The organism is Marinobacter sp. ELB17 (genome assembly GCF_000169375.1).
Classification (GTDB): Bacteria; Pseudomonadota; Gammaproteobacteria; order Pseudomonadales; family Oleiphilaceae; genus Marinobacter.
In genome coordinates this window covers 1-44,351 of sequence record NZ_AAXY01000029.1, presented here as the reverse complement: position 1 = coordinate 44,351, position 44,351 = coordinate 1, and the positions used below count along the sequence as shown (strand labels likewise).

Here is a 44,351-nt window from a genome sequence, read left to right as displayed (position 1 = left end):
TCATTACCCTGGGATGTTTCCAGCATTTGCCGCAGTTTGATCACATCCTGCAGGCCGTAAACCATCCATGCGGTGGAAGGTTTGCCGTCGCGACCAGCACGGCCGGTTTCCTGATAATAAGCTTCCAGGCTTTTTGGCAAATCCAGGTGGGCGACAAAGCGCACATCCGGTTTGTCTATGCCCATACCAAACGCGATGGTAGCCACAATAATAACGCTGTCTTCACGCAGGAAACGGTTCTGGTTTGATGCTCGCTCATCCGCGGCCAAGCCGGCGTGATAGGGCAGAGCGTTGTAACCTTTGCTTTGCAATAGCTTTGCGGTGGCGTCTACTTTTTTGCGGGAAAGACAGTAAACGATGCCGCAATCGCCTTCATGTTCGGTTTTAATAAAGTCGAGTAACTGTTTGTTAGCATTAATTTTTGGCGTAATTCTGTACTGAATATTAGGGCGATCAAAACCGCTAATAAAATGTCGGGCCTGGGTTAACGACAGGCGTTCGGCAATCTCTTTACGGGTGCGCTCATCGGCAGTGGCAGTCAAAGCTATACGTGGTATGTCGGGAAAAGTTTGCGCCAGCATGCTCAGCTGCAAGTAATCCGAACGGAAGTCGTGACCCCATTGGGAAACACAATGAGCCTCGTCGATTGCAAACAGAGCGATGGAGGTATTGTGTAACAGCTCTATAGTGCGGGGCTGAATCAGCCGCTCTGGGGCGCAATACAGCAAATCCAGTTCACCCGACATCAGAGCGTATTCGGTAGCTCGGGCTTGCTCAAAGTCCATAGTGGAATTCAAAAAGGCGGCTCGAACTCCCAATTCTTTCAGGGCATTTACCTGGTCTTGCATCAGAGCTATTAACGGTGACACCACGATACCGGTACCCGGGCGGACCAGGGCTGGAACCTGATAACATAGGGATTTACCGCCGCCGGTGGGCATTAGCACCAGCGCGTCGCCACCGGCGCACAGCTCTTTTACGATGTCCTCCTGTAACGGGCGGAAGCTGTCATAGCCAAACACTTCATGCAGCACCTGTTCCGGGGTCTGCACGGCTGTAGGTCGTTCGCTTGAGAGCTGTTCGAAGTCCTGATGGGAGTACATAATAAACGTGTTTACCCGCAAGCCGCCTGAATGGAGCAGCGCCGACCGAGTGGCACTGTGTATTTCTGCGGCAGAATCATAGCAGATTTCAGGGTGGGTGTTTTGCCCCGTGGGATTGCTAATACAAGCCTGTGCGCGGCGGTATTACGTTAGCGTCGTCGTTTATGGGCAACGGCGCAGCGGAAATTCATGCGGCTTCATTCATCGGTTAAGGAAAACTGGCTTTTAAAACGATACAATACCGGTAAAAATTTACTGCCTTTGCAAAAGCGTGATTCTTACCGAGGCTCGCGGCTCTCGACCAACACAAGGTTTTACTATTAATGCAGAAATTTGATGCCATCCGTCCTTACTCGGACGAGGAGACTTCCGCCGTAATACAACGATTAGTGCATGATCGGGAATTTCTGAACTTGATTGGCCGCATCAAATCGCCCGGGGCTGCACGCTGGGCGCCGGCGATGTTGCGGGGGATTGTGAGTTATTGGTTGCGCCGCCGTTTTGGTGGTTTCACTCGTATCGACGATCTGCAAGCGTCGTTGTCGGGCTATGTTGGCGAACTGGTCGGAAATACCACCACCCAGGTTACCCAGAGCGGGTTACAGAATCTGGAGCAGGAATCTACCCACCTGTTTATCTGTAATCATCGCGACATTGTTTTTGACCCAATGATTGTAAACTTCTTATTGTACAACCAAGGGCTAAAAACCACTCGCATCGCCATTGGCGACAACTTGCTCGAAAATCGCGTATTTGCTGAAATGATGCGATTAAACAAGAGCTTTGTAGTGCGGCGTAGCATGACCAGCCCACGGGAAATACGCGACGCCTACCTCATGCTTTCCGATTTTATCAATCACAGCATCGAGACCCACAACGGGGTGTGGATTGCGCAACGTGAAGGGCGGGCTAAAGACGGTATAGACCGCACAGATCCTGCTATTGTGAAGATGTTCCATATGAGCCCGAAAAAATCCGGACTGGATTTCCAAACGGCGATAAACCGGCTGAGTATTGTGCCGGTATCGATTGCCTATGAATTTGACCCCTGTGATCTGGATAAAGCCAATGAGCTGGAAACCCGGGCCCGTACCGGTGCCTACCTGAAAGCAGAAGGCGAAGATACCAGTCAGATTATGCGCGGTCTAACCGGCTTTAAAGGCCACGTACACGTGCACTTTGGCGCACCCATCGAAGACGCAGGAGCCAATCCAAAAGCGTTGGCGGCGAGAATTGACAGGGAAATTCACAGTCATTACCACTTGCACCCATCCAATCTGGTGGCGTATCAATTGCGTGAAGCTGCAGCGGGCAGGGGGCCGGTAGACGCCGGTCTGTTTGCTTCCCTAGCTGCAGCCGAAAGCTGCACTCGGCAGGCTTTGGAAACCGCTGAGAACGAGCTGCAGAAGCGTCTAGGTGCTTGTGAAGCAGCAGCGCGGCCCTACCTATTGGACATGTACGCTAACCCGGTAACGAGTGCGCTGAACGCCATGAGCACAGCTGACGTAAGCACTTGACAAGAGTGCTGGAACTTGACAAGAACTTGGCATGAATTGACGGGGAAGAAATGAACCGCTGCGCTTGAGCGCGGCAAGTTTAACTGCGCCAGAAAGCCGGCGACAGCACCACTACCACGCTCAATATTTCCAGACGTCCCATCAGCATACCTATGCCCAACAGCCACTTAGCGGCATCTGGCAGCGGCCCAAAATTCCCGGCAGGGCCTATGATGTCACCTAAGCCCGGACCAACGTTGGTCAGAGCCGTCAGTGCACCGGACAAAGAAGTGGTGAAGTCCAGCTGCATAGCGGCCAGGGAAACCGTCAAAACCAACAGGCACAGCAGGAAGATGAATGTGTAGGCGATCATCGAGGTAATGATCTCGTCGCTGACGGCACGACCGTTGTAATTACGGGTTAACACCGCCCGCGGATGAAGCAGGCGCATCAGATTCTCACGGAGAACAATGACTGACAATTGAAAGCGAAATATTTTCATGCCGCCAGATGTGGAGCCGGAGCAACCGCCCACAAACATCAAGAAGAAGAACACAACAAAGGCCAATGGGCCCCATGCAGAGTAATCTTCTGACGCGTAACCGGTGGTGGTGACCACAGAGGTGACATTAAACAGTGTGGATATGTAATTGCTAACCGGATTGAAGGGAACGGCAGATACCGCCCAGCGATACAGCGTTAACAGCAAGGGTACAATCAGCAGGATGGTCAGGAATAGCCGCACCTGTTGGTCACGGAACAGCACGCCACGCTGGCCATGCAATTCCCGTACAAACAGAAAGAATGGCACACTGCCCAAAATCATGAAAAACGTAGATTCCAAGAGAATCAGGTCGTTGAATTTGCCCATAGACAAATCTGAAGTAGAAAAGCCGCCGGTGGAGATGCTTGTCAGGCCGTGGTTAAAGGCATCAAACAATGTCATGCCCGACACCCAATAGGTCAGTACTGCAACCACTGAGAAAAATAGGTACACCCCTAATAATCCGCGGCTCAGGGTTTTCATCCGGGGCAGGGCTTTGTCGGTCCACTCTGATGATTCGGTAGCAAACAGGCGCATGCCGCCTACCCGCAAAAATGGAAGCACAGCAACAAACATTCCGATAATGCCAATGCCACCTATCCATTGCAGAATAGAACGCCAAAGCAGCAGATCACGGTCCATAGTGTCCAGATCGCTGAATACCGTTGCACCGGTGGTGGTGATGCCCGAGGTACCCTCAAAAAAAGCGTTAGCCGCCGATATGTTGTTATCACTCAGATAAAAAGGAAGCGAAGAAAACATAGCGATGAAGAACCAACTCGACACTGTAAGCACGAACATGAAACGCGGTTTCAAGTCTCTGGACTGGCGATGGGTTGCCAGTATACCAAACAGCCCCAATACGCACACAATGCCCGCTGATTCCATAAACGCAGCGCTGTTAGGAGCGTCAGAACCCATTAGAATAAGTGGCGGTAACATCATGAAAATACTCAAAAGTATAAACATGACACTGATGATAAATACGACGGGCGTGAGGTTTCTCAAACGGTACTCGAATCGAGGTTATACAAAGGGTGCCAAGGATACTCCCGAGGCGCCAGCTCCGCAACTTGGCGGGCCGCGAGCGGGATTGAAAAAGACCTTGATTACCGGTCAATTACATCGCCGTTAAAGCATCATCGAGTGCTTTTATCATTTTTTATCGGAGGTTATCTTGGAGGCAGTTTTACTGCTCGTACACGTTATTTCTCATCAAACGGGACGCATTATGATTGACGCACGTTTCTTGCTCATCACTGTGCTTGTCACCGCGCTTTCGTGGGCTCCCGTAGCCAGTGCCCAAAACAAAGTCAATGACAGTGGTAAACGCCCCGGCGAAACTCTTGGATTTGTGGAATGGGTGGTAATGCAAGACACCGGAGTGCGGCTAAAAGCAAGGCTGGATACGGGCGCCAAGACGTCATCGCTGCACGCGGTGAATGTTGAGGAATTCGATAAAGGCGATGAACGCTGGGTTAGCTTTCAGTTGCCCTTGGGCGACCACGAAGACCAGCCCAGCGAAGGGAAGATAAGCCATGACGAAGTGGTGCTGGAATTTGAACTGCCGGTGGAGCGAGTAGTGCTGGTCAAGCGCAAGGGAGCACCATCGCAACGGCGCTATGTGGTAAACATGGATTTTTGCGTGTCGGGCGAAGTGCACACAACCCAGTTTTCATTGGCCGACCGCGCAAAGTTTTCCTACCCAGTGCTTTTGGGCCGTCGTTTTATGAGCGACGACAACATTCTGGTGGACTCCGCCAACGGCTTTATTGCCGTTAAACAATGTGAGTTTATTAGCCTGGAGAAAATTGCTAAAAACAACAAAACTCAACCGTAAACCTGAATCGCGATGGTTTCGGCTAAACGCAGTCATCGCGCTTAAAAATATTATAATTGCAGGTAAATGGGCAACAAATCACTCACTTTTTCATAGTGCCCACGGTCTTTGAGACGCTGACGACCGCTTCGAGTTTGCACATCGTAGTTTTTCAGAACCCCCAGTTTAATCGGCCGGATAGGATTCAGTATCAGAATAGGCGTATGGGCTTCGCGCATGTAGGTTTCTGCCGGTTCGCCATCATTCGCGTGATAGCGAAGATTTGCTAACGGGCGAACACGAAGTACGCGGCGCGACCGCAGTTGTGCGGATGCTGGTAATGAGCGAATGGACATGATTTCTCGATCAATCTTGATGTCCCAGGGAACGTCGTCAATCGTTGAGCGCGGGCGCTGCCGAAATAATTCCAGCCTTTCGCATACCTGATCTGCTGTCATCTTTTTAATCTCTGTTTTTATGCCCCAGGTAAAGGTGCAGGACTGCAGTGGCGGAGAGCAGGGCAAAACCTGCAAACGTCGGGTAAGTTGGGCCAGAATCAGCCAGGGAAAATGCCCGTGCAGCAATTCGAAACGATCATCCCGGTTGCCAAGGCTTGGTATTAGAGACTCTATGGCGGTCTTGCTGCGATTGATCTCAGCCATTCGATCTAGAACCTGACTTTCATCGACGTTGGCTAACACCAACGCACCGGGAACCCGGTTGACAACTTTGGTGCTGTATTGCGGATGGCCGTACCAATCAGTCAGTGCATGAAGAGCCGCATTAAAGGCCTCTGTCCCAGAAAGATCGGTGGGATGTATATCGGTAACAGGCTGGCTCTCGTTTTCACGAACAGTGCGTGGGATTTGATAGATGCGGCATTGAACGGGGTTGGCTTGCATCAACAAGAGTTTGGCGTCGGCACAGAGGCGCTCCAGGCATTCAACCGCCAGAACAATTTTTTGAAGAGTGTCTAGTTGTAAAAGCGAATAAGCCATTTGGACTCCCTGTTTCGTTAAAACTATACCAACATGCAAAAACATAGTAAAGATTTAGAGTGCCCTCAACATCTAACATTACGCACAATAAACAGGTGACCGGACGATACGACGTTGATCAAATCGCTAATAAAGCGCGGTTGACGTCTTGATCGCGGTATATTGCACAAATTCCTTTCGATTAAGCACGGGTTTACGCTTAAAACAGGCTAGAATACGCGCCGGAAATCTACTGATCAGGCATTAAAGCAAGGAGAAAACGGTGGTTGAAACCAAGCAAGATTATGGGCTGGAAAGCATTATTCTGCACCATTCGTTTACCCAGGTGAAGGGCCGGACCATTCGCATCGACTGCCGCGAGCGCACCCATGTAGGCGGCGTGAACGGCGCCGGGAAAACCTCGATTCTGTCTCTTATTCCGGCGTTTTATGGCGAAGAACCCGAACGTATTGTCAGTAAGGGCTCCGGCCGCCTGTCGTTTTTGGATTACTATTTGCCCAGCCTGCAAAGTCTGGTGATTTTCGAGTACAGCCGCCACCGCGGTACCTGTTGCTCCGTCATGTTTCGGCACCACTCGGGGAAGCTGTGCTACCGCTTTGTGGAAGGCTCGGCTGCTGACACTTTTTTTGCGCCGGAAGTCATCGAAATGTTAAAAGCCGGCGCCACCGCCGACGCCGTTTTTGAAAAGCTTCGCAATTTAAAGCGCAATGTGTCTCGAATAATCGACACCATCACCAATTACCGCGCCATTATCCAGCGCAACCCCCGCCTATTGAGACGTTCCGCCGCCGATGCGCGCAAACTGCGCGGCCTTGCAGCGGACTTTGGCTTGGGCAGTGCCGACACGCACATGAGCAATATTGAACGCCTGACTCACGTGGTGCTGAATAAAAACCGTTTGATGTCCAGCTTCAAAGCAATGATTTGCGAAACTCAGTTCGAGAATATTCACATTCATGGTCGGCCCAAAACCATCGATGAAAGCGGCCTGGTGAGTGACATTCGCAGCATCAAGGCCTTTGAAAAAGAAGAAGCCAAAATTCGCGAGTGCCTGCAGCAAGAAAATGAGCGCCAGGCCATTCTGGCGGCCAGCCGGCGCACTGTCGCCAGCCTGACGGCGACCGTCGACGAAGCCAATGACAGTAAAGCCGACATTGCCCGCGACATCGCCAAACTGAAAGAACGTATTAACGAGGAAAGCGAACAGCAGCGCCAGGCCGACGACGAGATTGCGGGGGTTCTGGCGGATAAAACCTACGAGCTGAAAGTAAAAGAGGGTGACCTTGACGGCATTTATAAAAAGCGCGAGTACTACGATAGCGAAAGAGCGCCTGAGCTGAGCCAGGATCTTCAGAATATTGGTGAATATCGCCGCCAAAAAGTCGATGCCGATTCGGATCTCGCTGGCCTGACCAGCAAAGTGACTCAGGTAGAAAGCGAGTTCAGACATGAGATCAGCGAGCTAAAGAGTGCATTTTTCCGCGAGCAGGGCGATCGCGAGCGGAAGGTCAGCGACGCGGAGACCGCGCGCAAAGACGCGGCTTACCAACATGACAAAGCCATCAGCGCTCTGGACCACGAGAAAACCCGTGAACTAGGCCAGCAGCGCGAAGAGCGCAGTCAGGAACGCTCCACCATTCAAAGCCAGTTGGCCCGCGCCGAAACCCTGCGCGATAACCAAAGTTATAACGATGACGAAACCGGCCAGATAGCCGCTGCCGAAGCGGCCGTGCAAAACGCCGAAGAACAGGCGCAGCATGTTTCTGGCGAGCTGATCGACGCTAACCGCAAAAAAGACCAGGCTCGGGAAGATCGGGATACCTCCCAGACACACCTTCTCCACGCTCAAGAGCAGATCGATACGCTAACGGCGGCGTTTGAAGATTTACAGCGGCAGATTTCGCCAGATAACGACACATGGCTCTGGGCATTGCGCAAACAAGATCCGGAATGGGCCCAAGGCCTGGCAAAAGTCATTCATCCCGACCTGCTGATGCGCACCGACCTTAACCCGTTAATGCACCGCACCGCAGCTGCTGAACGCCGACAAGTCATGGGCTGGGTACTGAACACCGATGCGATATCCACACCAGACTTTGCGGCCTCAGAAGAAGGGCTGCAAGCGCGTTTGCACAACATTGATCAAAAACGCCAGGCCGCACGAAAAACCCGGGATGACACAGAAAAAGCCGCGCGTAATCGGAACGACGCCTACCAGGCACGGTGTTCCGCTGTAGAACACATGAACACTGAGAAAAAACTCACCGATGACTCGCTCACTCGGCAGCGTGAGTACCTGAAGACCCTGCGGGAGCAAATCCGCCAGGCACTGAAAGAACGCAAGCAAGCCCAAGGCGCGAAAGTGACCGAACTGCAGAGCCTCCTGGAGCAGTTCAACAAAAACAGTGAAATGGGCGAAACCGCCACCCTCAGCCAGTTTGCCAAGCGTTTAATGGATTTGCGCGGCCAGTGGGCCGAGCGCGAATCCCAGCTACAGTTGAACATTGATCACGCCCAACAACTGGTTCAGCAAGCTCTTAGCGAGCACGAACAACGCCTGGATCTGAAACAAACGGCGTTTAATCAGAAATTAGAAGACGAAGGCATAGATCCGAAAGTGGTGCAGCAGGCACGTGCCAAGGCTGAAAGCCTGAAAAAACGGGTGAAGGAAATTGAGCAAGCCGAGCCTTTAGTGCGCGAATACAAAAACTGGCTCGACAAGGACTGGTCACGTAAAGACGGCCTGACCGGCGATTGCAACCTGCTGGAGAAACAGGTCGCAGACATAAAAACCCGACGCAGCGAACGTCAGCGCAAGTACCAGGAAAGTGGTAAACAGGTGAATGCGGACATCACTCGGCATCAGCAGAAAATTGGCGCGCTGGCCAAGCAGATCGAGGAAGCCGAGGGTATCCTGAAGAAGTTCGAAGCCGCCCCCGATGACATGGCGATGCCGGGCAACATGGTTAATCTGACCGGCGAACTGCAGGATGCCTACGAGCGTCTGGACAAACTGCGCCGCGAGGTGATGGCTACCTTCAAACGCGCGCTCACAGTGCTGAACCAGTACAACGGCACCCAAATCCAGAGCGCGTGGCAGAAGCTGAGTGAATTCCGCCGGCAGCGGCTGACAGACCCAGCCCAGGAATACGATGAAGCTTTCCAGCTCATGCAAGTGCAAGACTTGCGCTCACTGCTGGACACCGACATTCCGCAGCTGCGTTCTACCTTGGTGGATCAGTTTACCTCTGAAGCCAACACCTTGTGCCGTTACTTCGACAGCCTGGAAACCATGGCCCGGGAAGTGAAAGCCGTGTCCCGCACTCTGCGCGAGAAAATCAACACCGATCAGCGCATTGAGTCCCTAAGCGATATTCAAGTGGTGCTAAGGCCGCGTATTGAAGACGACGAAAGCTGGCAGCCCCTGAAGAGTTTTGTGGTGCAGTGGCGCGACTGGCACGCAGTGCACCGCCGCGAAATGCCTGATGACAGCATCACCATGGCGTTCCAGCTGGTCAGCGACACTTTGAAATCGGCCAGCCTGGGTGAAAGCGTGGAATCCATGGTGGATATGCATCTGACCATGAAAGAAAACGGTCGCGAAGCGGTGATTCGTAACGACAATGACTTCCTGACCGCCAGTTCCCAGGGCCTGACGTACCTGGCCATTATGGCGGTGTTCATGGGCCTGACTCGCTACCTGTGCCCGGACAAGAACACCCGCATTACCTGGCCCATAGACGAGTTGGGCACCCTTAGCTCCAATAACATCGCACGCATGGCAGAAATGCTGGAACACAACAACCTGACCATGATCTCAGCCTGTCCGAAACTGGACCGGCCGCTGCGCAAGTTCTTTGAAAACAAAATCAGCCTGCAGCACGGCCGCGTACACAACTTTGAAAGCGCCGCGCCGAGCGCGCCGAAAAGCGATTTGCTGGCCAGTGTAACCCGCCCGCGGTCGGTAGCTGATGTAAAAGACGATCTGTTTACCAGCGCCACCGAAGGAGGCAACCATGCAAACTAATCCACTGTTCGAACGCACGGTAAGCGCTTTACTGGCCGGTGAAATCATCTGCGAATACAGCCACGATGAACTGTATAACTATTTACTGACGCAACCTGTGCAGCAAAAAGTTTCGGATTTCCTACAACAGATGAACCGCACCCTGCGCCAAACCAGCAGCCACGATGCCTGGCTATGTTCTTACCAGGATCTGTCGCGTTCCGACGCCAAAGACGGCGTGCGCCAGCAATTTCGCGAGGTAGCCAACCACCTGGAAGCCCTGGTGCAATTTTTACGGCTGGTGATGATGGTGGAAGCCGCACAACGCCCAATTTCCGCGGGTGAACACCTGCGTGAAGGCAAATTGCTGGAGCGCATTTCCACTGCGCCGTCGCTGGAAGCCAAATTGCGCTCCCTGTGTGAAAAAGACCTGTTCCGCACCAAACGCAGCGACAGCGCGGGCCAATTGCGTGTGGTGCTGGAGAACCTTACCAAAGCCGGTTATCTAAAACCCATCGGCACCAGCGGCAGCGTGTTTTTGGCGACGGCAAAATGGAGCTGGTTGTACGACGTGATGACCTTCATTCAGACCCATGAAGGCATCCGCGAAGACAGCGCCGAAGACGACCCGCAGCTGAGGATTGTCTGATGGCTAGAACCCACGATGCGCAATCCACCCTGCGGGCGCTGGCCACCTACGGTGACGCAATTCTGGAAGCCCATCTGAACCGTGGCAACCGAATTGCCCTGAACGACGACAACGTTGGCGTACTGGAAACCCTGGAGCACCACCGCCTGGTGTGGCGCCTGGGGGACACAGAAGACCTGCAGCTGAAAAATGTTCTGGTGCGGCTGTTAGACCACATCACCGAATCGGAACGCAGGCGCTTTGCCAGTGCCCAGGTTGACCGCCTTTGGAGCGATCTTAATCGGCTGTTTGTGGATTATCGCGAAGCCAAAAAACGCGCAGCGTTCACGGACAAATTGCGAATTGAGAGTGAAATCAAAGAATGCCTGTCGGAAATCATTGAAGACATCCGCAATGCCACCGATACCTTCTCGTCTTACATCAGTAGCGGCTTCAGCTACATTACCGATATGGATCTGCGAATTCGCAAGAACCACGAAGTGATTGAGCGGGCAGGGCAACTAAATGCCCTGTTTGAAAGCTTTAACACCCAGGACCTGGCCGATCAGGCCGGCAACGATCCGTTCCTGAAACGGCTGCTGCTGAAATATCTGCCGGCAGCGTTAGAACAAGGCCAGAAAAACCTCAGCTATGCCCTTAATCAGCTGCGCCTGACGCTGGTGCGCCTACGTGAAGATCAGCGCCTGAGTAAATTGGTCGGTGGCTTTGAAAGCTATTTCGCCAACAATCGCGGTTATATCCCGTCTATTGATGACATGGACCTAGGCCACTGCCCGGCGCCGCTGAACAAGGTTACGCCTTTCGCAATCATCGCTCGTGGTGATATTTATGACCCGACAGACGACGAAGACCTGATTGCTCTGGCGCAAACCGCTCGCACCTTGGGCGCCGACCAGCAAGGTACTGAACCTGCAGCTGCTCTGCAAACCGTCGAGTTCGACGTTGCCGGAGCCTCTGACCCCGAAGAAGAAGATCCGGTGGATGAGCTGATTGAACAGTTGGTGCAGTTCGTTGTGGATGGCGATATTGGCGACGGCGAAATTGATGCCTTAGAGGCCCTCAGCGGCAGCGGTCTGGCATTGGATGCTGCCACTTGGCTGTCCACGCTGGAAGCACAGATCGACTCGCTGGCGCCCAACGACCAGAGCCAGATTACAGTGGAGTACAAAAGCCAGCTGAATCCGCTTTACAAAGACAACCTCTGCATAACCGGCATGACTTTACGAAGAAGCAATGAAAGCCGAATTTAAGGCTATCGCCACCCTGCTTCAGGGAGGGAAACGAGAAATCGCCCGTAGCAGTAACGTCTGGAAAAGGATTCACGAGGAAACCGGATTAGGCGCCGTCCGTGGCAATAAATTCCTGTTCTCAGAGGACGAGCTGGACAAACTGCGTCAGTACGGCCGCAGCCTGACCGACGGTGAACTGGACCCTCAGTTTTACCAGCCCGCCGGCTCGCGTATGGACATGGCGGAGATTCACAACAACGAAAAATTCGCCAGTCAGTCGGTATTCGGCAGCCTGCTGCTGCTCGCAACGGCCGGTGACGCCAGCGTGTCCATCAGCGGCCACCCAAGCGCCACGCAGCTAGGCTCCTTACTCGCCGTAAAGCCCGATGCGATTAACCGTGAGGTGCTGACGCAACAAAACCTGATTGTGATTGAAAACGGCTCATTGATGCCAAACTGGCATCGCATTGTTCTGCCACAGGCGTGGCAAGACGCCGTATTGCTGTATCGCGGCCACGGTGAGAACGCCCGCGATGTTAACAAGCTGGCGCAGGCACAGCCGTCCGGTAGACTGGCTTTGTATTACGATTTTGACCCGGCGGGCATGGCGATGGCGCTGAACTGGGGCAGGGGGCATATTCTGGTGCCGCAAGACTGGCAGGCCCTGGATTGCAGCGCGTCAGGCGGCCTGAGTCAGCGCGGCACCTATCGCCAACAACACGCATCACTTGACATGGCGCAGGCCGTCGCCTGGACTGATCAGCAGCGCGGTATTCTGGCTTTTATGGCCAATCAGGAGTGTGCCATCATGCAGGAACATATAACGGCGCGGGCTTTGCCTCTGGTTGCCATTGCAGGGTAGCGGCGACTGCCTTATTCTCTTCCGCCTATTCAGTGCCATGCAGGTTCCTAACGTGCTGAATGCACACGCAAGACAAAACACTCCGGGCTAATCCGGGCAACGTCTTTTTCGAATAAACGAGGTATCAGGTGCAGGATCTTCAAACTATTGAGATTGAAACCCAAGCTAATCCTACGGCTGCCGTGATCTGGCTGCACGGACTGGGCGCCAATGGACACGATTTTGAACCCGTAGTACCCGAACTCGGTTTACCAGAAGGCGCCGCCGTGCGCTTTATATTCCCGCACGCGCCCAATCTGCCGATCACGATCAACGGCGGCATGTCCATGCCGGCCTGGTATGACATCAAAGCCATGGATCTTGATCGTGTCATCGATACCGAGCAACTGATGGCTTCGGCCCGCGCCGTCGGCAAGTTGGTGGATCGCGAGATCGAACGCGGCATCGCTTCCGAAAACATCGTGATTGCCGGTTTCTCCCAGGGTGGAGCGGTTGCCTATGAGTTAGGCCTGACGTATCCGAAGCGGCTTGCCGGTATTCTGGCGCTTTCAACCTATTTTGCCACTGCAAAGTCGGTGAAGCCTTCACAGGCCAACGCCGGCATTCCAATCAATATCTATCATGGAACTGCTGACCCGATGGTTCCGGAAGCGCTGGGCCTCCGCAGTTTGGAAGCACTCAAGGGAATGGGCTATCAGCCGGCTTATATGACCTTTCCTATGGAACACAGCGTGTGCCTGGAGGAAATTAAGAAGGTCGGACAGTTCATTCGCAAATACGCCCTGTAATGACGGACCGCAGTCTCAGAGGCGTACACTGAAAAGAAACCTGACAGGACTCTTTCATTGAACCATTTTGCCCACGTTTTTCTAGCCCCGGATTCTGCCGAATGTCGTGTTGGCAGCATTCTGGGCGATTTCAGCCGCGGCGTTGATCTATCTGCGTTACCAGGCAACGTTCAGGCAGGTGTTCGCCATCATATAGCCGTTGACGTGTTCACGGACAGCCACGCCGAGGTGCTTGCCAGCAAACGTTTGTTTTCGCCCCAACGCAGGCGCTTTGCTGGAGTGGCCCTCGATGTGCTTTACGATCACTATCTGCTGCGCCACTGGCAGAGTTTTAGCCCGGCGTCACGCGATGCATTTGTGCATCGCGTGTATCAGGAGCTTCAGCATAACGAACATCTGATGCCAGCACCGATGGTGAGGGTGACACGCCACATGGTTCGCCATGACTGGTTTGGTGCTTACCAGAATCTGAACAATATTGGCGACGCCTTGGACAGGGTGGCCGAGCGCATTCGTTTCCCCAATCAGTTTGCCGGCATTATTGATGAAATTCGCGCTAACGACGTTCAGCTGGAACAGCATTTTCTGAGCTTTTTCCCGCAACTACAAAGCTTTGCCAGGCAAACTTAATGTAGCTTCAATATCTTAGAACTGGACTCCCACAGCAATGAGCAAACTCGAAACCCGGCAAGCCGTCCTGGCTTTTATCGGTTTGATGCTGGTCGCCCTCAACCTGCGCCCAGCCGTTAGCAGTATCGGCCCTATGGTGCGCACGATTGGCGACAGCTTTACCTTGTCGTCTACAGCACTCGGCGTTCTGACGACTCTTCCAGTACTTTTTTTGGGACTGGCTGCACCGCTGGCGCCTAAGTTGGCAAGCCGCCTGGGTATTGAAAGAACGGTTCTGGTTGTTCTGGCTGTGTTAGCACTGGCACTGCTCGTGCGGCCCTATTCTGGCTTAGCGGGGCTGTTTACCGGTACAGCCATAGCCGGGGGCTGCATCGGCATTATTGGTGTGTTACTGCCGGGTATTGTGAAACGGGATTTCCCCAACCATGCGAGTTTAATGACTGGCATCTATACCGCGGCACTCTGCTCAGGTGCAGCCATTGCGGCAGGCACAACCGAACCCCTGCGGGAGCTGTTTGATCATCAATGGCGTCCGGCACTGGCTTTCTGGCTGGTGCCTGCCGTTATCGCGTTTGTGGCCTGGTGGCTTCAGTTAAGTGATAAAAAGCTGGGCGTCAAACCGAGAAAACCCCGTGGAAAATCCATATACCGTGATCGACTGGCATGGCAAATAGCTCTTTATATGGGTTTGCAGTCGTCATTGGCGTATACCGTATTCGGCTGGCTGCCAACCATTTTACAAGACCGCGGCATCAGCGCCGTTGAAGCCGGCCTGGCGCTGTCGGTGTCTATTTTAGCGCAAGTGGTCAGCGCCATCGCAGCGCCTTTAATTGCCAGCCAAATGCGCGATCAGCGGGCGATGATTTCTCTGGTGATGTTGCTGGTTATCGTTGGCCTTGCTGGCTGTATTTACGGGCCAATAGATCAGATGTGGCTGTGGGTTGTGCTGTTGGGTCTTGGTCAGGGTGGCAGCTTTAGCCTGGCGCTTACTTTACTGGTGGTGAGAGCACGGGACGCAGATGGCGCCGGGCGCCTGTCCGGCATGGCTCAAAGCCTGGGGTATATCATGGCGGCCTTTGGGCCACTGTTGGTTGGCGTACTGCGCGATCTGTCGGGCGGCTGGCAGGCCGCCGGCGGATTTCTCATCGCGATCGGCTTAGGTGCTGCGCTGGCAGGTCTGAAAGCCGGCCGCGATGCGTACGTTCTGGACGATTAGGGCAAGCAGCACACTCATCTGGTTTGAAGTAGTAGCGCATTCTGCGTTGGGGATACTGTTAATCGGGTGGGAGAGCGGGTTTCATTACTACCATTGCCAGCGAGCTGAACCGTTCGCCCAGCACCCTGAGCCGGGAGTTGATCGTCGCCAACAAATCCTGGATCTGGTCAGCATCCACTTTCGGCCGCCGGAAGTTGAAGATCGACTGCTGCCTGGGCATTGGGAAGGCGACTTGATCAAGGGTGCATTCAATCGCTCAGCCATTGGCATTCTGGTGGAGCGTGTCAGTGGTCTGGTGTTCCTGGCGCGACCCCTCCTTCTGATCCGACTTGGTGACCGCTCCCAATAGCTGCTAAATTTGACACCATTCTATCAATTACGGCGTGAGCTAAACGGCAGACCAAACGGAGAGACCCATGATTACCCTCACCATAAACGGACAAGAGCACGAGCTCGACGTCCCCGACAGCATGCCGCTGCTTTGGGCCATTCGGGATGTTGTCGGCATGAAAGGCACCAAGTTCGGATGCGGTATTGCTCAGTGCGGTGCTTGCACTGTTCACCTGAACGGGGTGGCGATACGGTCTTGTGTCACACCGGTCGCCGCCGCCAAGGGCGAGATTACAACCATTGAAGCCATGGCCGACGATCCCGTTGGCCATAAAGTTCAGCAGGCCTGGCTGGATCTGGGCGTGGCGCAATGCGGTTATTGCCAGGGTGGCCAGATCATGAACGCCACAGCTCTGCTGAAGAGAACCCCGGCACCACAAACCCAGGAAATTGTCGACGCCATGGCGGGCAACCTGTGTCGGTGTGGCACCTACAATCGCATCCTCGCGGCCATTGAACGGGCTGCGGACACACGGACTGTGGACAAAGAGGAGGCCAGCTCATGAACCGATCAGACGATACACTGTTGCTCGCCAATGTCAGCCGTCGCGGTCTTTTGAAAGGATTGGTCGGGGGCTCTGCGCTGCTGTTGGCCGCTCGCTGGGATCTGGCGCTGGCCAATGAACAGGCCCAGTTTGGCGCCGGTGCCATGCCCGGTGGTTGGGTTGATAACCCCAATGTGTTTATCCAAATCGATTCGGACGGCCTGGTCACCATCATTAACAACCGTGCTGAAATGGGGCAGGGTATCCGCACAAGTCTGGCTGTGGTTGCTGCCGACGAGCTCGGCGCGGAGTGGGATCAGGTTCGGGCGCAGCAGGCGGAAGGGGACCAGGATAAATACGGCAACCAGAATACTGACGGTTCGCGCAGCATGCGTCACTGGTATGAGCCCATGCGTCGCGCAGCCGCCGCCGCCAGATTGATGCTTGAACAAGCCGCCGCCAATCAATGGGATGTACCGGTACACGAGGTGCGAGCCGAAATTCATAAAGTGGTGCATTCAGCGACGGGCAGGGAACTCGGCTTTGGCGGACTTGCAGACGCAGCAAGGGAGCTGGATGTTCCCGGCCGGCATGCTCTGGTGCTGAAATCGGACAGCGAGCTGCGCTTTATTGGCAAGGAATCCGGGCTGATAAACGGTGAGTTGAAATCTGCTCACCCCAAAGCTATTGATGGTGAAGACATTGTTACCGGCAAGGCGATTTTTGGCGCCGATATCGATCTGGAGAATACCCTCTACGCGGTCATAGCTCGCCCGCCAGTCTACGGCGCCAAGGTGAAAAACGTCGATGACAGTGAGGCGCTGAAAGTTGCCGGCGTTAAAAAGGTGATCCGCATTAAAGGCGCGAGCCAGCCCGCAGCATTCAATCCTTTGGGCGGAGTTGCCGTGGTGGCATCCAATACCTGGGCCGCCATGGAGGGTCGCAAGGCACTGAAGATCGAGTGGGATAACGCGCCGGCCGGGAACAATGCCGATTACACCTCCGATGCTTACCGGAAGTCTCTGGAAAAGGCGGCACAATCCCCCGGCAAGGTTATCCGCCAATCCGGCGACGTCGAGGCCGCCTTGCAGAATGCCGAAAAACGTGTGTCAGCAACCTATTATATGCCCCACATGGCACAGGCCACCATGGAGCCCCCAGTCGCAGTGGTAATGATAAAAAACGGTAAGGCCGAGGCCTGGGCCCCGGTTCAACATCCAAGGGCAGCCCGGGAAGGCATCGCGGGGATGCTGGAAATGGATCTGGACAATGTAACGCTTCATCAGACGCTGCTTGGCGGCGGCTTCGGTCGCAAGTCGAAACCGGATTTTGTGATGGAGGCAGCCCTGGTTGCGAAGGCGTTCGAGGGGCAGCCCATTAAACTGCAGTGGTCCCGCGAGGATGACATCCACCACGCTTACTTTCATGCGGTTTCCGTCGATCATCTGGACGCGGGCCTCGACGCCGAGGGCAAGGCCACCAGCTGGCGCCACCGGACCTTGTCGCCCAGCATTGCCTCGCTCTTCATGCCGGATCCCAAACACAAAGGGGAATTCGAGCTGGGCATGGGTTTTAATACCATGCCATTCAATATTCCTGCTATCCGGCTGGAAAATCCACCTGCACCGGCTCATGTTCGTATTGGCTGGTTCCGATCGGTGTACAATCTGCCTCACGCTTGGGCGATTCAGAGCTTTGCCCATGAAATGGCGGTGGCAGCCGGCAAAGACCATCGTGATTATGTTCTGGATCTGCTTGGGCCGGCCCGGGAAATTCACAACCTGACCGTTGGCGATGGCTGGAACTACGGTGAGGATCCGGACCTGCACCCTATCGATATCGGCCGGATGCGCCGGGTGATTGAGCGCGCCACCGCAGAGGCGGGCTGGGGGCGCAAGACCGGAAAAGGGCGAGGCCTGGGCCTGGCGTTCCACAACAGCTTTGTGTCCTACACGGCTATTGTTTTTGACGTGGAAGTGGATGATAAGGGTAAGTTGACCATTCATCGGGCGGACATTGCCTTCGACTGCGGGCCCCAGGCCAACCCGGAGCGAATCCGGTCGCAGATGGAAGGTTCTTGCGTGATGGGCATTGGTGTCGCCCTGCAAAGCGAGGTGACGTTTAAGGATGGCGTTGCCCAGCAAGATAACTTTGATAGCTACCTGGTCCCGCGAATGCCCGACGCGCCAAAAGTGGTCAGGGTGCACCTGATCGATAATCCCAACGACGCCATGGGCGGGGTGGGCGAACCCGGCCTGCCGCCGGTTGCGCCGGCATTGTGCAACGCCATCTATGCGGCCACCGGGAAACGCATCCGTCGCCTTCCTGTCGGCAACCAGCTGAGCTAACGCTGATACAGAGCCAGGATTCTAGCGAGTCCTTCTAAACATTTGACGCTGGTGAGTAGACCGTTATGAATGTAGTGATCATAGGCGCAGGAATTATGGGCACCACTTTTGCCACCTTGGCAAAAGAGATTGCACCGGATTTGACTATCACCATCTTAGAGAGACTGGACAGTGCCGGGGCGGGAAATTCCTCTCCATTCTGGAACGCCGGCACGGGGCATGAAGCGAACTGCGAGCTCAACTACACGCCAGTCGATGAAGAGGTCATTTCGGTTGAAAAAGCGCTGAAGATCCACGCCCAGTTCAATGTCGCCAAGCAGTTCTGGGCTCATCTGGTCGAAAAGGGAGCCATAAAAGACCCTGAAACGTTTATCAATCAAACCAAACATTGCACCATTGTTTCCGAATCTGATATTGAGGAACTGCGGTTGCGGTTCACGGAAATGTCGGCCCATCATTTTTTTGAGCACATGCGTTACTCAGAAGACTTCGATGAAATTAAGAGCTGGATTCCGTACACCATGGACGAGCGCCCACGCCATGAAAAAATGGCGGCTACCGTTATTGAGACGGGTACAGACGTTAATTTTGGTGCGTTAACGGAGCAAATGGCGGCTTACGCAGCCCAGGACCTGGGGGTAAAGTTTGAGTATGGTACCCACGTTAAGCGTGTGCACAAGAGCCCGACCGGGCGGTGGGTGATCAAGGCTGAATGCAACGGGAAACCTGTTCAGCACAAAGCGGATGTGCTTTTTGTGGGCGCCGGTGGGGGCGCATTTCCCCTCCTGAAAAAAAGCCACTTGCCGTTCCGAAACCGCTTCGCCGGTTTTCCTGTGGGCGGGCGTTTTCTTCGGGCGTCGATTAGTAAAGAGCAAGCCGGGTATTACCGGGCTAAAACCTATGGCAAGGCGAAAGTGGGCGCGCCTCCCATGTCCGTACCGCACCTGGATTTGCGGGTAGTTGACGGTAAGCATTACTTATTGTTTGGTCCTTTCGCCTCATTTAAACTTCGCCTCGAGAGAGACCGAGGGTTTTTTGATTACCTCAGATCAATTCGCCCCCATGATATCCCTGGCTTGCTGAATGTCGCTTTAGAGCATTTCCCCTTGGTTAAATATCTGATTTCAGAGACCTTCAAAGGCGAAAAAAGCATGTTCGAGGAGTTGGACAGCTTTGCTCCGGGCTTGAGTAAAAAGTTTGACTGGAAACCGGTTCAAGCTGGCCAGCGAGTGCAGATCATCAAAGACGGCGATCTGCAGATGGGCACAGAAATCCTTGTGTCTAAAGACAAAACTTACGGGACTTTATTGGGAGCATCGCCTGGGGCGTCGGTTTCGCCTGAGGTTATGTTGCGCTGTCTGGAACAGTTGATACCGTCTGTCTTTTCTAAAGAGGAAGCCAGGCAAAAGAAGAGCGAGATGTTCCCCGAGGATGATCTGGACACACTCATCAGTCATCCTGATCGTTACCGGGAGATTCGCGATGCAGCTAACCAACTGTTGGGGATAATTCAGCCCAAGGCGCAATAAGATCAACCTACACTCTCAATACTGCCAATACTGCCAATACCGCGGAGAGTAATCTATGGACAGCAGGATTAATGTAACGTCGCCTTTGGTCATTCTCCATGGCGATGAAATGGCCCAGGTTGCTTTCGAGCAGATTCTCAAGAAATTCGTAACCGCGCGCCTGAACATCCAGCTGGAGGAAATCGACCTGTCCGCGGAACACCGCCTGCTGACCAACGGCCAAGCGGTGATTGATGCCATTGATGCCCTAAAGCGCCATGGTGTGGGGGTAAAGAACGCCGGCATGACAGTCAACCGCCAGCAACTGGAAGAATTGCTTCGCAAGCACCCCAATGTGGACTCTGACAACCTTCACCCACTGGCCACCAAATCTCCTAACGGTGCCATTCGCAAGGGCATCAGCGGCAATATAACCCGCGAAGACATCCAGTTTCGCAACCTCAAGTTCAGCCGTCCGGACTGGGTCGGTCGCGATATTGAAGTGGACACCATGGAGTTCGGCGGCATCAAAGACAGCTTCAATCAGCTGTCCCAAGCCACAGGCGTGGTCAAGCTGATGTTTGTGGGCAGCAGCGGCGACCCGGTGGAGCTGCACCGCCGCGAGCTCCGTAAGGGAGACCCCTGGCTGCTGGCCACGAACGATGTGGACGACGTCAAAGCCTGGGCTCACCGCTTTTTCCAGCGTGCCATTGACGAAAAACGGGATGTCTATCTGGGCCTGAAAGACACCGTTATCCCTGGTTACGATGGTGCCATGCGAAAGGTGATCGAAGACATCTACCAAAGCGACTACCGCAAGAAAATCAAAGACCTGGGATTGAGCTACCAGTACGAACTCATCGACGCCCAGGCCGCGCGCATCGTCTCTAACCCGCCAGCGCGCGCTCTCTGGGGCGTGCCTGACAACACCACAGGGCGCAAGCTGCTCAAACTGGTCAATCAACTGCGGGAGGTCGGTATTCCCAGCCGCAGTGCCCATGTGTCTATTTCCCGCATGAGCGCCGGCGGTGGCGACCAGTACGGCAGCTTCAATATGCCGGCGCAGGAAGATGGCATCCTCAAGGTGATTGTAGACGGCGAAGAAAAGCACGCCCGCCGAGTTGGTAACGGCGACCCAATACTATTCATGTCCAATGACCATGAAGCCATCAAGGACTGGGTTGCACAGGTGTTTCGTGACGCTTCCCGCAAGAATAAAGAGGTCTACTTCGGCCTCAAACGCGAGTATATGGAATACGACGAAGTGTTCAGCAACGTTATCACCGAAGTGCGGCGGGAACTGGCCCGGGAGCACACACCGCCGCCGTCCTTCATGATCATGCGGCCCTCCAGTCAGCTCAAGAAGATGATCACGGATCCCCCGAGAAACGCGCTCTATCCGTCCCAGAATCTGGACGGCGATATCTTCTCGGACATCTCCGCCGCTCTCGGCGGCAGCCTGGCCACTGCTAGCTCCATCATCGAGAGCAAGGCCGGCACCATGCTTTTTGAGGCGCCCCACGGCACAGCTCATGATCTTTACCTGAAATATTTAGAAAGCGACGGCCGCGACGCCCACTTCAACCCCTCCGCGCTGATTTTCGCCCTCGCTAACGCCCTGGAAAACCTGGGCGAGCGCGAAGGCAACGCGCCCCTGACCGAATACGCGGTGAACCTCAAGGCAGCCCTGACCAACACCGTCGACAGGGGTATTGTCACCGCGGACCTCAAAGGCAAGACCGTCGACCCGGATTCAGAGCAGGTGGTGGACATGACAGGTTTTCTGGACGCTGTGGAAGGCGCGCTCAAGTAGTTTCCAGCCGACAGATGCGTTCTGACCTAAGGACGCAATTTACGATTCATATCGAATAGCCATTTAAAAAACGGCGGTGCCCGCCCGTTTTCAGTAGCAGTTCAGTTTGAGGTGTTATGGTTGAGAATAGGGCAAAGACGTCACCCAAAAACTGAATCACCTGTATTTTATCGCTTTTGCTGATTGGCCTGCGGACAAAACAGGAGCACAGAATGAGTGAGCACCAGTACGATCATCATGGACCTGAAAACCACGACGAGCATTCCGTAAAAGACCCTGTCTGCGGGATGTTGGTAGACCCCCATACCGCAGAGCATCGCAGCGAGCATGCCGGCAAAACCTGGTATTTCTGTTCGTCTGGATGCCAGTCGAAGTTTGAAGGCGACCCGGACAAGTACCTTGGTGATAAGAGTGAAAAGGCAGAGCCGGCCGCGCCCGGTACCCTGTACACCTGCCCGATGCATCCAGAGATTCGACAGCAAGGCCCGGGTGACTGCCCGATCTGCGGTATGGGCCTGGAGCCAGAAGACGTAAGCCTTGATGACGGACCCTCCGAAGAACTCACGGACATGACTCGTCGGTTCTGGATCGGTCTGGCTCTCGCGCTTCCTGTGTTTTTGCTTGAAATGGGCGGTCACTTTTTCGGGATTGACCAGATTGTGTCGCCACAAGTCTCCAACTGGATTCAGTTGGTTCTGGCCACGCCAGTGGTCGTCTGGTGCGGCGCGCCCTTCTTTGTCCGCGGCTGGAAATCGATCCTCAGCCGCAATCTAAATATGTTCACGCTTATTGCCATTGGCACGGGCGTCTCTCTGATCTACAGCTTGGTAGCGACCCTGGCGCCGCAGCTATTTCCTGCCGCCTTCCAGCAGGCAGATGGTTCGGTCGCCGTATATTTCGAGGCAGCCGCCGTTATTGTGGTGCTGGTTTTGTTGGGCCAGGTGCTTGAGCTTCGGGCCCGGGAAAAAACATCGGGCGCTATCAAAGCCCTACTTGACCTTGCGCCCGCCAGCGCAAGAAAACTCGAAGATGACGACAGCGAGTCCGACGTTTCGCTCGATCAGGTAAAGGTGGGTGATCGTTTACGGGTTCGCCCCGGCGACAAGGTGCCACTGGATGGCGAAGTCCTTGAAGGTAGCTCGAATGTGGATGAATCCATGGTGACCGGAGAGCCTTTGGCGGTCAGCAAAAAGACGGGCGACCAGGTGGTTGGCGGTAGCATCAATCAACAGGGCAGCTTCATCATGCGCGCCGACAAAGTGGGGCGCGATACCATGCTGTCTCAGATTGTCCAGATGGTGGCCAGTGCGCAACGCAGTCGTGCGCCCATTCAGGGCCTGGCAGACAAAGTGGCTGGATGGTTTGTGCCGGCGGTTATTCTCATCGCGGTCATTGCGTTTATTGTCTGGTCGGTCTTCGGGCCGACGCCGCCCATGGCTTTTGGTCTCATCGCGGCGGTGAGCGTTCTGATTATTGCCTGTCCCTGCGCTTTGGGTCTGGCAACCCCCATGTCCATCATGGTCGGTGTCGGGCGAGGCGCCCAGAGCGGTGTTCTGATCCGGGATGCAGAAGCGTTGGAGCGCATGGAGAAAGTCGACACCGTAGTGGTGGATAAAACCGGCACCCTGACGGAAGGCAAACCTCAGGTAACCAAGCTGATTCCGGCAAACGGTTTCAGCGATGAGGACCTGATGCGATACGCCGGTGGTCTGGAGAAGGGCAGCGAGCATCCTTTGGCGCACGCCATTCTCGATAAAGCCAAAACCATGGAGTTGAAATTGCCAGACGCCGAGGATTTCGACTCTCCGAACGGTAAAGGTGTCACCGGAAAAATCGATGGCAAAAAGGTTCTGCTTGGCAATCGATTGCTGATGGAATCAGAAAGCGTCGATACCTCCGCCTTTGAGGAAGAGGCGGACCAGCTGAGAAAAGACGGTGCGACCGTCATTTTTGCCGCAGTGGATGGCAGTGTTTGTGGGTTGCTGGCGATTGCGGACCCGGTCAAGGAGACCACGGAAGCAGCAATAGCCGCTCTGCAAAAGGAAGGCATTCGGGTGGTGATGCTGACCGGAGACAACCGAACCTCCGCCGAAGCTGTGGCCCGCAAACTTCATATTGATGAAGTGGAAGCGGAAGTGCTGCCTGAAGACAAGGGCAAGATCATTCAGCGCCTGAAGGATGAAGGTCGCATTGTGGTAATGGCAGGGGATGGTGTGAACGATGCGCCAGCCTTGGCCACCGCAGACGTTGGCATCGCCATGGGTACAGGGACTGACGTGGCCATTGAAAGCGCGGGCATTACGCTTTTGCGCGGCGATTTGATGGGCATTGTAGAAGCCCGGAAGTTGTCGCGGGCAACCATGCGCAATATTCGGCAGAATCTGTTTTTTGCGTTCGTTTACAACGCCGCGGGTGTGCCAATTGCGGCGGGTGTCTTGTACCCAGTTGCAGGCATCCTGCTGTCGCCCATCATTGCGGCTGCGGCCATGTCGTTGTCTTCGGTAAGCGTCATTACGAACGCCCTGCGATTGAGGGTAGTGAAACTCTCAAAGGACTAGGTTGATGGGGCCTGACGATGCCTGACCTGCTTGCGTTGCTGTTGTCTTGTGTGTTGCCGGGTTACGGGCTCTTTGGTTTTCTTACAGCCCCGTCAAACTCATGTAGGCAAGGCCAAAGACCAGCGCGAGACCGGCAACACCGAAACAACCGGACAGCACCGCCGTGTTGCGGGCATCGAGGCGATCGGCGGCGAACGGCGCGATCAACACGACCAGCACAAAACTAATCAGCGGCAGCGCGCCAATTCTTCCGGTCACCCCGGTTCGAAATGCACCGGATTTTTCGTCCAGTTTGAACTTAGTGTTTAGGCCTGTAGGCCCCGGCTATCTATGTCACGACCGGTTGGCGCATCAGGTTGAGGTTTCCAAAAAATTTTACCTTGCACAATGAATACAGTAAAGGCTCGTCGGGTCTACTTCCAGGCGCTTTGGGTTGATGGGCTCGCCGCATTCCCGGCAGTCCCCGTATTCATCGTTGTCGATCCGAAGGAGGGCGGCTTCAATCAGCCGTAACTGGCGGTCTGCCCGCACCTTTCCAGCTTGGGCCAGTGCCTGGCTTTGCAGAGCATCCATCCGTGAGAGCCGGCCGACGCTTTGCTGATCCAGGTGCACAGTAGCGCTGGATTCATCCCGCACCTCACTGGTGGGAAGCAGGTCATCGCGCTGTGCCAATAGCAATATGCGAAACTTTTCCAGGTTTTCAGTTGCCATATCGAGGTTGCCTTATCAAGTAGGTGAGAGCTGGCTCGCAGGCCAGCGCTCTTCAGTTCAGCGGCTACAATTAAAGCGATGACTTTGAAATCTGAGGTGACGTTAACGTTGTTCGCTCAGGATTCTGGCGCGCCATCAGGCATGCTTTTCTGAAGGAAGTACCTTAAAACACTTACCGTCAGTAAACATCATCTTGATAACGCGCCTCGGTTCTAAACTCATCTACGTCTAGGTACAATCACGTTAAGATTGGGCCAAACACCTGGCCCACTTCAACTGGCCTTCGTGTAGGCTTGGTGTTTAAGACACCGGATTCGAGACAAAAGCACAATGAGCACACCACCAGCATCGACCCCCGAGTTCAATACAGCCCCCAGATCTCTGAGGCAGACACTCAGAGCGTATTGCAAGCCACGCCTGGCACGCAGTATTGCGGAGATCCTGATCACCGTACTCCCTTTTGTGTTGATCTGGGCTCTGATGTGGTTAGCGGTCAGTGCCGGATACTGGCCCGTGGCCCTGGTGCTGGCCGTCCCTGCGGCGGGATTCCTGGTACGCCTGTTCATGATCCAGCATGACTGCAGCCATAGGTCGTTTTTCAATTCGCGGCGCACCAATGACTGGACCGGCCGTATCATCGGTGTGCTTACCCTCACGCCTCATGATTTCTGGCGCCACTCCCACAACCTCCACCATGCCAACTCCGGCAATCTGGATCGGCCGCAAATTGGCGGGCTCGACACCTTCACAGTGCGCGAGTTCCAGGCTTTGCCCCGGTGGCAGAAATGGCGCTATCGCCTCTACCGCCACCCTCTGGTGCTATTCGGTTTCGGCCCTATGTACACGTTTCTGCTGGACTACCGGCTGCCTTTCGGATTCATGCGTGCTGGCAGGATGCCCTGGATCAGTACTCTGGGCACCAATGCGGCCATTGCGGTTCTGGCAACTGGCGTCATCTGGTTTGTCGGGGTGGGACCCTTCCTGCTGGTCCAGATCCCGATCACGCTGCTTGCTACCACCATGGGAGTTTGGCTGTTCTACGTCCAGCATCAGTTCGAGGCCACCTACTGGGAACGCGATGAACACTGGAACGCCCATGACTCTGCGCTGCAGGGCAGCTCCTACTACGTACTGCCGGGTATCCTGCGCTGGTTCAGCGCCAACATCGGCGTGCACCATGTTCATCATCTAGCGAGTCGAATTCCTTGCTACCGCCTGCCCGAGGTATTGAAAGATTACCCGGAACTTCAAAAATTCAACCGGGTTACGTTGCGCGAAAGCATCGAATCAGTGCGCCTGGCGCTCTGGGATGAGAACAAGCGGAGGCTGGTGTCTTTCAGGGAGGCGAGCGTCTGATCAGGGATCAAGTGCGAATGGGGTCATACCTTACACTTCACGGAACAAGGTGGGTGTGACTCAGTAACCCAAGCTGATCGTCAGGTCTAGGTTTTGCCCATCGTACGGGAATCTGGCGGCCTCGAACGAAGGCGCACCCATCATGGCGCTTGCACCGTTTGAAAAACCGTAGCCTTCCGTGGGGATCCCTATCCCGTTGGTGCCAAGCTTGCCGTCCATATTTTCATCATGAATGACGGCAAGCGAATACGTTCCCGGCGGGATGTCTACAAAATCGCAACGCGCCTGCGTATCCTGAACCTTTGTCATTATGATATTGGTCGCTGACTGCAGAAACTCAGTAGGAAAGCCTTCTGACGTTTTAAAAAGCGCGCAAGCTACGGCTCCAGCGCTGTTTCTGATGTCCAGAATCTTCACGTGAATGCCAGGACACGCTGATTGGGCAAAGGTGATTGCGGGAAGATTCGTCAATACTAGCACTGTAAACAATGCTATAAACCGAGCCCTCAGGGGAGAGAGCAGCGTCACTACTGGATGCCTGACCGTGGAGGCCAACACGGACTTACAATTTTTTGACTCACTCATGATCGCCTTCATAGGTCTGACTTGCGTAGTTTAGTTGAATCCGCCATTAACAGCCTTGCAGCTAATTCAATGAGAAATAACATCTTTCGCAGAAACGCCTTGAGCACGTCGCAGCAAACGCCGTTGCAGAAATTAGTCAGGGTAGTAGGAAAATCACCCTCCGTTAGACAGTAGTTCTTCTATAAAAATGCTTCAAGTGTTGGGTATACCCTGATTGCCTATCTTCGTGTTGTGACGCTTGACTAAACCTCATTATGTCCATATTCTTGGACATATGGAAACTTTAGAAGCAACAGCAATATTTGGCGCGCTCTCCCAAGAGACTCGACTGGAGGCCTTTCGGCTTTTGGTTCGTCATGAGCCAGAGGGGCTTCCTGCTGGTGAGGTCGCAAGACAACTGGGCGTGCCGCACAATACCATGTCCGCACATTTGTCGGTGCTTGCCCGTGCAGAGCTTGTTCTCTCCCAGCGCCAGAGTCGCTCCATTATCTATCGAGCGAATTTAAATTGTGTGCAAGAGACGATCAAATTTCTGGTTAACGACTGCTGTGCAGGCCATCCACAGGTCTGTGAGCCGCTCACATCCTCGTTAATCGCCTGTTCCACCCAATCGGACGAGCTTTGAGAGATCATGAAATCTTATATTTATCATAATCCTGAATGCGGAACCTCGCGTAACACATTGGCAGTGATGAAGGCCTCGGGTGAAGCGCCTGAAGTCGTGGAATATCTCAAGACACCGCCCACTCGAGAGCAACTGGTAACACTGCTTTCGATGATGCAGATAACGCCCCGCGATCTTCTTCGGCGCAAAGGCACGCCCTTTGATGAGCTAAGGCTCGACAATCCGGCATTGAACGATGCGCAGGTGATTGACACCATGATTGCGTATCCGATTCTGATCAACCGACCGATTGTCGTGACTGACAAAGGGGCCCGCCTGTGCCGACCGGCAGAGCGCGTTCTGGATATGCTCGAAAGCCCCATTGCGCACTTCACCAAGGAAGATGGAGAGGTGATTTACCAAGCGGGAGCCGCACAGTGACCCGTATGACCCTGTTGCATGACTTGCCCAGTATTGATCCTGACAAGCTTCACGCTATTGATATTAAAGCGCTGGTCGGCCCTGGCGCGTCTCGGTATGCCCCCCGTATTCTGATGCTCTACGGCTCGCTGCGAGAGCGGTCTTTTTCTCGGCTGGTTTCCGAAGAAGCGGGGCGGCTGCTGAGCTGGTTTGGCTGTGAAGTTCGAACCTTCGACCCTACCGGACTGCCGCTCCCCGACGCCGAGGATGCGTCCCATCCCAAGGTTGCGGAGTTACGCGAACTCGCCGAATGGTCTGAGGGCATGGTGTGGTGTTCGCCGGAGCGCCACGGCGCTATGACCGGTATCATGAAAGCACAAATTGACTGGATTCCGCTGACGCTGGGGGCCGTGCGCCCAACCCAAGGCAAGACTCTGGCCGTGATGCAGGTCTGCGGTGGCTCGCAGTCATTCAACAGCGTGAATCAACTGCGCGTGTTAGGGCGCTGGATGCGCATGCTGACTATCCCAAACCAGTCGTCAGTGCCCAGGGCTTTCATGGAATTCGACGAAAATGACCGCATGAAACCGTCACCCTTTTACGACCGAATCGTCGATGTTATGGAAGAGTTGGTGAAGTTCACCTGGCTGGTACGCGACCGCAACAATGCGTTGACCGATCGTTACTCGGAGCGCAAAGAGAGCGCCGATGCGCTGTCAAATCGCGTTAATCAGCGCGCCATTTGACGCCAGAAACTCGCTAGTCGCTGACGCAACGCTAACAATAATCAAAGGAAACGAGACATGACCACACCTGAAAGCTCACAGTCCCCCAGCGCGTCTGAAGGTATGGGGCTGTTTGAACGTTTTCTTACGCTCTGGGTAGCCCTGGCTATTGTAGCGGGTGTGCTGATAGGGCAGTTCGCTCCCGCCATCCCCGAGACCTTGTCACGCTTTGAGGTTGCGCAGGTTTCAATTCCCGTCGCGATGCTGATCTGGGCGATGATTTTCCCCATGATGGTACAGGTCGATTTCACGTCGGTTCTCGGTGTTCGCCGTCAGCCCAAGGGGCTGGTTATTACCACGGCGGTTAACTGGCTGATCAAGCCTTTCACCATGTTTGCTATCGCCTGGTTCTTTTTTACCGTGGTGTTCGCGCCTCTGATACCCGCGGATCGGGCCAATGAATACCTGGCCGGGGCTATCTTGCTGGGTGCTGCGCCCTGTACCGCCATGGTTTTCGTGTGGAGCTACCTCACGCGGGGCGACGCGGCCTACACTCTGGTTCAAGTGGCGATCAATGATTTAATCATGCTGTTCGCCTTCGCGCCCATCGTCGTTTTCCTACTGGGCGTGTCAAACATTCAGGTGCCCTGGGATACGGTCATCCTGTCAGTGGTCTTGTATATTGTCATTCCACTGGGCGCCGGCTATTTGACTCGTCAGGCGGTTATCAAGCGGCGCGGCATAGATTGGTTCAGCAAGGTTTTTATGAAACGCCTGGCACCCATTACACCCTTTGGCTTGATCATCACCCTGGTGTTGCTGTTCGCTTTTCAGGGCGACGTGATTATCGCTAATCCATTGCATATCGTGCTGATTGCTATCCCGCTGATTCTTCAGACCGTGCTGATCTTTTTCATCGCTTACGGCTGGGCGAAGGCCTGGAAGGTGCCCCATTGCGTTGCGGCGCCTGCCGGTATGATCGGCGCCAGTAATTTCTTCGAGCTGGCCGTGGCGGTCGCCATTGCGCTGTTTGGTTTGCAGTCCGGAGCGGCGCTGGTAACGGTGGTGGGTGTGCTGGTAGAGGTGCCCGTTATGCTGGCTCTGGTGCGCTTTGCCAACGCCACCCGCGGCCACTTTCCGGTGGTGCAGGAGGCTTCCCGTTAAGCCCTTGGCCATCAATGTGGTCATCAAAAATACGGTGTGACGGAGCTGCAACTGCGTCTGCATTCCATGTCAGTAAACATCTTCCAGGTAGCGCCCTTCGGCTCTCAACTCATCGACGTCCATGTGCGATGGTTTGAGGATGGAGTCAAACACCTGGCTCACACCAGAAGCCATATCCCGGCCACCACACACCAGCACCTGGGCGCCTTTCTCAATCAATTGCCGCAACGCGGTTTCGTCAGCCATGATGGCATCCTGAACATAGGCTTTATCTGCTGATCGTGAAAACGCCGTATTCAGTCCGGTAAGACGGTGGTCATCCAGATAACCACCAAGTTCCGGCTGATAGAGAAAATCCGATTGCGGATTGCGTCCACCCCAGTATAGGTGCATCGGACTAAGGTCAGTATTTTTTCGGATAAAGCCGGCCAGTGGGCCTATTCCTGCGCCGGCGCCCACGAGAATAATGGACGTTGCACCGCCCGCCGGACGAAAGCCTGGGTTTTGCTGGATAAACCCGGTAATACGATCTCCCGGTTTGAGGCTGTGCAGATACCCTGAACACAGGCCATTGGTCTGTTTCCGGACGCAGATTTCCAACTGCCCATCCGAGGCCGAAGACGCCAACGAATACAATCGGGCCGTGTTATCTTCGGGTGGCGCAACGCCAAACAAGTCACCCGCCTCGAAACTCGGCAGATGTAACCGGCTTCTGAAAGACAACACCTGCCATAAATTTCTGCGATCTTGTACCGGCCTGAAACGCAATATGCTGGTAGGTGCGTTTACCGCAACGCCATAGTCCACGCGCTCAACAAGCTCGAATTCCGTAGTGGTGGCTGGCGCGGGATTATGGGCGAGCGCCAATGAGATGCCCATGCGCTCGCCGATAGCCTCGCCCCATTCACGAAACTGGATGGCGGAGCCGCGATCGATTCGTGTAACAAAGTCCATTTGCGGCAGGCCTTTACTACTGAGGGCAGCGTCTACATCCAGCGAATACTGACAGAATTTTGGGAACTGTCGGTCACCAAACCCTAGGACCACAAACCCCAATCCGTCATCCGCCTGAAAGTGTTCAAATCGAGTCATGAACTGACTGGCGGAGGAGGGCGCGTCACCGTCTCCGTAGGTTGATGTCAGAATAAAAAGCACCGAGGCTTGCGGGTAGCGTTTTGCCAGGTCATTCATCGGCGCACAATGTACTTTTTTGCCGGCCTGATTGAGCTTTTTTTGAAGATCTCTTGCAAAACCCCAGGTGGTATTGCCTTCTGAACCCACCAGAATAACCACATCCGCCATTTCGGTACTGGCACCTTCACCCAGGCACGCGGATGTTGAACGTCGCCGCCACCAGACCTGTATACCGGTAAACGACAGCGCCGGCACGGTCAGCGCAGCCACCCCAAGAATCAAACCCAGCCACCACAGGCCTTCACCCGTGTGCAGGCGAATCATCCAGTGCTGGAACTGATTACCAGCAGAGCGAGGCTGGTACTGCAGCAGTTCTCCGGTTGCCTGATCAACGAACCCGGAGCCCTGCGTGGTGTTCAGGGAATAGACGTCGCTGGGGTCGTCCGGGTAAGGGAACACCAGCTCACGCAGCTCGCTTGCGTCTACGTTTTTTAGCGCGATCAGAGAGTTCACCGGTGCCGGCGTGCCGCCTGAAACCTCCGCCGGAAAGGATGGCTCCGCAGCAGCAGCCTCCGGCAACAGGCCAAACCGCACGGCAGACATGTAGCTGCCCGTCAGTGCCGACAGCAACAAACCGATAACCGCAAAGCGTGCCAGCTCGGCGTGAATCCGCGAGCTACCGGAACCTGCAATGGGCTTTAAAACGGCCTTCCACCCCCCGATACGTCGTGCCAGCAGAAACATGCCGGATAGGCATAGCAACAGCATCATTACCGCCAAGCCGCCGGCAACCATTCGGCCTGCATCATCCAATAGAAATGAGCGGTGCAGATTCTTTACCCAGCGCAAAAAGGCTGATGGCTGATAGAGGGCAATACCCTCACCGGTCAGGGGGTTAACCAGGTCCGCTCCTGGCTGGCCGTCTCGGCTGTAATAGACGATAACTTCGCCTGAAAGAGAGCGTTGTATCTGCTCGGTGCCCGGATAATGCGCCACTACACGCTCAGCCAGGTCAGCAACACTGATTTGGCCGGTCGCCGGAATGGTCGCGCTCGCCCGTTCAATGGCGGGTGCGACGGACAAAACAACGCCCGTGGTCGCCAGCACCAAAAGCAGCAATGCGGCGACCAATCCAGGCCAACCATGAAGCTTGCGTAGCATGAAGCTGGTGCCCGTCAGTTACTTGAGGTTATAGACAAAAGACTGGACGTAGCCACGGCCAGCAATAGACTTTCCAGAGCCTTCCGTGGTTAGCGGAACCACCACATCCGAGCGGTTGTCGCGCATATCTTCAACGGCGCTATCCACACGAACCTGGTAGCCGGCATCGATCATTACGTCATCAAGTTCCAGGGTCACGTTCTGGGTGCGCCCACTGGTCACACTGGCGCCGGTCAGGCCATCGTATTCAGCCTGGTTCAAACCGCTGCCCCGGGCCCAATCGCGCAGATGCTTGTAATATTTGCTTTTCTCGCCAGATATCCAGAGGGTCTCATGATATTTGCCATCGGCATCGGTGAGGTAGAGCGCGAGGTAAGCTCCGTCACCGCCGTAATTGCTCAGTTGTGTGCTGAAAGTGACTTCCCTGGCCTGTGCGTAGCCCGGTACCGTCATCACAGCCGCAAGGCCTAGCGCAAACAGAATCTTTTTCATGATCTACTCTCCTTTAATTACTCAACAGTCACGGTGGGGCGACCTTTGACGATTCCCCTAGGCGAAACCGGGTCTTCATTGGTCGATGCGTTGTCGTTTCGTGACTTGCCATGACGGTCATCATCGTGATCGTCATCTTCGCGCTCCATTTCCCTCAGCTCAAAGGTCGCTGGCGAGTACTCGGCCTCCACACGATGACCGTTTGGATCCCTTCCTTTAACCTCGTAACAGCCGTCATCCACCTTGATGCGGAACACCTTCCAACCTTCCGCTTCAAGCTTCTGTCGCAGGCTCTCCCGGGGTTGCCATCCGGCAATCGGGTCATCGCAATCATCGTCGGCCAAGGCGCTGCCGCTCATGAGCAGCAACGAAAAGGTGATAACAAGGGGTTTTATATTCATGGCATGTCTCCCGTTGAGTCCGTTGAAACAATCTTAAGCTTGCTACCTGACACTGGCCTGAACGGTAATAATGCTGCTTCAGGCTGCGGTCAGGTAACGGCTGTAGTATCGTTTGGTCACGATCACGGGAAAGGTGAGATATGCGGGTACTGTTGGTTGAGGATACAACCGGGTTGGGCGAGGCCGTGCAGGATCAGATCAGCGAAGATGGCCATGCCGTGGACTGGGTTCAGAGCCTTGCTTTCGCTGAGACGAGCGTGAAAACCACGCCTTATAATCTGATTTTGCTCGACCTGATGCTGCCAGACGGTCACGGTTTTGATTTTTTGAAAAAACTGAGGGCAACCGGTGATACAACCCCCGTGATCATTCTGACCGCCCGGGATCAGGTGTCAGACCGCATCACAGGGCTGAACGCCGGTGCCGACGACTATCTGGTGAAGCCCTTTGACTTATCAGAGTTGTCTGCCCGGGTGGCCGCCGTGGCACGTCGTTATCGTGGCAACCCGAATCCTCTGGTGCGTGTTGGCGACCTTGAAGTGGATCTGGCTGACCGCCGCATCGACCGCAACGGCCAGCCAGTGGAGCTTACTGCCCGTGAATGGGCGCTGTTTGAGGGGTTTTTGCAACGCCCGGGAATACTGCTATCGCGGGCTCAGCTTGAAGACCGGCTGTACGAATTTGGGGCTGAAATTGAAAGTAACACCATAGAGGTTTACATCAGCCGTATGCGCAAAAAACTGGGGCACGATGCCATAGTAACCGTCAGAGGTATGGGTTACAGGCTGGAACCGAATGAGCACTAAAGCCAGCTTACACAAAACCCTTGGCACCTGGCTTACCCTTGGCGTGACCTTGCTGTGGCTGTTGGGTGTTATAGCGTCAGGCGTGGTGGCCCGGCACGAAATGAACGAGGTATTCGACAGTGCATTGGAGGAAACAGCGCAGCGTATCCTGCCATTGGCGGTGACCGACATACTGAATCGGGAGGGGGACCCAAGCTTGGAACGTGCATTGGCCCTGAAAGAACACAACGAGTATCTCACCTATCTGGTTCGGGACAAGTCAGGCAAGCTGCTGCTGCAATCCCACGACGCGGACCCCAAAATTTTCGGCGCCATTCCGCGAGAAGGCTTCTCTGACACGCTAACTCATCGGATATACGGGGAGTCAGCCATCAGCGAAACCCTGTACATTGAGGTTGCCGAACCGCTGGATCACAGGCGCGCAGCGGTTCTGGACACGAGCCTTGCATTACTGTTGCCGCTTATATTTCTGATTCCCATCAGCCTGGTGGGCGTGTGGTGGGTGATAAAACGTTCACTTCGCCGAGTTGTTCAATTGCAGCAGTCGATAGAAGTCCGCGGTGGTGGCGACCTTTCGCCCGTCGCAGTCGAGCGTTTGCCGGAAGAGTTTAAGCCTATCATGATCTCGGTGAACCGGTTGCTGGAGCGTCTGCGTCGCGCCCTTGAAGCAGAGCGCAGTTTTACCGCCAACAGCGCCCATGAATTGCGAACCCCACTGGCAACGGCGTTGGCCAAGCTACAGCGGTTAAAGACGGAAACGCAGGATGCAGGAGTTAAAGCACGAGCCAGCGAGATTGAAGAGTCGCTTCGCACCCTTTCAAGACTGTCAGAGAAGCTGCTGGAACTGGCGAAGGCTGAGGGTGGCAGCGCTTTATCAGAGCAGGTTGACAACCTGGTGCCCATACTGCGGATGGTAGCCAGCGATTATGACCACCAGTCACCCGGCCGACTCCTGCTCAACCTGCCTGATGATGACGTTACGTCATTACTGGACCTGGATGCCTTCGCCATTCTGGTTCGGAATCTGATCGACAATGCCCTTAGGCATGGCGCGAACGATCAACCTGTGAATATCAGCCTGACAGATGACGGTATCCTGCGAGTGGTCAATCGCGGTGAGGTTGTATCGCCGGAGAAGCTAGCCTTATTGCGTAATCGCTTTGTCCGCTCCAACACAAAAACAGTAGGCTCCGGCATTGGGCTTGCGATTGTTGAAGCCATCACCAGCGGCGCGGGCATAACCCTGAACCTGCGATCACCAGCCTCGGGCCAAAGCGACGGTTTTGAAGCCGAACTCAATATTGTTGTGGTCGAATGAGAACTAGACGTTTAAGGCTGGTGTCAGGTTAACTCTGCATAATTCAAACAAACCTAATCGGAGTTTGTTCGTGCCCAACCTACGTACCAGTGGCCTGCGAGTTAATCGCTAACGTAGGGGAATCGGTTTCGCCGCGAAGCTTTTGTGGTGCTGTTTTTGCGGAAATGCAATTCCCTTACGGTGCATTTAACGGAGCTGGAACGCGACCGGCAATTGAAAACGGAAGGTCTCGCTGGTCATGTCATCCGGCACTGGCGGAAACGGCGACGCCAGTTTCAGCATATTCAGCGCTGCGTCATCCAGTATGCGGTGGGATGAACCTTGTAACAGGCGATAGTTCAGGAGTCGACCCGCCCGATCAAACTCGAACACCACAAGGGGCGTTCCCTGCAGGCCCAGTCGCCGGGCACGACGCGGATAGTCCCGGTAGGCACTCAGGTGGCGTACCAGTTTTGAGAGGTAGTTGTCCGTCTTCTGTGAGGCCCCCGCGCGTAGCTGTTTTTTTGTGGGCTCGGCGGACTTTGCCGTTTTTTCGGATTGGCGAGCGACCGTTTTTCCCGCTGGTTTGGTGTTAGTTTTTGCAACTGGCTTGCTTGCGCTCTCCGCTGGCTCTGGTTCTGGCATCGGGTCGAATTTCGGTGCTGGCTCTTTGGGTGAAGGCTCGGGCTGTTTTTTCGGTTCCGGCCTTGGAGCCGGAACGCCTGCTGGTTGCGCAGCCGATTCCGGTTCGGGTGCCTGGTCGGCCAGTGTAATGCGAATCGAGCGAGTCTGGTTGGCTGGGTCCTTACCCTCGGGGATCGTGACCTGCGGTTGTACCGTGGATAGTGCGATAAGCAGTATCGTTCCGGTCAGGCTGATCGCTGCCAGCAGAATAAATAGGTGCGCCCGTGTACTCATGAGCCGGGCTGGACCAGTAAGACAATGTCCCTGTAGCCACCGCTTTCCAATCGCTGAAACAGTTTTTCCATAGCTGCCATTGTCATGGAGCGGTTGGCCCCAATACGCAAAGGCGTTTTGTCATTGGGTACGGGCAGAAAATCCAGTAATTGGGCTTCGGTAATTGACTGGCCATCAACAAACCAATCATCGGAACTTTTGACGACCAGATCCGCCCGGGGCTGTTTGGGCGCCTGCTGAGCCCTGGAGTCCGGAAGGTCGGGCAGAGATGTGGAGCTCATTTGGCCTACCGCGATAAAAAACATCAGCAACAGGAAAGCCAGATTGATCAGCGGCAACAGGTTGTCCTCCACCCGGGACAGCAGTGTTTTTTCGCTACCGGCAATCGGAACGGTCAACGTCGTCGGCTGTGCATTGCTTGACAATCTCACGACTCACTGACCCTCACGATTCGATGACGCGGTTGCGCGCATCCAGTAAACCTCAATACCGGCGCCTTTCAAGGTGCTCAGGCTGAACGTGAAATTCGCCAGCGAGGCCTCTCCCAATGCCTTCAGGTTTACTTTTTTAATCCCGTTTTCAGTGAGCTTACTGACCATTGCGGAGATTCGCAGACGCTGCCCACGCAAGCCCAGCGTGCCATCACCGTAGAGTGTCATTGCCGGGATTGGCTCGCCGTTGGCTGACTCCGTTGGTGTGGTGGCGTTGTCCAGCAACAGGTGCTCCACCGGCAGCAGCCGGGTGGTCAGCATGAAGAACACCAACAGGATAAACACCACATCAATCAGCGGCGTCAAGCGAATCGGTAGCGGCCGGGCCGGGCGGGGTTCAACCAGTCGCATAGGCGTCGTCGCGTTGAGTCGCCCGGGGCTTTGCAGTCACCGCGGGCGTTGGCGTTTCTGTTGATCGAGCCCGGGTTTCGCGAACCTCAATGGGCGTGGTAATCACCCGCACCAGGGTGTCATTCATCATCAAGTTCAGCCGGCGCAGGCGGAATTCCGCCCAGGCGGCAATAGCCGCAAAAGGAATCGCTACAACCAGCCCCGCCGCAGTGGTGGTCAGTGCTTCGTAGATACCGCCGCTGAGTTGCGAGGCATTGGCCTGACCTTCTGCCACCGACATGGCGCTAAAAGCAGACATCATTCCCATTACCGTGCCCAGCAGGCCCAGCAGCGGCGCCAGTGCGGCTATCACTTCGATGACTTTCAGGGGTGCCTCGAATGGCTTCAGCGCATGCTGGGACTGGCGAGCCAATTCTTCACGCACGTCTGTTCCATCGCGGCACTCAAGGCTGGTGATCATCGCCACGCGAATCATCTGTGGCAACGGGTTGCATCGGGTAAGCCAGCCCGAGACGTCGTTCAACGATTCAACACAGTGCTGTGACGGTTGCTGCTGCCACTGGTTGAGGGTTTTTCGCAAGCGTGAAGTCAGGCGAGGCGCGAAGAGCGCACCGGTGATGACCAGATAGAAGAACGCCACCAGGCCAAGAACCGCCAGTCCCAGCAGTACCCACATGACGGGGCCGCCCATCTCGGTCAGTTGCTGTAGGGGGTTTATGGCCGCTCCGCTGAAATCCGTAGTGAGGGGGTTCATAATGATCTGGCTCCGCCATAAATAAGGGTACGAATGATAACGATTTATATTACATTAGTCTAGTTGTGACCCCCTTAGAACCCGGAAACCCTCTACGGAAGCAAGATGATGCCATTAAAGTCAGGGCCGTCCGAAGTTCGTCTTCTTGCTTGGCGTCGCTATCTCGCTCCTGCTTGAGGCAATCGACACTGCAAACGTGTATCCCCTGTCCACGTCGTAACCGTATCTAGGGCAAAAGGTTGACGTATTAAATAGGAATGATTATCATTTAATGAATACGACTAAGTGACTGATCATGCTCACAACGAACACCACCAAGCACAAGCTCTCCGAAGGTAAAGCCGTTTATGGGCTGCTGAACGCAGTTCCTTCTACCTGGTTAGTAGAGATGATCGGTTACGCCGGTTATGACTTCGTTATCCTAGATACAGAGCACTTGTCCACCAATCCTGAAACGGTTGAGCATATGATCCGGGCGGCGGAGTGTGCGGGCATCACTCCGCTGGTTCGGGTTCCAGGGCCAGATGTCGGTGCTATTGCCCGGGCTCTCGATAGTGGTGCTCAAGGTATTGTTGTGCCGAGGGTGCGCAATGCCAGGGAGGCCAGGGCAGTGGTCAGTATGGCGCGCTACGCCCCACTGGGAGAGCGAGGTATTACGGGGGGTCGGACCACCGGGTTCGGGACTATCCCTCTTGGTCGTTATTTGGCAGAAGCCAACCGCGAAATACTGGTGGTATTGATGATTGAGGACACGGAAGGACTCAGCAATTGTGAGGAGATTGCCAATGTGCCGGGCGTTGACTGGCTGCTGGAGGGCGCTGTGGATCTGTCCCAGTCGCTGGGTGTTGCCGGTGATCCCTTCCATCCCAGTGTGCAGGACGCGATCACCGGTCTGGCCGAAACCTGTCGAAAAGCAGACCGTCATTTCTGTGCTTTGCCCCGTAATGCTGAGCAGTTAGCCCATTGGCGCGTCTGGGATGCGCAGGTCTTTCTGTTGGGCGAAGACCGTAGTCTTCTGTTCAGGCAACTAAAGAGTCACCTCACTACCAGCAAAGCCTGAACAAAATTCGATCTTCACTCAAATTCATTTAAATCAGTAGAAAATATAAACGCCGTCGGCTATTTATAGCTCACAGACAGTAATGCGTCCCATTACTATTTTATGTTAAGTGACACAAAACCCTAAATATCAACTCCACCAACAGAGGAAATATCAGGATGAGCGACACCCTGGTTATGCTGGCGCACGTGCCTACGGACGCCGTCAACTATGGCTTTCTGCCTGCAGCTCACCGGCTCGGTCGCCGGGTGGTTATTGTTACCGATCAGGCCGCCGCCCATCATCGGCATTTCAGTCAGCCAGACCTGCCTGCGTATCCGGCCGATATTGTCGAGTGTGATGTGTTCAATCCGATTGCCGCTTTGGATGCGCTGGCACACATGTCACCGTTGGCGGGGGTGTTTTCCAACAGCGACCACCTGCAAACCGTCACGGCGCTCGCGGCAGCCTATTTCGGCTTGCTAGGAAAAGACTGGCGAGTTTGTTATCAGGCCAAGAATAAAGCGGCTATGCGTGCGCGATTGCAGACCGAGGAGCAGGGTGGTTGTTGGTTTGCCGAGCTTCACACTCCGCAAAGCCTAAGCGCGTTGCCTGCGGATGTGCCATACCCCTGTGTTGTCAAGCCGAGAGAGGGGGTGGCGAGTCTGCACGTTGAGAAGATCGAAAGTTTCACGCAACTACACAATTATTGTGACGGTTTCTGGCGTCAGAATCCTGGCCAGCCTCTTCTGTTGGAGGCTTTTCTTGAAGGTCCTGTACATACTCTGGAGACCCTTGGGGACCAGCATGACCTGATAGCGCTGGGTGGGTTTGACGTCACCTTGTCAGCGCCACCCCATTTTGTGGAACTGGATGCCCGCTGGCGCCCGTTCCGGCCAGACGACTCTTTGGTACAGCAAATGCTGGAGCAGGTGCGGGCGTTTGGCGTGCAATTCGGCGCCTGTCACAGTGAGTTTGTGCTGACCGCCACCGGCCCGCAATTAATTGAGATCAATTATCGAAGCATCGGAGACGGGCGCGAGTTTCTGTTAGATCGGATGCTGAATGGCCGCTGGTTTGACAGTGTACTCCGCCTGCACCTCGGGGAGCCCTTACCCTCTCTCGAGCCGCCGTGCCAAGCCGCTCATGTTCGCTACCTGATGGCGCCAGGTGCTGGCGAGATCGTTCGGGCGGGCGCCGCTCGTCAGGAATCTTGCGGTGATGGAGAGCTGGAGTTCAAGCCCTTGCGAGGCGTTGGTGACGAGGTTCGGATCACCCATTCCAACAAGGACTATCTCGGTATCCTGCGCCTTTTCGCAAGCGACCAGGCGACCATCGACCATGCGCTGGACGACTGGAGCAGGGTGCTTGCCGATGAATGGGAGCTGCGCTCATGAATGCGCCAGCGATCCCCCCGGTGTTGGACGCCAATCGCTATTTGACCAGACGCCTGATTGACACATTCATTCGTGAAGACGTGGCAGGTTGCCAAAGTCGTGCACGGCCCGTATCAGCACAGGAGGTACCGCACGGCCCGGAGGCGCCCGGAACATGGTTAAGATGGGAGCTCGAGAAAGGCATTCTATGGCTGCCGGCGCGAGCTGCCGGTTTTATGCAGGCCTGGTGCTGGAGTGGTGATCCGCTGCTGTGGCAGTCGCGCGAAGCACTGGATGACTGGAAACTGGTGAATCGCTATGACCAGATACTGTCTTACTTGCGCCCGGCCGTGGACGATGAGCAATTCTCCCAGCACCAAACCTACGAGGCGGAATGCAATACAGCAATTTCGCACCATTCGTTATGCCAGCAAGAGAAGGCCCGATGGTTCCAGGAGCTTTCCGGGTCTGATGAGGCCTGGCCAGTATTCGCTGGCGGCGCTGGGGGCATGTTGTTTTATGACCGCCTTGCTGCGTTCCTTGATCATCCCTTTTACCCCAGCGCGCGAGCAAAAACCGGCTTTGACAGCGCAGCATTGCGGGCATACGCCCCGGAATTCGCGCCAACCTTTCAATTACGCTGGTTAGCCGTTGCCAAGGCGCGAGTGCAGACCCAGGGAGATTTACCAGAATGCTGGCCAGATTTTCCGGCGGTCGGCCTTGATGCCTCGCTGGAGGATGATCATCAACTGATGCCTGTGCATCCGCATTTGTGGGGCATCGCCCTTACACAGTATTTGTCCGACTCAGATCTGGACGGCCTGGTTCATTTAGCCCCAGAACCTGCTGTTTGGGTGATGCCGACATTGTCGGTACGCACCCTGCAAGTGGTCCACGAACCCACTGTTCATTTGAAAGTGCCGCTGACGATCCGGACGCTCGGCGCTCGCAATATTCGCACGGTCAAACCCAGCACGATTTACGATGGCTATACGGTGCAGCGTCTGTTGACGGCAGTCGCGGCGAGCGACCCAGCACTCACGGCTCGATACCGCCTGACCGATGAATCGACCGGTGCCCATGTCGACGATCTAAGCTGGTTGGGCGTGATCGTGCGCCGTTACCCCGCCGGACTCGAAGGCACAACCATGGTTCCCGTCGCGGCTCTGTCGGCCTCTGGTGCCGATGGGCGCTGTGTAATGGAGGCGTTGGCGGCGCGTTTCTATGGCGGCGACCTGACAGGCTTCCTGCAAGACTATCTCAACCTGACGCTGACGGTGCACTTGCGTCTATGGCTAAAGTACGGCATAGCCCTTGAGTCCAACCAGCAGAACTCCATGCTGGTGTTGAGTGACGCTGGCCCCTTACAGCTAATGATGAAGGATAACGATGCGCCGCGTCTTTGGCCCGCACGCCTGTGCGCGCGTTTGGGGAATCTGACGCCATTGGTGGATGAAGTGCGGGATGACCGCATCTTGGTTGATGCCGAAGAACCCCTGGCGCAAATGTTCACCACCATTACCTTGCAACTCAATATCGCCGTCCTGTTGGAGGAACTGGTGGAGCGGGGACACGGCAGCCGGAGCGACTGGTACACGAGGTTGCGAGATCAAATCGACACCATTCTACGGGAGCTTGAGCAGGAGGGTGTGGCAACCGACGCTGCTCGCCAGTATTTGCTGGAAGACGATTACCTCTACGTCAAATACCTGCTGCGGGCCGGCAGCCTGGAGAGCAAAACAAACACCGGCGCCACCGATATTAACAAGTTCTACGGCAAAAGTGCTCCCAACTTCCTAAGGCGCACTGTATGACTCGCATGCAACGCAGACAGTTGGTGATTGTACTGCTGTGCCACTTTACGGCGGCCTTGGTAGCGCTAGGCATGCCGCCTTTTTTTGGTTTGATTCTGTCCGACGCATTTGCCGTGAGGGGCACTCAATGGGTGGGCTGGTTTTACGTGGCTCCTACGGTTTGTGCCGCATTGGCAGCGCCTTTCTGGGGTAAAGCGGCCGATCGCTGGGGGCGTCGCTGGTCGCTGTTGCGGGCGCAGTTGGGGCTTGCTCTTGGCTTCGCACTGGCTGGAGTGGCACCTGAAGTCTGGGTTTTCCTGGGTGCTTTAGTGCTGCAAGGGTTTCTCGGTGGCACATTTGCAGCCTCCAGTGCTTACTTGTCTACCAGCCTCAAAGGGGAAGACCTCAGCCGTGGCCTCAACTGGATGCAGGGCTCGGCGCGGGCCGCCATGGTCCTGGCGCCGGTGTTGTTCGGTGCGCTGATCAGCGTCTTCCCGGCCCAGGATATTTATCTGTATCTGGCCTTTCTGCCCATACTGGCCGCGCTGCTGCTCGGTTTTGCTACGTCGGCAGATAGGCCCAGACCTGATGCTGTGATGCCCGGAGAACCAACGAGATCTACGCCAACACTTCCGACGGAGTGGCGACGGTTATGGGCAGTGCAGTTCGCCTTCAATTTCTCGATGGTGGCGACCTTTCCCTATTTCATTCCCTGGGTACAGCATGTGACGGGAGTTGGAGCCCTGGCAGCCGGGATGCTCTACAGCCTGCCGCACCTTATTTATTTGATTGCGCTTTGGACGCCCTTTGGGAAAAAAGTCGGCTGGGGGACTAAAACCGGGCTTGCCATCGGCTTCCTGTTGATGGCGCTGTCCTATGCTGGGCAGGCCTGGTCTGGCTCCCTGATTGGGCTGGCGCTATGGCGCATTGTTATGGGAGTGGGCATGACACTTGGTTTTTTTGTCTTACATGGCTGGATTGCGCAACTGACCAGAACGGATTGCGCCGGCCGCACCTTTGGTGCGCTGGATAGCATTGGCAAATGGGCGGGTGTCGCAGCTGGCCTGGCTGCCGGTGTATTGAGCGGGCCAGCCGGCCTGTCAGCGCCTTTGTGGATGGGGGCTACGGTGCTGTTGGTGACGCTTCCGTTAATTCTTACCTTCCGGAAACCAATCCCGTTGGATGCTGAAGCCCCCAAACAGGTGACCACGTGATACCGCAGAACATTCTTAGGCAAGAGGACTCACGCAATGCCCAGTACAGCGCTTAATCACCACTATCAAGACAAACGATGTGAAGACCTCGCAGGTCAACGCAGCATTGAAGCGTTGCTCAACTGCTATTACCGTGATATCGCGGCCCCCGCCAATGAGTTGCAGGTGGCGCCGTTAAGCGGGGGGCGGAGCTGGCCCCAGGCGCTGCGGATGAAGCTGGCCACCGGCAACGGCGCAGTCCTGCGAATTAACCTGCCAGAACTGACGGGGGAGCTGTTGTTGGCCGTGGCGGGGGATTCTCTGGCCGGGAGCTATCGCTTCCAGTCATCACCTTTTTACAAATCCCTGTCCCGGGGCTGGCAAGTGCTGGACCTGGCCCGGCTGGCAAGAGTGTTGCTGCAAAACCTCGCCCTGCGCTATGGGCAACCGTTCAACGCCGAGCTTTACCAGCAGATTCTGGCTAGTTGTGACGTTATGCGGCGCATTCTCAGCTATAGCCAGGTGCCGGCGAATTGGGGCGAAGGGTTGAAGGGCTACCGCTGGTCCGAACAGGCGCTAAGTTTCGGGCACCGTTACCACCCCGCGCCGAAAGCCAGGGAAGGCTTCAGCGAGGAAGATACCCTGCAATATTCGCCGGAAATGGGTGCCGGGTTTGGACTTTACTATTTCGCTGTGCACCCACGCGATCTGCGTTGCCGAGGGCTGGTAGCAGAAGACCTAAAGAATCTGGCGGCTCCGCCCGGGCTTGAGGTGCCGTCAGGGTTCTTGGCACTTCCCGTGCACCCCTGGCAGGCGCGCTACCTGATGCGTCAGGCTTTCGTGCTGGAGGCCATCCGCAGTGGTCGTATTCAGCTATTGGGACAGGGTGGCAGCATTTTTTATCCGACGGCGTCGGTACGCACGCTTTACCAGCCGGGTAATTCCTTTTTCTACAAGTTCTCAACCCATGTCCGGCTCACTAATTGCGTACGCAAAAATGCGTACTACGAACTGGAGAGCGCGGTGGCCCTATCGCGGATGTTGCGGGAACACCTTGAACCGGCGCTCGCTGACTATCCGGGGTTCGAGCTGATGTACGAGCCGGCCTATATCACTCTCGACTTCACCGAGGCAGAAG

General features: G+C 55.2%; 39 protein-coding genes and 1 pseudogene. 27 read left to right on the top strand and 13 right to left on the bottom strand.

Annotation, left to right across the window (positions count from 1 at the left end; genetic code table 11):
* Window positions 1–1,103: RecQ family ATP-dependent DNA helicase (locus tag MELB17_RS19770; RefSeq protein ID WP_007352121.1), on the bottom strand; the 1,103-nt coding region annotated here is incomplete at its 3' end.
* Window positions 1,104–1,426: 323 nt separating this feature from the next.
* Here MELB17_RS19770 and MELB17_RS19765 point away from each other — a divergent pair.
* Window positions 1,427–2,620 (top strand): 1-acyl-sn-glycerol-3-phosphate acyltransferase, encoded by a 1,194-nt coding sequence (locus MELB17_RS19765; RefSeq protein ID WP_007352120.1) that lies wholly within the window; start codon window positions 1,427–1,429, stop codon window positions 2,618–2,620.
* A gap of 79 nt (window positions 2,621–2,699) precedes the next feature.
* Here MELB17_RS19765 and MELB17_RS19760 read toward each other — a convergent pair whose 3' ends face one another.
* Entirely contained in the window at window positions 2,700–4,112 is a 1,413-nt protein-coding gene (locus tag MELB17_RS19760) for a TrkH family potassium uptake protein (protein WP_007352119.1), read from the bottom strand.
* Between the two features lie 262 nt (window positions 4,113–4,374).
* On the opposite strand from MELB17_RS19760, the gene MELB17_RS19755 reads away from it, so the two are divergent.
* A complete protein-coding gene (locus MELB17_RS19755) occupies window positions 4,375–4,983 on the top strand; it encodes an ATP-dependent zinc protease (RefSeq protein ID WP_007352118.1) in 609 nt (202 codons plus the stop codon).
* A 50-nt stretch (window positions 4,984–5,033) separates the two neighbouring features.
* Here MELB17_RS19755 and MELB17_RS19750 read toward each other — a convergent pair whose 3' ends face one another.
* Window positions 5,034–5,960 (bottom strand): DNA replication terminus site-binding protein, encoded by a 927-nt coding sequence (locus MELB17_RS19750; RefSeq protein WP_007352117.1) that lies wholly within the window; start codon window positions 5,958–5,960, stop codon window positions 5,034–5,036.
* A gap of 262 nt (window positions 5,961–6,222) precedes the next feature.
* On the opposite strand from MELB17_RS19750, the gene MELB17_RS19745 reads away from it, so the two are divergent.
* The 13 genes and pseudogenes from MELB17_RS19745 (at window position 6,223) to MELB17_RS19685 (ending at window position 24,442) form a co-directional block, all read left to right on the top strand.
* Complete coding sequence (locus tag MELB17_RS19745) at window positions 6,223–9,987, top strand: ATP-binding protein (RefSeq protein ID WP_007352116.1); 3,765 nt, start codon at window positions 6,223–6,225, stop codon at window positions 9,985–9,987.
* On the top strand, window positions 9,977–10,615 hold the full coding sequence (locus MELB17_RS19740) for a condensin complex protein MksE (RefSeq protein WP_007352115.1): 639 nt from the start codon (window positions 9,977–9,979) through the stop codon (window positions 10,613–10,615). The genes MELB17_RS19745 and MELB17_RS19740 overlap by 11 nt, the downstream gene beginning before the upstream one ends.
* A complete protein-coding gene (locus MELB17_RS19735; protein WP_007352114.1) occupies window positions 10,615–11,865 on the top strand; it encodes a hypothetical protein in 1,251 nt (416 codons plus the stop codon). Before MELB17_RS19740 ends, MELB17_RS19735 begins: the two co-directional genes overlap by 1 nt.
* Window positions 11,849–12,706, top strand: coding sequence for a hypothetical protein (locus MELB17_RS19730; protein WP_007352113.1), 858 nt, complete (start codon window positions 11,849–11,851; stop codon window positions 12,704–12,706). Before MELB17_RS19735 ends, MELB17_RS19730 begins: the two co-directional genes overlap by 17 nt.
* A gap of 128 nt (window positions 12,707–12,834) precedes the next feature.
* Window positions 12,835–13,494, top strand: coding sequence for an alpha/beta hydrolase (locus tag MELB17_RS19725; RefSeq protein ID WP_007352112.1), 660 nt, complete (start codon window positions 12,835–12,837; stop codon window positions 13,492–13,494).
* A 57-nt stretch (window positions 13,495–13,551) separates the two neighbouring features.
* On the top strand, window positions 13,552–14,124 hold the full coding sequence (locus MELB17_RS19720; protein WP_007352111.1) for an ACP phosphodiesterase: 573 nt from the start codon (window positions 13,552–13,554) through the stop codon (window positions 14,122–14,124).
* A gap of 37 nt (window positions 14,125–14,161) precedes the next feature.
* A complete protein-coding gene (locus MELB17_RS19715; RefSeq protein WP_007352110.1) occupies window positions 14,162–15,340 on the top strand; it encodes a CynX/NimT family MFS transporter in 1,179 nt (392 codons plus the stop codon).
* Window positions 15,341–15,470: 130 nt separating this feature from the next.
* Window positions 15,471–15,650: pseudogene (locus tag MELB17_RS24735) on the top strand (IS30 family transposase); the annotation flags it as partial.
* A 106-nt stretch (window positions 15,651–15,756) separates the two neighbouring features.
* Window positions 15,757–16,236: a (2Fe-2S)-binding protein gene (locus MELB17_RS19705; RefSeq protein WP_007352108.1), complete on the top strand. Its 480-nt coding sequence runs from the start codon at window positions 15,757–15,759 to the stop codon at window positions 16,234–16,236.
* On the top strand, window positions 16,233–18,563 hold the full coding sequence (locus MELB17_RS19700; protein WP_007352107.1) for a xanthine dehydrogenase family protein molybdopterin-binding subunit: 2,331 nt from the start codon (window positions 16,233–16,235) through the stop codon (window positions 18,561–18,563). The genes MELB17_RS19705 and MELB17_RS19700 overlap by 4 nt, the downstream gene beginning before the upstream one ends.
* Before the next feature lie 65 nt (window positions 18,564–18,628).
* Entirely contained in the window at window positions 18,629–20,092 is a 1,464-nt protein-coding gene (locus MELB17_RS19695; RefSeq protein WP_007352106.1) for a malate:quinone oxidoreductase, read from the top strand.
* Window positions 20,093–20,147: 55 nt separating this feature from the next.
* Window positions 20,148–21,884 carry an isocitrate/isopropylmalate family dehydrogenase gene (locus tag MELB17_RS19690; protein WP_007352105.1) on the top strand — a complete coding sequence of 579 codons (1,737 nt, stop codon included), beginning with the start codon at window positions 20,148–20,150 and terminating at the stop codon, window positions 21,882–21,884.
* 212 nt (window positions 21,885–22,096) lie between these two features.
* Window positions 22,097–24,442, top strand: a complete 2,346-nt coding sequence (locus MELB17_RS19685; RefSeq protein WP_007352104.1) for a heavy metal translocating P-type ATPase — start codon at window positions 22,097–22,099, stop codon at window positions 24,440–24,442.
* A gap of 81 nt (window positions 24,443–24,523) precedes the next feature.
* On the opposite strand, the gene MELB17_RS24730 is transcribed toward MELB17_RS19685, so the two are convergent.
* Both MELB17_RS24730 and MELB17_RS19680 read right to left on the bottom strand, forming a co-directional pair.
* Window positions 24,524–24,700 (bottom strand): hypothetical protein, encoded by a 177-nt coding sequence (locus MELB17_RS24730; protein ID WP_007352103.1) that lies wholly within the window; start codon window positions 24,698–24,700, stop codon window positions 24,524–24,526.
* Window positions 24,701–24,817: 117 nt separating this feature from the next.
* Entirely contained in the window at window positions 24,818–25,153 is a 336-nt protein-coding gene (locus tag MELB17_RS19680) for a TraR/DksA family transcriptional regulator (RefSeq protein WP_007352102.1), read from the bottom strand.
* A gap of 330 nt (window positions 25,154–25,483) precedes the next feature.
* Here MELB17_RS19680 and MELB17_RS19675 point away from each other — a divergent pair, with 330 nt between their 5' ends.
* The gene (locus MELB17_RS19675; RefSeq protein ID WP_050774970.1) at window positions 25,484–26,509 is read left to right on the top strand and encodes a fatty acid desaturase; all 1,026 of its coding nucleotides are present in this window, start codon (window positions 25,484–25,486) and stop codon (window positions 26,507–26,509) included.
* A gap of 60 nt (window positions 26,510–26,569) precedes the next feature.
* On the opposite strand, the gene MELB17_RS19670 is transcribed toward MELB17_RS19675, so the two are convergent.
* The gene (locus MELB17_RS19670) at window positions 26,570–26,926 is read right to left on the bottom strand and encodes a DUF2141 domain-containing protein (RefSeq protein ID WP_198136525.1); all 357 of its coding nucleotides are present in this window, start codon (window positions 26,924–26,926) and stop codon (window positions 26,570–26,572) included.
* A 406-nt stretch (window positions 26,927–27,332) separates the two neighbouring features.
* Between MELB17_RS19670 and MELB17_RS24080 the strand changes: the two genes are divergently transcribed.
* The 4 genes from MELB17_RS24080 to arsB are packed head-to-tail and all read left to right on the top strand — an operon-like array spanning window position 27,333 to window position 30,007.
* Window positions 27,333–27,719: an ArsR/SmtB family transcription factor gene (locus MELB17_RS24080; RefSeq protein ID WP_218925896.1), complete on the top strand. Its 387-nt coding sequence runs from the start codon at window positions 27,333–27,335 to the stop codon at window positions 27,717–27,719.
* Window positions 27,720–27,725: 6 nt separating this feature from the next.
* Window positions 27,726–28,139, top strand: coding sequence for an arsenate reductase (glutaredoxin) (gene arsC / locus MELB17_RS19665; protein ID WP_007352098.1), 414 nt, complete (start codon window positions 27,726–27,728; stop codon window positions 28,137–28,139).
* 5 nt (window positions 28,140–28,144) lie between these two features.
* Entirely contained in the window at window positions 28,145–28,864 is a 720-nt protein-coding gene (arsH, locus tag MELB17_RS19660; RefSeq protein WP_036185669.1) for an arsenical resistance protein ArsH, read from the top strand.
* A gap of 57 nt (window positions 28,865–28,921) precedes the next feature.
* Window positions 28,922–30,007, top strand: coding sequence for an ACR3 family arsenite efflux transporter (arsB, locus tag MELB17_RS19655; RefSeq protein ID WP_007352096.1), 1,086 nt, complete (start codon window positions 28,922–28,924; stop codon window positions 30,005–30,007).
* 69 nt (window positions 30,008–30,076) lie between these two features.
* Here arsB and MELB17_RS19650 read toward each other — a convergent pair whose 3' ends face one another.
* Genes MELB17_RS19650 through MELB17_RS19640 form a run of 3 tightly spaced genes read right to left on the bottom strand, consistent with a single transcriptional unit; the run spans window position 30,077 to window position 33,195 of the window.
* Entirely contained in the window at window positions 30,077–32,302 is a 2,226-nt protein-coding gene (locus tag MELB17_RS19650; RefSeq protein ID WP_007352095.1) for a PepSY domain-containing protein, read from the bottom strand.
* 18 nt (window positions 32,303–32,320) lie between these two features.
* Window positions 32,321–32,794, bottom strand: coding sequence for a DUF2271 domain-containing protein (locus MELB17_RS19645; protein ID WP_007352094.1), 474 nt, complete (start codon window positions 32,792–32,794; stop codon window positions 32,321–32,323).
* 17 nt (window positions 32,795–32,811) lie between these two features.
* A complete protein-coding gene (locus MELB17_RS19640; RefSeq protein ID WP_007352093.1) occupies window positions 32,812–33,195 on the bottom strand; it encodes a PepSY domain-containing protein in 384 nt (127 codons plus the stop codon).
* A gap of 140 nt (window positions 33,196–33,335) precedes the next feature.
* Between MELB17_RS19640 and MELB17_RS19635 the strand changes: the two genes are divergently transcribed.
* Both MELB17_RS19635 and MELB17_RS19630 read left to right on the top strand, forming a co-directional pair.
* Window positions 33,336–34,001: a response regulator transcription factor gene (locus MELB17_RS19635; protein ID WP_007352092.1), complete on the top strand. Its 666-nt coding sequence runs from the start codon at window positions 33,336–33,338 to the stop codon at window positions 33,999–34,001.
* Window positions 33,991–35,319, top strand: a complete 1,329-nt coding sequence (locus MELB17_RS19630) for an ATP-binding protein (RefSeq protein WP_007352091.1) — start codon at window positions 33,991–33,993, stop codon at window positions 35,317–35,319. The genes MELB17_RS19635 and MELB17_RS19630 overlap by 11 nt, the downstream gene beginning before the upstream one ends.
* A gap of 186 nt (window positions 35,320–35,505) precedes the next feature.
* Here MELB17_RS19630 and MELB17_RS19625 read toward each other — a convergent pair whose 3' ends face one another.
* Genes MELB17_RS19625 through MELB17_RS19610 form a run of 4 tightly spaced genes read right to left on the bottom strand, consistent with a single transcriptional unit; the run spans window position 35,506 to window position 37,812 of the window.
* Window positions 35,506–36,216, bottom strand: coding sequence for an energy transducer TonB (locus MELB17_RS19625; protein WP_007352090.1), 711 nt, complete (start codon window positions 36,214–36,216; stop codon window positions 35,506–35,508).
* Window positions 36,213–36,647 carry an ExbD/TolR family protein gene (locus MELB17_RS19620; protein WP_227498991.1) on the bottom strand — a complete coding sequence of 145 codons (435 nt, stop codon included), beginning with the start codon at window positions 36,645–36,647 and terminating at the stop codon, window positions 36,213–36,215. Before MELB17_RS19620 ends, MELB17_RS19625 begins: the two co-directional genes overlap by 4 nt.
* 3 nt (window positions 36,648–36,650) lie before the next feature.
* Window positions 36,651–37,058 (bottom strand): ExbD/TolR family protein, encoded by a 408-nt coding sequence (locus MELB17_RS19615; RefSeq protein ID WP_007352088.1) that lies wholly within the window; start codon window positions 37,056–37,058, stop codon window positions 36,651–36,653.
* The gene (locus MELB17_RS19610; protein ID WP_007352087.1) at window positions 37,045–37,812 is read right to left on the bottom strand and encodes a MotA/TolQ/ExbB proton channel family protein; all 768 of its coding nucleotides are present in this window, start codon (window positions 37,810–37,812) and stop codon (window positions 37,045–37,047) included. The genes MELB17_RS19615 and MELB17_RS19610 overlap by 14 nt, the downstream gene beginning before the upstream one ends.
* Before the next feature lie 295 nt (window positions 37,813–38,107).
* Between MELB17_RS19610 and MELB17_RS19605 the strand changes: the two genes are divergently transcribed.
* The 5 genes from MELB17_RS19605 to MELB17_RS19585 all read left to right on the top strand — a co-directional run.
* A complete protein-coding gene (locus MELB17_RS19605) occupies window positions 38,108–38,872 on the top strand; it encodes an HpcH/HpaI aldolase family protein (RefSeq protein ID WP_007352086.1) in 765 nt (254 codons plus the stop codon).
* Window positions 38,873–39,030: 158 nt separating this feature from the next.
* Window positions 39,031–40,248 (top strand): ATP-grasp domain-containing protein, encoded by a 1,218-nt coding sequence (locus MELB17_RS19600; protein ID WP_007352085.1) that lies wholly within the window; start codon window positions 39,031–39,033, stop codon window positions 40,246–40,248.
* Entirely contained in the window at window positions 40,245–42,041 is a 1,797-nt protein-coding gene (locus tag MELB17_RS19595; protein ID WP_007352084.1) for an IucA/IucC family protein, read from the top strand. Before MELB17_RS19600 ends, MELB17_RS19595 begins: the two co-directional genes overlap by 4 nt.
* A complete protein-coding gene (locus tag MELB17_RS19590; protein ID WP_007352083.1) occupies window positions 42,038–43,234 on the top strand; it encodes an MFS transporter in 1,197 nt (398 codons plus the stop codon). Before MELB17_RS19595 ends, MELB17_RS19590 begins: the two co-directional genes overlap by 4 nt.
* Before the next feature lie 36 nt (window positions 43,235–43,270).
* Window positions 43,271–44,351: IucA/IucC family protein (locus tag MELB17_RS19585; protein ID WP_007352082.1), on the top strand; the 1,081-nt coding region annotated here is incomplete at its 3' end.

Excerpts from the sequence above, each read along its gene's own strand:
- MELB17_RS19610 (WP_007352087.1), bottom strand. The coding sequence starts at position 37,812 with ATGAACCCCCTCACTACGGATTTCAGCGGAGCGGCCATAAACCCCCTA.
- MELB17_RS19615 (WP_007352088.1), bottom strand. The coding sequence starts at position 37,058 with ATGCGACTGGTTGAACCCCGCCCGGCCCGGCCGCTACCGATTCGCTTG.
- MELB17_RS19755 (WP_007352118.1), top strand. The coding sequence starts at position 4,375 with ATGATTGACGCACGTTTCTTGCTCATCACTGTGCTTGTCACCGCGCTT.
- MELB17_RS19765 (WP_007352120.1), top strand. The coding sequence starts at position 1,427 with ATGCAGAAATTTGATGCCATCCGTCCTTACTCGGACGAGGAGACTTCC.
- MELB17_RS19675 (WP_050774970.1), top strand. The coding sequence starts at position 25,484 with ATGAGCACACCACCAGCATCGACCCCCGAGTTCAATACAGCCCCCAGA.
- MELB17_RS19630 (WP_007352091.1), top strand. The coding sequence starts at position 33,991 with ATGAGCACTAAAGCCAGCTTACACAAAACCCTTGGCACCTGGCTTACC.
- MELB17_RS19625 (WP_007352090.1), bottom strand. The coding sequence starts at position 36,216 with ATGAGTACACGGGCGCACCTATTTATTCTGCTGGCAGCGATCAGCCTG.
- MELB17_RS19715 (WP_007352110.1), top strand. The coding sequence starts at position 14,162 with ATGAGCAAACTCGAAACCCGGCAAGCCGTCCTGGCTTTTATCGGTTTG.
- MELB17_RS19685 (WP_007352104.1), top strand. The coding sequence starts at position 22,097 with ATGAGTGAGCACCAGTACGATCATCATGGACCTGAAAACCACGACGAG.
- arsH (WP_036185669.1), top strand. The coding sequence starts at position 28,145 with ATGACCCTGTTGCATGACTTGCCCAGTATTGATCCTGACAAGCTTCAC.
- MELB17_RS19690 (WP_007352105.1), top strand. The coding sequence starts at position 20,148 with ATGGACAGCAGGATTAATGTAACGTCGCCTTTGGTCATTCTCCATGGC.
- MELB17_RS19600 (WP_007352085.1), top strand. The coding sequence starts at position 39,031 with ATGAGCGACACCCTGGTTATGCTGGCGCACGTGCCTACGGACGCCGTC.
- MELB17_RS19735 (WP_007352114.1), top strand. The coding sequence starts at position 10,615 with ATGGCTAGAACCCACGATGCGCAATCCACCCTGCGGGCGCTGGCCACC.
- MELB17_RS19635 (WP_007352092.1), top strand. The coding sequence starts at position 33,336 with ATGCGGGTACTGTTGGTTGAGGATACAACCGGGTTGGGCGAGGCCGTG.
- MELB17_RS19730 (WP_007352113.1), top strand. The coding sequence starts at position 11,849 with ATGAAAGCCGAATTTAAGGCTATCGCCACCCTGCTTCAGGGAGGGAAA.
- MELB17_RS19605 (WP_007352086.1), top strand. The coding sequence starts at position 38,108 with ATGCTCACAACGAACACCACCAAGCACAAGCTCTCCGAAGGTAAAGCC.
- MELB17_RS19590 (WP_007352083.1), top strand. The coding sequence starts at position 42,038 with ATGACTCGCATGCAACGCAGACAGTTGGTGATTGTACTGCTGTGCCAC.
- MELB17_RS19705 (WP_007352108.1), top strand. The coding sequence starts at position 15,757 with ATGATTACCCTCACCATAAACGGACAAGAGCACGAGCTCGACGTCCCC.
- MELB17_RS19750 (WP_007352117.1), bottom strand. The coding sequence starts at position 5,960 with ATGGCTTATTCGCTTTTACAACTAGACACTCTTCAAAAAATTGTTCTG.
- MELB17_RS19680 (WP_007352102.1), bottom strand. The coding sequence starts at position 25,153 with ATGGCAACTGAAAACCTGGAAAAGTTTCGCATATTGCTATTGGCACAG.
- MELB17_RS19645 (WP_007352094.1), bottom strand. The coding sequence starts at position 32,794 with ATGAAAAAGATTCTGTTTGCGCTAGGCCTTGCGGCTGTGATGACGGTA.
- arsC (WP_007352098.1), top strand. The coding sequence starts at position 27,726 with ATGAAATCTTATATTTATCATAATCCTGAATGCGGAACCTCGCGTAAC.
- MELB17_RS19595 (WP_007352084.1), top strand. The coding sequence starts at position 40,245 with ATGAATGCGCCAGCGATCCCCCCGGTGTTGGACGCCAATCGCTATTTG.
- MELB17_RS19640 (WP_007352093.1), bottom strand. The coding sequence starts at position 33,195 with ATGAATATAAAACCCCTTGTTATCACCTTTTCGTTGCTGCTCATGAGC.
- MELB17_RS19650 (WP_007352095.1), bottom strand. The coding sequence starts at position 32,302 with ATGCTACGCAAGCTTCATGGTTGGCCTGGATTGGTCGCCGCATTGCTG.
- MELB17_RS19695 (WP_007352106.1), top strand. The coding sequence starts at position 18,629 with ATGAATGTAGTGATCATAGGCGCAGGAATTATGGGCACCACTTTTGCC.
- arsB (WP_007352096.1), top strand. The coding sequence starts at position 28,922 with ATGACCACACCTGAAAGCTCACAGTCCCCCAGCGCGTCTGAAGGTATG.
- MELB17_RS19700 (WP_007352107.1), top strand. The coding sequence starts at position 16,233 with ATGAACCGATCAGACGATACACTGTTGCTCGCCAATGTCAGCCGTCGC.
- MELB17_RS19740 (WP_007352115.1), top strand. The coding sequence starts at position 9,977 with ATGCAAACTAATCCACTGTTCGAACGCACGGTAAGCGCTTTACTGGCC.
- MELB17_RS19760 (WP_007352119.1), bottom strand. The coding sequence starts at position 4,112 with ATGTTTATACTTTTGAGTATTTTCATGATGTTACCGCCACTTATTCTA.